Raw genomic sequence first — 57671 nt, forward strand, 5'->3', positions numbered from 1 at the left:
ACGAAGTACGAACACCAGTGGCTCAAGTCGGTTTCCTATACGGACACCTGGAATGACGACGTACGGCCCGGCTATATAGGCTGGATTGAGCGCGCCCAGGTGATGAATTCCTACACAGGAAAGTGGCGGACCCATTACGACGACCCCAAGTGGGGCCACTACTACTGGGCCACCCCCTATGACACCGTCACTTCCCCCGCCAACGAAGGAGAAGACGGCTGGACCAGCAACATCAAGTGGCAAGAGCGTCCCATGACCCGCGACGAGCTCATCAGCAATTGCGGCTGGGACTTCCCGCCACAGAGCATCGCCGGCGGCACCACCCTCAAGTCGGGCTGGTCGACGCAGGCAAACCTCACTCGCCTGGTCATGCAGAGCGACGGCAACCTGGTGATGTACCGCCTGCGTGACGGCGCCGCCATCTGGTCCACCCACACCTCCGGCCACCCGGGCGCGTACGCCGTGATGCAGACGGACGGCAACTTCGTCGTCTACGACGCGGCCAACCGTTTCCTGTGGAACAGCAACACCGTCAGCCCCGGCGCCTGGGCGATATTGCAGAACGACGGCAACTTCGTCGTCTACAAGAGCACCGGGGGTCCCGGCATCGGCGGGGCCCTGTGGGCCAGCAACACCACCGCGGCGGCGAAGTGACGACTCGCCGCACCTGACTCCGCCCGGTCCCGGGCGGAGTCACCCGGCCGCACGGGGTCCGCTACCTGTTCGCCTCCCGTTGTGGGGGCGACGGCGAGGATTTCCAAGTGCTGCACAGGCCCGCACACAATGCACCCGCCCCCTGCTGCAGCCTCAGCACCCGCGCTTGCGCGGGTGCTCTTAATTCGTGCTTGCGCGAATTAACATGCTTTCAGAATGCTTGCGGAATTCAACTCCCGTGCTCACGCGGAAATTTGGCGGAGCGTCAGCGGAGCCGAGCCCGAAGCGAAGACCCGGCAGCCGCCGCGCGCGCTGCGGTCAACTGCAGCGATGCGGGTCCAGAAACCACCTGCGGCCTTTTGCCAGGGCGGCAGCCCGAGCGCCGAGGACGCCGTCGGCTGCGCCCTGCGGCTCCCGGGGCGTCTGCCGCTCCTCACCCGTCGGGCGGCTGCGGTCCCAGCACCGGGTTGGAGAGCGTGCCCACGCCCTCGATCCGGACCTCCACCCGGTCCCCGGGGACCAGTGGTCCGACGCCTGCGGGGCTGCCGGTGAGCAGCACGTCACCTGGTTGCAGGGTGATCCAGCGGGTGACGAAGGCCAGCAGTTCCGCCACGCCGAAGACCATTTCCGCGGTGGAGCCGTCCTGCACCGTCCGGCCGTTGACCAGGGTGCTCAGCCGCAGTGATGCCGGGTCGGCGATCTCGGTCTCGATCCACGGCCCGAGCGGGCAGAAGGTGTCCGCGCTCTTGGCCCTGGTCCACTGCCCGTCCGCGCGCCAGTCGTCGGCGGTGATGTCGTTGGCGCAGGTGTAGCCGAGCACGTAGTCGGCGAACGACGCCGCGGGGACCTCGTGGGCGGTGCGGCCGATCACCACGGCCAGTTCCCCCTCGTACTCCAGCCGCTGCAGCCCCGCGGGGTGGATCACCGCTGCGCCCGGCCCGACCACGGCGTTGGGGGCCTTGAGGAACAGCGGCGGCTGGGTCGGCCACGGCCGCTGCTTCTCAGCTATTTGGCCTGCGTAGTTGCTCCCCGCGCACACGATCACTCGTGGGTTGCACGGCGCGAGCAGCTCGACCTCGTCCACGGCCGCAACCCTGGGGCCGGGCCTCGTACGGCCGAGCGGGCCGTCTCCCACGTCGTGGACGTACTCGCCCACCAGCGCACCGACACCGGTGTGCTCTCCCTTGCGATACCTGACCAACCGCACCGATCATCTCTCCTCTGCGGACCCAGCGGGCCCCTTGAATCCGTGGACGCCGCCGTACCGGGCCGTCAGGAACCGACGGCCCGGTACCGCAGGATCTGAACCGTCAGGCGGAGCTGGCCACTCGTGCTTCCTCCGAGCCGTCCGTTCCAGCACCGACTGGCGGGGTGCTCGTGGCCTCGCGCAACTTCTTTCGCAGCGGGAGGACGAGCAGCGCGGCCACACCGAAGACCAGACCGAAGAAGACCTGAGTGAGTGCGTATCCACCGCCGCTGATATCGCTGAGCCATCCGCCGACGTATGGCCCGATAAAGCCACCGAGGTTGCCGACCCCGTTGATGATGCCGATGCCGGCGCCTGCGGCGGCCACCGGCGTGAGCTTGGTGACTGTCGCCCAGAACGGTCCGTACCAGGCAATCGACGCCGCGGTGCCCAGAATCATCGCCCCTAGAACGAGCCATTTCTGTTGAGCCGAGATCAGACTCGCACCGGCGAGAACCACGGCTCCGACGCCGAGGACGGAGGCCATATGGGTGATGTGGCCGCCGCGACGGTCCGCCGACCGACCGATCAGAACGATCGCGACGCCCGCGGCAATCTGCGGCAGTATTGCGAAAATACCGACCTTCAAATCGGTGTGGAAGGCCGTCTTGAGCATGCTCGGCAACCACATCGAGAGTCCGAGCAGGCCCAGTTGGGTCAACGTGTAGATGAGAGCGAACAGCCACACGATCGGACTGCGGAACGCAGCCTTGACAGTTCCACTCTGTTTGAGCGGCTCGCCTTCCGCAGTACGAGATTTCTCGATGTAGTTACGTTCGTTGTCCGACAGCCACTCCGCTTTCGCCGGCGTGTCGCGGATGAGGAAGAGCCAGGCGGCGAGCCCGAAGATGAGTGGGGCGCCGCCCATGATGATGAACATCCAGCGCCAGTCCGCATACGTCAGGATCATTCCTGCGGCCGGCGCGGCGATGATTGCGGAGATCGGTGTGTACAGCTTGAAGATCGCATATGCCTGGCTGCGTTCGGCGAACGGGAACCAGGCCCGGATGGTGGCCATCAGCGCGGGCTGCACGCCACCCTCGGCCACCCCGAGCAGGAAACGGGCGAGCACGAGTTCGGTGAGGTTGTGCGTAAACCCTGACGCGACCGCGGCCGTACTCCACAACACCAACAGAATCGTGATCCACCGCTTTGCGCTCCACCGCTCGGCCAGGTAGCCGCCGGGGACCTGAAGCAGCAGATAGCCCCAGAAGAAGATGCCCGTCGCGAAGCCCGCTTGAGCCCCGCTGAGGTGCATGTCCTGCTGGAGGTGGGGCAGGGCGAAACTGATGTTCGAGCGGTCGATATAGCAGATCACGTAAATGATGACGATGACCGGAAGAATCCTGGTCCATCGCTTCATTTCGGACCAGCTCCGGACATTGGACGTCTGCGTAGCCAACGACCTACCTCCTTGTAGGTTGTTTTGCATATTCGGCACTCGACTCGGTGCCGAGCGCCGAGTGAAGATGTCTCCGATGGAATAGGACTCCTAATGTAGCGAGCAATCATTCTTTCAGGAGATTTGCTCGGCGGTCTTTCGATGGGATCGCATACCGCATTCGGCAGATAGGTAGCCTGTAGGGTGAAGTAAATATCCTCGCCACGAGTGGTCGGGATATCTTCACCGTGCCGCCGCAGCCGGGCGGAAAATGAAATGAGAAGCGGGAATGCCGGTTCGACGAGGGCGCAAATCATCATGCGCAACTTCGCTGACGTGGAGGAATTCAGCCGGGACGGACGGGCTAATAATCAGGCGACTCGAGCGCAGAGCGAATGAGTTCTACGGGGTGGCTGGAACGACGCCCACCGCCGTGGGCAATTTGCTGCCGGCAGGACACGCCGGTGGCCACAAGGACGGTATCTTCTGAGGCCGCTTTGACGGCTGGAAAGAGGCGGTCATTTCCTACCGTCATCGACATGTCGTAGTGTTCGGATTCGAATCCGAAAGATCCGGCCATGCCGCAACATCCGGCGTCGAGTTCCTCGACCTGGACTCCGGGAATCCGCTTGAGCAGTGCAATGGTCGCGGCGGTGCCGACTTCCGCCTTCTGGTGGCAGTGGCCGTGATAAAGCAGCCTGCGCCCGGCGAGCCAGGAATCCGCTCGCAGCCGCAGCCGGCCGTCGTCGATGGCTTCGCCCAGCAGCTCCTCCACCTGCCGTACGCGGCCCGCGACGTCTTTGACCGCCGCGTCGTCGGGCAGCAGTGCCAGGTGCTCGTCCCGCAGGGTCATCAGGCAGGACGGTTCGCATCCCACGATCGGTGAGCCTGGTTCCCCGGTCGCGCTCAGTGAATGGGCGAGCTTGCGTGCCTTGTCCTTGGCGTCGTCGACCAGCCCCTTGGACAGGCTGGACCTGCCGCAACAGCCGCCGCCCTCCAGGTGGACCTGCCACCCGGCCCGTTCGAGCAGTTCGATGGCTGCCCGGCCGATGTCGGGCTCGGTGAACGTGGTGAAGGAGTCGGCGAGGAAGGTGACCGTTCCCTGAGTGACGTGGTGCGCCGGACTCGTTCGTTGGCGGAACCAGCGCAGCAGGTTGAGCCGTGCGAACTTCGGCAGCGGTCTCGCCGGCGTGATGCCGACCAGGCGGTCCGCCAGCAGGCGCAGCCGCCGACTCCGTCCGGGCAGGTTGGACAGCGGTGCTGTCGCCGAGCCCAGCCGGTTCAGTGACCGGATCGCGCCGAAGATCCGGGACCGCAGCGGAGTCCCGTGCAGGTCGTGATGGTGCGACAGCGTCTCGCTCTTGAGCGTTGCCATGTCCACGCCGAGCGGGCATTCGCTCTTGCATGCCTTGCACCCGAGGCACAGATCCAGGATCTCGTGCAGCCGCTCATCACCGAGGGCCTCCCGGGGGTCGGGCTGCGACAGCGCTTTGACCAGGGCGTTGGCGCGTCCGCGGGTGGAGTGCTCTTCCTGGCGGGTGGCCATGTAGGACGGGCACATGGCGCCGGTGGCGCTTTTGCGGCACAGGCCGATGTTCATGCAGCGGTCCGCGGCGCCGCGCATGCCGCCGACTACCTCGAAGGCCAGTCGCGTCCGGAACGGCGTTGCCGGTGGCAGCGCCGGGTCACGCAGGTTGTCCGTCATCGACGGGGCGTCCACGATCTTGCCCGGGTTCATCCGGTCGTCCGGGTCGAAGACATGCTTGACCTGGCGCATGGCCTCGTAGAGCTTGTCGCCGAAGAGCTCCCGGTTGAACTCGCTTCTGGCCAGCCCGTCGCCGTGCTCGCTGGAGTTGACGCCGCCGTACTCCCTGACCAGGTCCTTGATCTCCTCCGCGACGGCGCGCATCTTCTGGACCTCCGCCGGGTCGGTGAGGTCGACGAAGGGGCGGATATGCAGGCAGCCGACCGAGCAGTGCCCGTAGAAGCCGGCCGCCATGTCGTGCCGGTCCAGCACCGCCTTGAAGCGCTGGGTGTAGTCGGCGAGGTGCGCGGGGTCGACCGCGGTGTCCTCCACGAACGCCAGCGGACGGCGTGCGCCGACGCTGGCGGCCATCAACAGGCCCAGGCTCGACTTGCGGACTTTGAGCAGGGCCGACTGCTGGTCGGCCGTGACGGCCCGCAGCGTGTGGTAACCGTGGCCGTGGCGTTGCCACAGCGCCGTCAACTGCTGCAGTTGACCGAGGAGTTGCTGCTCGTCGTCCCCGGTGAAGGTCACGAAGAGCAGTGCCTCGGGGTCGCCTTCGAGGATGGTGCCCAGCGAGGCGTACTCGATTTTCTGCCGGGAAAGATCCAGGATCGTACGGTCCATCAGCTCGACGGCGGCCGGATCGCAGGACAGCGCGTCCTCGGTGGCCGCGATGGCGGCGGGCGTCGAGGTGAAGTGCCCGACGGCGATCACCGTCCGGCGCGGCTTGGGCACGAGGTCGACGACGGCCTCGGTGGCGACCACGAGCGTGCCCTCGGAGCCGACGACGAACTTCGCCAGGTCGAACGGGCCGTCCCCGAGGAGCCGGTCAAGCCGGTAGCCGCCGGCCCGGCGCCAGAACGTGGGGAATCCCTCAGCGATGGCGGAGGAGTTCGCGCGCACGATCTCCGGCAGCTGCCGGTAGATGTTGCCCTCGAGCGTGGCCGCCTGTGCCCGGCGTGCCCGCTCGGTCTCGTCCACCGGGGCCAGGTGGGCGTGTCCGGCGTCGGAGAGCACCACGTCGAGCTCACGGACGTGATCGATGGTCATGCCGTAGCGGACCGATCCGCTGCCGGCCGAGTTGTTTCCGATCATCCCGCCGATCGTGGCGCGGTTGCTGGTCGAGGTGTCCGGGCCGAACATCAGCCCCTGCGGTGCGGCCGCCTGATTGAGCTGGTCCTGCACCACACCCACCTCGACCCGGGCGGTGCGGTTCTCGGCGTCGATGTCCAGGATGCGGTTCATGTGCCGGGACAGGTCCAACACCAGGCCCGGCCCGATGGTCTGGCCGGCGAGGCTGGTGCCGGCGCCCCGGGGCACCAGCGGCACGCCGAACTCGGCGGCCGCCGCCACCGCAGCTGCCACGTCCCCGGCATGGCGCGGAAACGCCACGCCCACCGGCGTTATCGAGTACATGCTCGCGTCCCGCGCGAACAAGTGCCGGGTGTAGTCGTCGAAGGCGACCTCGCCTTCGAGGACCTGCCGGAGCTTGCTGGCCAGGCCCTGTCGGGCAGCGTCTTCGGTGGCGGGCACGGAGTTGCTGTCCGTGGTCACTGTTGGTCTCCTCCTTCCTGTCATCGCTTCGGGCGATTCATTCGGTGCGCAGCAGTTCCAGTGCCGCACTCAGGCCGCCCGGGTCGATCGCCACTCCGGCCAGTTCGAGCCCCATCTGCACACCGGCGAGGGTTCCGGCCAGGGTCAGGTCGTTGAAGTGACCGAGGTGGCCGATCCGGAAGACCCGTCCCGCGAGCTTGCTCAGGCCGGTACCGAGCGACATGTCGAAGCGGTCCAGGATGATCTGACGGACCTTGTCCGCGTCGTGCTCCGCGCCCAGCAGCACGGCGGTCAGGACACTGGAGTACTCCCGCTCGTCGGCGCACAGCACATCGAGGCCCCAGCCCCGGACGGCGGCCCGGGTGGCCCCGGCATGGCGGTCATGCCGTGCGAACACGGCTGGCAGACCCTCCTCTTCGAGCATGAGCAGGGCCTCTCGCAGCCCGTAGAGCATGTTGGTGGCCGGGGTATACGGCCAGTAGCCGCGCTGGTTCGCCTCGAGAATGGGTGTCCAGTCCCAGTAGGACCGCGGTAGCCGCGCCTGCTCGGCGGCGGCCAGCGCCTTCTCACTGACAGCGTTGAAGCCGAGGCCCGGGGGCAGCATCAGACCTTTCTGCGAGCAGCTGATGGTGACGTCGACGCCCCACTCCTCGTGCCGGTAGTCGATCGACCCCAGCGAGGAGATGGTGTCGACCATGAGCAGGGCGGGATGGCCCGCCTCGTCGATGGCTGCCCGGATCTCCGGCACGCGACTGGTGACGCCGGTGGAGGTCTCGTTGTGGACAACCATCACCGCCGCGATGGAGTGGTTCTTGTCCTCGGCCAGCCGTTCGGCGACAACGTCCGGGTCCACGCCACGTCGCCAGTCTCCGGAAACGAAGTCGACCTCCAGCCCGAGGTCCTCGGCCATGCCGCGCCACAGGGTGGCAAAATGGCCGGTCTCGAATGCCAGCACTCGGTCGCCGGGGCTCAGAGTGTTGACCAGCGCCGCTTCCCATGCGCCGGTCCCGGAAGAGGGAAAAATGATGACAGGACCGCTCGTGCCGAACACCGGCTTGACTCGTTCCAGTACGTCCAGTCCCAGCTCCGCGAAGTCCGGCCCGCGGTGGTCGATGGTGGGTTGTGCGATGGCCCGCAACACCCGGTCGGGGACGCTGGTCGGTCCCGGGATCTGAAGGAAATGCCGTCCACTGCGAGTGGTCACTGATACCCATCCCATCAATCGTGCCGTTATACGGCACGCCGTGCCGTAAAAAGGTACGGTGATGCTAGGAGCGGCAAACCGAGGAGTCAATGGATGCGCAATGTTCTGAACACCCTGTGCGTGCTGGAGGAGGTCGCCACGCGACAGCCGATCGGCGTCGGCGAACTGGCACGAGTGCTTGAGATGCCCAAGAGTTCCGTGCAGCGCGCGCTGCAGACTCTCAATGAGGCAGGGTGGATCCGCCCGGCGAGGGGTGAGATCACTCGGTGGGTGGTGACCACCAAGGCGCTTGACGTGGGCCGGCATGCCAGTGGGGATCTCGGCCTGCGCGACGCAGCCGTACCGGTCATGGAGGACCTGCGCCGGCGCACCGAGGAGACGATTCACCTGACGGTTCCCGAGGGGAACAAGATGGTGCTGATCGAGCGGCTGGAGACAGCCAAGCCGGTACGGACCAGCATGGCTCTCGGCCATGCCCTTCCGCTTCATGCCTCCGCCAACGGCAAGGCGGTCCTGGCGAACAGCTCTGCCGAGGTGATCGAGCGGCTGCTTGCCGAGGGGCTGCCGCGCTACACCGACACGACGGTCACCGATCCGGCCCGGTTGCTCGCCGAACTGGATAACGCACGGGCACAGGGATACGCGACCAACCACGGAGAGTGGCGCTCCGACGTCGGCTCCGTCGCGGCAGCCGTCATGGGCGGCATCGAGGAACCCGTCGCGAGCCTCAGCGTCAACGTTCCGATGAGCCGCCTGACCGACGAATCACAATCCTTCTTCGGCGCCCTGGTGAGTGAGGCGGCGAAAACCCTCTCGGCCCGGCTTGGGTACATGCACGACCCCGCCCCGCAGGCACCGGCGTAGAGGACCTCGTCGGGGCGTGGGAGCCCGCGCACACGGATACGCAGGTACGGGTGTGCTCCGCGGCGCCGGCGACACCGCTTTTGCCGCCGGCACCGACATAGGCGTGCGCAGGATGCCGCCCACGGTGTCGTCGACGGCCAGGGCATGCCGCTCGATTACTTCGAGCAGGGCATGTGTCAGCGCCTCATCGGAGGTGTTCCCGCATGCCAGGCCGGTGCTGGTGGTACGCCACAGGTTCGGAGCCCACGTCGGGCGCGGCGCGCGGGAGATGACCCCGGAGGGAGCGGCCGGTCGTGAGACCGGTACCTCGTGTCCAGTCCTGCGGGGGCAGGTTGAGTGCTCTCACGTCCTTCAGGCCCCCGGGCGGGACCCGCAGGGGCAGCGCCTCGAGCGGGTAGTCGCTGTACACGCTGGTGGCCGGGCAGCGTTGGTCGACGGGCGGCTGCTCGGCGTACCAGAGTTTCGATGGCCTCCATGGCTGCGGAGATCGCGGCGAGCCGGCCGGTGGCGCCCTTGCCCTGGGTGGCGCTCAGCGTGCGGGCAGCGGGCCGGATCGCCGTCCACACCGGCAGGCCAAGGTGGTCGAGGCCGGTGAGGTCGGCGACGCGGGTGATGCCGTAGTGGGACAGCAGCGGTTCCAGTACGGCCCAGGTCTCGTCGGGGGTACGGGCACGTACGGTGCCGTCGAGCTGCAGGAGGTCAGAGGGCACCCCCCGGCCCGCTCGATGCCCGCGCCTTTGAGAACATCCGGATCGTCGAGGACGAAGCCGCCTGCCGCTACCTGCAGCGTCTCGCCGCCCTCCGCACCGGCCTCGTCCACGCCGCCGCCGGCAGAGACGCTCACCAGCTGCGGCGCGCCGTCGAGATCGGCCACCACCAGCTGTTCGACACAGCAGACCTGCTCCAACGCCACGACACGTGGTTGGCCTCCAGCGAGCTCATCGCCCGGGAGCACCTGATGCTGCAACTCGCCAGCCAGATCGTCGCAAGCACGCGGGGCGACGCACCGCTGGGTCCCTATCCGCCCGGGCCTCGCCGACAGCTCGATGCCTCAGTCCAAGCAACGACTCGCATGTCGTCGACGACGGAGGAAACGCACATGCCCCACCCGCAGGACGGTCCCGCGCAGCGCACGAGCGAGGTGTACCTGCTGTTCGCTCACGAGGCGTACCACCCGGCCGCCGCCCAGGAAATCAACACCTCGCTCGTGGCCGCAGCCTCCCTGCTGCACCCGCGGGTACGGCAGCCTGACGGCGCGCGCATCTACGACCGCGTCACCCGTGGCCGCCGGCAGCGCGAGATCGTGCGCTGTCCACGCTCACGCACGAACTGGGCGGCGGTGCGCTCTGGCCGGAGATCGGCGACTGGGAGGCGGTCACTGCCGACCTGCTCCAGCTCATCCGTGACCGTGACTGCGACGCCCTCAGCCTGGACCTGCCGGACATCGCCCGAGCCCTGGTGTGCTCCGGCCCGCACAACGAGGTGCGGGCCTGGGACCCGGCGGCCGGGCGGTGTCAGGCGTACGGGCCCGCCGAACGTAGAGAGGTCCTCGTCGAGATCGGCAAGCAACTGGCCTGGGCAGAAGCGCAGAAGCGGGGTGCTCTCTGTGGCCGGGCGACGGCCTTCTGGCCCCGAGCAATCCCGAGGAAGCCACGTGATGTTCAGCTACGAAGCGTACGCAGGGTGGGCGGACCTCCGTCGGCTGCCGACCCGGCGCCCACGCCCCAAGCGCCGCGGTCGACCGCGATCACAGGCCCAGCGCCGCAGACTCAACCGCGGCGGCGATCGCCACCAGCCGCGAAGCCAGCGAGCACGGCCGCCTCCAGTGCACAGGACATCGCCACCCCGCTCGACTACCTGGACAAGATCTTCCAGATCCCCTTCGCGGTCCCGCCGACCACCCGGGAGAAGGCCGCACGCCTCATCCGCGCGCTGCTGACCACCGCCGACATCCCCGGCCCCGAAGGCCCGGCACAGCCTGTGGACCCCGGGGGCCTGCCGGATGCGCAGGAGCCCGAAGCACCGACACCGCTGACCGCCTCCGTCCCCGCACCGGAGCCGGCCGGCGACCTGACGCCAGGCTTCGACACCGACCCCACCCCCGTCCAACTGCAGCTCGAGGAGACGGAGATTGCGTTCATGTCCCAGATGGGCGGCCTGACCCGTACTCCCAGGGCGGCCAAGAAGCTGGTCAACCTCTACCGCCTGGCACGCATCGGGGTCGATCCGGGCGACCTGGCCGCCTTCGTGGGAACGGAAGCGATTCCGGGCGAGCACCAGGTCGTCCAGATACTGCTGGCCCTGCTTGTGGGCAGCCCGGACCAGGCAGCCACCGTCTTCCGGCACATCCTGGAGGCACCCCCCACCAGCAAGATCACCGAAGCGCTGCGCGACCTCCCCGTCGATCGTGAGGTTCGTGCGGTAGTACACCGCGACCATCAGCACCCGTTCGGCGAGCGGCAACGACCACGGCCGACCCCGCAATGTGCCATTGCCGCCCCGCTCCCGCACCACGTAAACGTCTCCACCCACACCCGCTCAGCCCTTAACACCCCAGCCATACAAGGGAGATGCCCAGCTCAGAGCCTTGTGCAACACCCTTTAAGGGCTGTCCCGTAACCGCTGGTCACGGATGAGATGATCTTGCCGTGTCTTGTGTGATCACGGCGTCGGAGCCCTCCTGGATAGCCCCGTTCACCGGGTTGAGCCCGCGCCAGTTCGGCAAGCTGATCACCGCTCTGCGGCGTGAGGGCGCGGACCCGGTGCGCAAGGGCCGGCCCTGGAGCCTGCCGCTGGAGGACCGCGTGATCCTGGTCGCCGCGTACTGGCGAACGAACCTGACCCTGCGCCAACTGGCCCCGCTGTTTGGGGTTCCAAGTCGTCCGCCGACCGCATCATCGACCAGCTCGGGCCCGCGCTCGCGCTCCAGCAACGCAAGCGGTTCCGCAAGGACACCGTGCTGATCGTGGACGGCACCCTGGTCCCGACCCGCGACCACACCATCGCCGCGCAGTCCAAGAACTACCGGTACTCCACCAACCACCAGGTCGTCATCGACGCCGACACCCGGCTCGTCGTCGCTGTCGGCCGACCGCTGCCCGGCAACCGCAACGACTGCAAGGCGTGGCGCCAACCAGGAGTTCCGCGTCCGGGAGCTGCACGAACTCCTCGACGAACCATCCATCAACGTCGCCCGCAGCCGCCTCGGACGCCTCACCCGCCAAGGCTTCCTCGCCCCACCCGGACGAGGCCGCTACCAGAAAGGGACTTAACGTCCTTTAAGAGGTGTGCGGATGTCAGGTCAATGACCTTGCAGCGGCTTGGGCTTGGGCGGCTTCCGTGGGTGCGTCGGCCCGCGTGAAGGCTTCGGCGGCCTGGACGTAGTGGACGCGGGCCGCTGTGGGCTTGTTTGCGTCTTTGTACATGCGAGCGAGATGCAGCGAGGTCTGGCCCGCTCCGTCCCAGTCCCTGAAGTCCAGATACATGCGGAGGGCCGTGGTCAGTGCCTCGATCGCCTCGTCCCACCGCATCGCCTCCTGAAGGGCGGAACCGAGATTGGCCCATGCCATGGCTTCGCCGGCGAGATCGTCGGCGGCATGGTGCAGATCACGCGCACGGGTGTAGGCGTTGATCGCCTCCGTCAGACGACCCACCTCCCCCAAGGCATTGCCGAGATTGAGGAGGGCCGCAGCTTCACCACTGATGAACCCGGTGGCATGGTGCAGATCGCGTGCGTGGGTGAGGGCCTCGATCGCCTCCGTCGGCCGCCCGAGATCCTGCAGGGTGATCCCGATGTTGTTCCACGCGCTGGCCGCACCGTGCGGGTCATCGGTGGTCTGGTACAAGTCGCCTGCGTGCGTGTGGGCGTCCATCGCCTCTGTCAGCTGACCGAGCTCCCGCAGGGCGAAACCGAGACTGTTGAGGATGCGTGCTTCAGCGATCGGGTCACCGATTCGGTGCGCGGCGGCGCGCGCGGCGCGGCTGACGGCGATCCACTCGACGCAGTCCCGGCGCCAGTTCAGGCCGTAGTCCATGAGGTGCAGCGTGAGTCGGACCGCATGGCTGGCAAATTGCTCCTCTCCCGACCACTGAACCGAGGCCACCAGGCCCGCCCGCTCCACGTCGAGTCTCGGTGAACACCGGCTTCCGGGCTTGGCGCTGCAGGACAAGAAGTTGGTGCCGCAGCGCCAATGTCCCGGTGTCCTTGTCGCGGTCGCTCATTGGCAGCAGGCGCAGGAGCGCCAGGGTGTTGGTCGCAGCGAGATAGGCCAAGCGCAGTAGCACGACAGATCATGATGCCGCCGATGCCCTGCGCATGTGACCACATTGGGGCGAGCGGCGAGGACGGCCAACGAACGGCGATCAAGACCGTGACCTGGGCGGATGAATTATCGGCACCCGCAGGGTTCGCGGAAGGCGTCGGCTATCTCGTCGGCGTGGGCGACCATCCCCGCGACGACCGACAGTCCAGCGTGTGCGAACTAAAGTATGCCGCCCTGCCCCTTTCTGGACGCCGCCGAAGTACTGCTGAAGCCTCGACTCCAGTGTGAGCACTGGAGCTTGGTCTTCAAGAACCCGGACCGAGAGGTCCGCCGCAAGTTCGAAGGCGTGACTTCGAGAGCTGTACCGCAAGCGCGACAGCGTCCCGTCTCTAGCAGACCGCCGCATCCCACTGTCTGCTGGTGAATCAAGGCGAGTTCTGAGCCTGTTCCTGCCAATACGCCAGGTTCTCGCGCATGACATCCAACATGGGATGACCAGGTCCCATGACAGAAGCCAGATCGCGCAGCAGTTGCTGGTAGGCGGCAACCGCGCTGGCCGGGTCACCGGCCATGCCGTGCCAGTGGGCGAGCTGCTGCTGGACCGTGAGAGTAGCGGGGTGGCCAGAGCCGAAGACCCTCAGCAGGTCGGGGATGAGTTCCTTGCAGACAGCCGTTGCGCTGGCTGCATCACCGGCTTGGCCTTGGTTGGCGGCGAGGTTGCTACGGGTCAGGAGGGTCCGGGGATGGTCGGTGCCGAACACCCGCACCTCGGAGGAGAGGAGCTGGCGGAAGGCCTCGGCCGCGCCCGCGTGGTCTCCCAACCTGGACAGCATCTCGGCGAGGTTGCCGCAGCCGGTGAGCGTGGTGGGATGGTCGGGGCCGAAGACTCGGACCAGGTCAGGCACAAGTTCCTGGAGAGATCGGGCTGCGCCGGCGGGCCCTTCGGACTTCTCCTGGTGGGTAGCAATATTGACGCGGGTAGTCAAGGTGACGGGGTGGTCGGCGCCGAGAACTCTGGTCAGGTCGGGCAGGAGTTCCCGGAAGACGCTGTCCGCGCCGGCGTGATCACCCACGCTGCTCAACGTGTCTGCGAGGTTGTTGCGAATCGTGAGAGTGGCTGGGTGGTCCGAGCCGAAGACCCGGATGAAGTCGGGCAGCAGTTGCTCGTACGTCTGCAGCGCGCCGCTTGGGTCTCCGGCCTGGCCGCGCCAGTGAGCGAGGTTGTTCCGCGTACGGAGGGTGTCGGGATCGTCGGGGCCCAGCACGCGCAGCCGATCGGCCAGGACTTGCGTGAATTCCTCGGCCGCGCCGCTTGGGTCTCCGGCCTGGCCGCGCCAGTGAGCGAGGTTGTTCCGGGTGACGAGGGTGTCCGGATCGTCGGGGCCCAGCACGCGCAGCCGATCCGCCAGCAGCTGTTTGAATGCCTCTGCCGCGCCGGCAGCGTCCCCGGTCTGGCCTTGCCAACGGGCAAGGTTGTTTCGGGTGACGAGGGTGTCGCGGTGGTCGGCCCCCAGCACGCGCAGTTGGTCGGCCAGCAGCTGTTTGAATGCCTCTGCTGCGCTGGCAGCGTCCCCGGCCAGGCCTTGCCAACGGGCAAGGTTGTTCCGCACGGTGAGTGTCGCGGGATGATCGGGGCCGAACACTTGCGTCTGGTCAGGTACAAGTTGAGCCAGTGCTGCGGCTGCGCCACCCGGGTCCCCCGCCTCCCCCCGCCAGTGCGCGTGATTGTTTCGGATAGCCAGGGAAGCACGCTGATCAACGCTGCCCAACTGGACAACGGTCTCGTACAGGGCGGCGTAGTGATCACGGGCCGCAGCTGCCGCACCCGACTGTCCCAGACTCTCCGCGTAGCTCAACAACACCTGATGCGGGCGGTTGCGCAGCCACAACGGGCCGATGCCGCCGCCCATCGAGGCTTCGTTGTGGCCGATCAGCGCGTGGGCGTTGGCTCGCAGAATCTGATCGGATACCTCGTCGTCTTCTTGCCAGACCTCCATCAAGGCATCGGCCGCAACCGGCAACACACTGGTGATCAGAGAGCGGCCACGATTCTCGTACGCCGTACGCTGAATCAGCTGATGCACTCTCACCAGCGCATGTTCGGTCGCATGGTCGACGAGATTGAGCCGGTGCAGCACGCGTAGTGCTCCACGCGCGTCATGCGCGTCCACTGCTCTCGCCTCCCAGCCGGACAGATCCCCGCTCTGCCCACCTCCGGCTTCGTCCGTGGCCGCCCCCGTGAAGGGCGTCTTTGTGGTCACGCCCGTCGTGGGCGAACCACGACGCCCAGTCTCGAGGTAGGACAGTGCGAGCCCGGTGACGACCACGCTCTCAGGTACTCCGTTGCCATCCAGAACGGACAGAAGTTGCAGCAGCGGCCGAGCCAAACCCACCGGTGCGAGACTGTCAGCCCGCCGAATCGATAGGTCCCATGCCGCGGCGACTGTGTGAGCCTGATCGTCCGGCAGGCCGCTGATATCCGGTAGCACCTCGGACAACGTTCGCGCCCGGTCCGCCAACAGATGCCGGTATGCGTCGATTGGCATGTCGGCATCCACTACATACGCCGCAGCCTGAGACAGCGCCAGTGGCAGATAGCCCAGATCCCTCGCCAATCCGGCCAACTCGTCATCAATGTTGTTGTGGTGCGCCCGGTCGTCCTGAGCCAGGGCGTTGCCCAGATAGGCCACGGCTTCCGCCTCTGTGAACATCCCTACAGGCAGGAAAGCCCGGCCCGGGGCTTTGAAGCCGGCCTCACGGCTGCGCGTGGTCACGATCACCCGCCCGCGCCCGTCCGGGCGCCGTGGTGGCCACAAGCGCTTCAAGTCGCCGGGGGAGGCGACATCATCCAGCACCACCAACCAGCTGCGGTCGGTGGCTTGGAGCCAGCTCAAGAACCGCTGCGCGGCTTGCTCGATGGCGTCAGACGTCCCCGGCGTCCCGGCGGCGTCAACGCCCCCGGTACCAGGACCGCTGATGGCAGCCTCAGCCTGTGCATACGCGGACACCACCGCCTGACTGCCGCTGGCTGACACCCACACCAGCAGATCCACGGGCTGTGGAGTGGTGAGCGTTGCAACCTGAGGATGGGCTTCCTGCTCGGGCTGACTCGACACGGGCGTGGAGCCAGGCATGCCGGAGGCGTACCGCACCGCATGAGCGTAATGGGCGGCCAACTGGGTCTTTCCGACTCCTCCGGTGCCAGAGACAACTTGCTGCCCCAGTACCGCCTGTTCACCATCGTCCAAGGCTGCGGCCAGAGCACGAGCCTCGTCTCGGTATTGGAAGTGCAAGGGCAGCTCAGGAATTCGTCCCACCTGCAGCGGCCAGGCGGGCGAATCTACGGGATGCTGCCACTCCTGCAATGCTTGTTGGAGATCCTCAAGGACGCCATCCCAGCGTCCCTGGTCGATAGTTGACGCTCCCGCATCCTGGCCTGCATCAAGGCACTGGACCACGAAGTCGTACAGGATCTTCCACCTGTCAACACCTACGACGTCCGGCGGCAGTGGCTTGCCTCGACGCACGGCGTGGTCCTCGCACACCTTGAGCACTGTGCGCACCACATCGAAGTCGAGCTGCCGGGAAAAGTGGCCTTGCAGCAAGTCCCCAACCGTGCTCTTGGACAACCGGCGGGCTCCTGGCCACGGTTGGCCGGCCTTCGGTTCAGCCAGAGCAGATGAGGCTGCGGCGATGTCCTGGTACGACAGGCCGGTCTGCCTCACTACCGTCTTGAGCTGGGCGGCGAACGCTACCTGGACAGCCCCCGGCTCCAGCTTGGCCGCCATGCTCCCGCATCCCTCCCGGCTCACGCCGCCCCAGCTATCACCCGTCCGGAACCATCCGGTGCCGACTGCCGCAGTGTAGGCCCTGAGCTGCAGTGATATCAGCAAATCCGGGGTCGTCCAGCAACAGCATTCGCCCGCTGCCCGCTCCATCACTTTGGAGGTTCACCAGGGGTAACCACCCCAATCACCCAAGGAGTGAACTCACCGATGAACGCCGACCTTTACGTTGCTGCCATCCTGGCCGCCCTCGGTCCCTGGGGCACCTTCGCCTTCTTGACCTTCCTTTTGATCTTCGCTGGCGTAGTCCTGCCCACGGTCTGGTCCCGCCACGCCTACCGGCGCACCGCCGCGCGCCGCACCCTCGACACTCTTCTTAAGGCCCTGCGCCGCCTCTACCCTTTCTAACGTCAGCCGTTGCTCTTAGAGGACATCTCATTTGGTGAGTCGGCGGTAGCAGATGAGGGTGCAGGCGATGGCTGTGAAGGCGAGGAAGTGTTCGGCTTTGCGTTCGTAGCGGCGATGGAGGCGACGGCATCCGGCGAGCCAGGCCATGGTGCGCTCGGTGGTCCAACGGTGCGGCCCAGTCGTTGCGAGGTCTCGATGCCCTTGCGTGCGATGCGGTGGGTGATGCGGCGCTTGCGTAAGTATCGGCGCAGGTGGTCGTAGTCGTAGCCCTTGTCGGCGTGGAGCTTGGCGGGCTTGCGCCGGCGGGGGCCACGACGGGAGCGGATCGGCGGGATGCCCCGTACGAGCGGCTGAAGGGCCTGGCTGTCGTGGAGGTTGGCACCCGATATGCCCACGGAGATGGGCAGACCGGTCCGCTCGCCGCTGGCCGTGTCACTGTGCACTCCGGCCAGTACGGGCCTCTGCCCGCCCACGTCGAGGATCTCCTCAGTAACGAGGCGGACGTGGAGATGCTCGCGCAACTGGCGGTTGCCACCATCACCACCCCGCCGCTGGCCGTTGCGCTGCTGGGCGAGTGGGGGGCGGGCAAGTCGAGCTTCATCCGTCAGATGAGTCGCTGGCCCGGCTGCGGATCACGCTCGCCCAGCTCGACGTCATGGACGACCGGGCCTTCGAGTTCGCGCTGCGAGACCTGCTCGTCCGGGACGGCTGGAGCGCACAGCAGGTCGGCCGTCAAGGAGACCAGGCCGCCGACGTCATCGGCGAGGACCGCCAGCGCGGCAGGATCGTCCTGCAAGCCAAGCACACCACCGTCGCAGGCAGGGTCGGCTCGTCGGTGATGTACCAGGTCAAGGGAACCGCTGGCCCTGTCCACGGAGCCGATGCAGCCGTCGTGGTGACCAACGGCTCCTTCACCCGGGACGCCAGGACCTGGGGCGAACGCCATCAGGTGCACTGGGTCGACCGGGACCGGCTGCGCCGGTGGGCCGAACTCGGCACGCCCTTGCAGGACCTGCTGCACCTGCCCAGCCGTCCGGCCCGCAGGACGGCCTTCCACCGAGCGGCATGAAACACGCCCACCCCATCCACCGCGCTCTTCGCCGGCCCCGTGCCCAGAGCGCCGGGAAAAGCAGGACCGGAGTTCGTCCGCGGCTCTCCACAGACGCAGCCCCGGCCGGGGAGTTGAGCCGGCGTGGCACTGCGGGAGATGCTGACGGCCATGAGTACGGTGCCCGCCTTCGACAATCCTCTTCTGCCCGTGCCGGGGGCCGCCGGGTGGGCGGTGGTGGACGTGGAGACGTCGGGCTTGAGGCCATACCAGCACCGGGTGCTGTCGGTGGCGGTACTGACGCTGGACTGGGCGGGAAAGCTGGTGGAGGAGTACTCCACACTGCTGGATCCGGGCTGCGATCCGGGCCCGGTGCACATCCACGGCCTCACCCCGCAGCGGCTGCGCGGCGCACCGACGTTCGAACGAGTCGCCGAGCACCTCGCAGCGCTGCTCACCGACCGGGTCATGGTCGCGCACAATGCCCAGTTCGACTATGACTTCCTCGCGCACGAGTTCGCCCGGGCCCGCTCCTGGCTGCCGGTCTCGCAGCGCATGTGCACGCTCGCCCTCAACCGGCGTGTCTCACCCCCTACCGGTGATCTCAAACTGGCCTCGCTGGCCACCCACTACGGCGTGCCCCAACTGCGCGCGCACGACGCCCTGGACGACGCGCGCGTGCTGGCCGGCGTTCTGCGCGGCTCTCTGGCCGCAGCCAGCGAACTCGGCATCGTACTGCCGCTGGTGGCATGCCCGCCCAAGCAAGGCTCGGGATATCCGCCCCGCGTGCCGAAGACCCCGTGCGCACACCGCAACCCCGGCCGGCTTGCCCCCGGTGAACCGCTGGTGCAGGGCATGAAGATCGCATTCACCGGTGACACCCGCACCGCACGAGAGGAACTCATTGCGCGGTCCGTCGCGGCGGGACTGAACGTGATGAGCTCGGTCAGCCGTCACACCAGCGTGCTGATCACCAACGAGACCGACCCCGACAGCGCCAAGTCCCGCACGGCACGGAGTGCGGACGTGCCCGTGATCACCGAGGAGGTCTTCCTCGGCCTGCTCACCATCGTGCAGTCCGGTACCGCCCACGCGATCCCCGCACCGCCGGCGTCCGTGCCCGCGCAGCGGTGCACCGACCGCAGCACAGCTTCCACCGCACCGCTGTCCGGGCGACGGGTTCTGGTGCTGGGCGGTCCTCACGACCACGCGTCGGCGCTGCGCGCCCGCATCGCGGAGCTGGGCGGAGCTGCCGCGGTCAATCTTTCTGCTGGCGTCACGGACGTGGTCCTCCTGGCCGGCGGGGCTGAGGACCGCCGCATGCCCCGCATCACCGCACGCCGGCTGCCAGTGCACGACGCCGACTGGCTCTCCGCAATCGCGCGGCAGCCACCGGACACCACCGGACCGGCGGAAACGAACGGCCCGGCCGACGTCCAGATTCTTCCCCGCGGCGGGGTTCTCGACCTGCCGGCCGCACCCGGCCGCGCCGGAACATGGACGGTGACCGCAACCTGGGGCCATCAGACCGACTGCGAGATCGACATGGTCGCCTTCGCTCTCGACGAGGACGAACAGGTCTCCTGCGACGAGGACTTCGTGTTCTACGGAGCGCCCGAAAGACCCGACGGAACCGTACGGCTGGCCACCGACGGCCCCAGCGAACAGGCCATCACGGCGGACCTGACCTCCCTGTCCGACGCCGTCCGCAAAGTCGTCATCGCCGCCGCCATCGACGGATCCGCGACGTTCGCCGACGCCGGCGCCATCGAGATCACTGTCGCTCAGGGCAGGGGCGCGCGAGCCGTGGCCCAGGCCACCTTGGACGCCGCGACCACTGAACGCACGCTGTTGCTCTCCGAGCTCTACCGGCGCGGCCCGGGCTGGCGCGTACGCGCGGTCGGCCAGGGATACGACCACCAACTGGCCACCTTGGCCCGCGACTTCGGCGTCGACATCATCGACTGACGCCATGCCCACCCCCCGAGGTCGCAGGCGGCATCACCTGGGGTCCGGGCTGAAACGGGATACGCCCGTGTGGTGATCAGCCGAGGCGTTGGGCGACTCCGGTGCACTGATGACACGGACCGTTGCTGAGGTTGATTGTCACGGGTTCATGAGGATGAGCAAAAGTCGGGGGTGATGAGCAGGCATTGTTCATATTGGCAGGGTGATCTTGGCTCGATGCGTGTGTTGTGGATCGGCCTGGTGCCTGTTGCGTTTGGCCGACGCACGCTGATGGATGGGGCAGTGAGTCTGGACCTGAGCAACTGCGAACTCCTGTGGCCGACGGAGCTGTTCGTCTTTGAGGGCCAGCGCATCCTGCGGTCCACGGGCACGTGCGGCTGCGCGGGGGCCTACGGAGCAGATCTGCCACGTAGTTGGCGATCAGTTGAGCAAAGAGGCCGCCCCGAGAGCCGTGTAGGTCCCCAGCGCCGGGTGGGGCCCGACTTCGTAGATTCGAAGCTGCGCAGCGACCGTGCCACAGTCCTGCCCGACAGGGGTACAGATCCGAATTTTCCTGCCATCGTGGTACTGACGAGGCACGCTCGCTGGAGGAGGCGCGGCAGACATGGATCGGGCTATCAAATGGTGGGTGGCCGGATTGGTGACGGCGGCTGCGTTCAGCCTGCCGACATGGGTCTCTGGGGCGTTCGTGCTGCCGCCGTTGATGGAGTCCCCTGCCGAGCGCTGGGCCGTGGCCGTTGGTCTCGGAGTGGCCCTCGCTGCCTTTGCGGCACTCTGGGGGAAATCATGGGCCACGGAGGACGCGGAGTCCGGCGCAATGGAGGCAGATATGCCTGAGGCAGCCTCCCCGGACCAATTGGTCATACCCAGCTCACGGTCGATCACTGTGGGCGGGAACATCAGCGGGAATGCCTCCACCGGTGACCACAGCACGAACATCCAGAACCCTGCGGCTCCGCATAGCCCGCAGAGGGGAAAGCCCCCGCAGCACCCCGCAATCCCGACCTCAGTTCCGGAGGCCGCAGGCGATCGTTCGATCACTGCGGGAGGTGACATCAGCGGCAACGCGTCGACCGGTGATGGCTCAGCCAATACTCAACGCCCATGAGCCGACGGTCCCGACGGGGCAAAGCCACTGAGCAACCTCCGAAGCCCGTTGCGCCGCCGACCGATGTTCCAGCTCATGTCTTGCGATCGATTCGCATAGCGGGAGACAACACCGGCATCGCCAATACAGGCGACTTCGCAACGATCATGCAGCATCATGTGCAGCAGGCCACGATATTGCCGCCCGAGGCGTTCCGGCCGGTAGCAGAAGTCTCCGCCCCACCAGGGCTGAACAACATCCCGGCGCGGAGGTTGCTCCTAGGCCGTGACCAGGAGTTGAGGCAGCTGGATAGGGCCTTGACGGGACACAATGGGGCAGAAGTCCCTGCTGTACGCGGCCTTGGAGGAGTCGGCAAGAGTGCCTTGACCGCGCACTGGGCAGCCTCTCATGCTGCCGACTACGACCTTGTGTGGTGGATCACCGCCGACACGCCGGCTACGGTTGACGCTGGCCTGGCGGCGCTGGCTGCTGCGCTTCAACCGGCGCTAGCAGATGCTCTGTCCCCTGAGGCGCTGCGGGAACGTGCCGTGCAATGGCTCGCCAGCCACGACCGATGGCTTCTGGTTCTGGACAACGTCAACGATCCCGCCGATGTCAAGCCGCTCCTGGGCCGCGCAATAGCCGGGCGATATCTGATTACTACCAGGCGTGCCACCGGCTGGCATGGCCTCGCGACACCCGTACTTCTGGACGTCCTCAAGCACGCCGAGGCGGTGCACCTCCTCACTCGCATCCTCGACAACGGCCACCCCCGAAATCTGGATGGCGCGGACGAGCTGTGCACCGAACTGGGGTATCTGCCGCTGGCCATTGAGCAGGCTGCCGCCTATTGCGCCCAGAACGGTGTTAGCCCGCGCACATACCTGAATCTACTGAGCGTCTATCCGGCGGTCATGTTCAAGGAGACCACAGAGAACGAGGACGCAGAACGCACAATCGCCCGTGTTTGGCACGTCACTTTGGATCGGCTAAACGATGATCCTGTGGCCGGACAGCTCCTACTGATTCTGGCCTGGTACGCCCCCAGCGGCATCCCCCGCAGCCTCCTGGACAACCTTGCTGAGGTCCCGATAGTCCTGCGTGCCGCAGGGCGTTTGGCCGCCTACAGCATGCTCACCGTTGACGCGGATACCGACACGCTGGCAATGCACCGACTAGTGCAAGCCGTGGCCCGCACCCCCGACGCTGACGACCGGCATCGCCAGCCGCAGGCTGTCGAAGTAGCCCGCGTACAAGCAACTCGGCAGCTTGCCGCAGCCCTTCGTTCAAGTCGGAGTCCTGCCGACGCAGTGTCCGCCTTGCGGACCCTACTGCCACATCTCGATGCTCTCATCCATCACGCCCCTCCAGAGGGCGACAACCTGGTGATGGCCCATGTCCTGAACCGGGCGGGGGTTCTCCTCGAAGATCAAGGATCTGTCACCCGCTCAATCAGTTACCTCGACCGCGCGCTCGCGTGTGTGCACGCCATGGGTGCGTCGAGCCCCACCACGCAAGCGGTCTGCTCCAACCTTGCCCGCGCTCATCAGGCGGCCGGACATCCGGACAAGGCCATCTCTCTATTCAAACAAGTCCTCGCTGAGAGGCGACATGACCTCGGGGAGGATCACCCCAAGACCCTCACTGCGTGGAACAACCTAGCTTGCGCCTATCAGTCTGGCGGCGACGTTGCTCGGGCCATCTCAATATTCGACCGCACCCTCATTGGCCGGCAGCGAGTGCTGGGCGAGGAACACATGGACACCCTGGGGTCGCGCAACAACCTCGCTATGGCGTATCACGCAGCAGGATATTTTGGGCGTGCCGTCCTTCTGCTGGAACTCACGCTCTCCCAATGTATCCAAATTTTGGGCGAGGACCACCCCGACACCGTCGGATCGCGCAACAACCTCGTAACTGCCCATACGGTAGGAGGAGATCCACAGCAAGCGATCCGACTCGGAGAAGAGAATTCTACCGAACTCATCAAAATTTTTGGTGAGGACCACGTCCACACACTGATCGGACAAAACAATCTCGCCAGTGCGTACGAATCGGCTGGGAAGCTTGAGGATGCCATCCGTCTATGGGAACGCACACTCAACGACCACGTGCGGGTGCTTGGCGAGGTCCATCCTGAGACACTGATCGTGCAAGCAAATCTTGCTGGCGCGTACCAGGCCACAGGAAATCTTGAGGCCGCAACTCCTCTGTGGGAACGCGCACTCGCCAACCACATTCAGATGCAGGGACAGTATCACCCCGTCACATTGTCCTACCGTAAAAGTCTAGTTGACGCGTGCCGGGCAGCGGGAGAGCTGGAGCGCGCCATTTCCCTCGCGGAGCGGAATCTTGCAGATTGCGTGCAAGCTCTTGGAGACCACCACTTGCAGACGCTAGTCGCGCACAGCGACCTTGCGGCCATGCATCAGGTAGCGGGGAATTTTGAGGAAGCCATCCCCCTTTCGAAGCGCGCAGTTGCTGAATGTGGCCGGGTGCTTGGGAGGGACCACCTCCAGACACTCATTGCCCAAGACAACCTTGCCAGCGTGTACCAGGCAGCAGGGGATCTCGAGGCGGCCATCCCCCTGTGGGAACGCGCACTTACCGACCGCATTCGGGTGCAGGGCAAAGACCACCCAGACACCCTGACTTCCTGCAACAACCTTGCTGGGCTCTACGAGTCTGCAGGGGATCTGGCCCGGGCTCACCTCCTCTACGAGGAGACACTCGCCTACCGAGAGCGGGTGCTTGGTGAGGACCATCCCGACACCCTGATCTCTCGCAACAACCTCGCCTACACCTACCGGGTTGGAGGGAATCTGGGTCGAGCCATCCAGCTGTACAGGCGGACCCTCTCCGACCGAGAGCGGGTGCTCGGTAAGGACCACCCCGACACCCTGAGCTCCCGCAACAACCTGGGCGCCGCCTACCGGATGGCTGGAAATCTGGTTCGGGCCGTTGCCGTGATGAAGGAAGTGCTTTCAGACCGGGAGCGGATTCTGGGCGAGGGGCACCGCGACACTGTGATCAGCCGTGGAATCCTTGCACAGTCATGCCAGGACGCCGGGGACTTCCCCTTGGCGATCCTCTTGTGGCGTCGGAACCTCAGCGTTGTTGCCCGGGATCTGGGCCAGGATCACCCCAAAACCTTGAGCGTACGCAACAACCTCGCTCATGCCTACGCTTCTGCAGGGGACCTGGCTCGCTCCATCCGCCTCTTCGAGCAAGTCGTTGCCGCTCAAGAGCGGGTTCAAGGGAAAGAGCACATCGATAGCGTGAGCTCTCGAAACAACCTCGCATGTTCATGCCTGGCCGCTGGCCATGTGAGCAATGCCATCTCGCTTTTGAAAGAGGCGGCCGCGGACAGCGAACGGTCCCTCGGCGAGCATCACCCAATGACCAAAACGATTCGGGAAAACCTCGCTGCAGCGCGTTGTCAATTAGGGGATTGCACCTGATCCTGGCTGAGAGCGAGGACGACCGTGCCCGCATCGTTGACGCACGTGGTCGGAAGGCGTATGCAGACTTCTCGACGCCCCAGTAGCCCCAACTGGCCCTAACAGAAGCTGTTGGGGGTGTCACTCGCGACGGCCACCAAATGGGTGGACCCTCGACTCGGCGGCGCGTCAAGGGAGTTCGGCGACATCGTGAGAACTGGTGCGGCCTGGTGGAATTCACCACCAGTCACCGCATGACACAGCTTCGATTCCGCACCAGCGGCACCCGCCAGGCGCCACGGCGCGCTCAGACCTGGCAGGACGCGTTAACGACATCACATCCTCCTTCCCTCACTGCTTATCTGGCCTCCTGCTACTGATAATCACCCCGCGAGCGGCGCCCGGCCCGCCACCCGGCCACGCAGACGAAGAAACCTTCCTCCCACCTGTCCCGGTGTCACCCCAAACAAGACCGTTTATCGGGAAAACCGCCCGCACCTGCCACCCCTGTGGTTACGGTCTGTGCGCATGAGGTTCCTGCACACCTCGGACTGGCATCTGGGCCGCCGGTTCCACGGGGAAGACCTGACCGATATTCAGCGCACGGTTCTCGACCACATTTGCGCCACAGCCCGCGCCCAACACGTCGACGCGCTGCTGGTAGCGGGCGACATCTACGACCGGGCCATTCCGAGCCTGGATGCGGTACGGCTGTTCAGCCACGCACTGGAGCAGCTTGCCGACCTCGGCATACCCACGGTCATGATCAGCGGGAATCATGACTCCGCACACCGCCTCGGCGTCGGCGCAGGCCTGCTGTCCAAGGCCGGAGTCCACCTGCGCACCGACCCCGCCCAGGCCGCCGGCCCGGTGCTGCTCGTGAACGAGCACGGCTCCGTCGCCGTCTACGGCGTGCCCTACCTCGAACCGGCCCTGGCCCGCATCCAGCTGGATGCAGAGGCAGCCTCCCACCAGGCGGTACTGACCTCCGCCCTGGACCGTATCCGCGCCGACCTCGCCGGTCGCCCGGCGGGAACCCGCTCCGTCGTCCTCGCCCACGCCTTCATCACCGGTGCGGCCGGCTGCGACAGCGAACGTGAACATCAGCGTTGGCGGCGACGCCCATGCCGGTGCCGGTGTCTTCGACGGCATCGACTACGTCGCCCTCGGACACCTGCACGGCGCCCAGCAGGTCAACAGCCGTATCCACTACAGCGGTTCCCCGCTGGCCTACTCCTTCTCCGAGACTGGCCACACCAAGTCCCTGACCCTCATCGACCTGCCCGCCCATGCCGAACCCACGATCACCCGCACCGACCTGCCCGATGAACTGCGCCTGCCGCTGGCCCGCCTGACGGGCCGCCTCGAGGACCTGCTGACCGACCCGGCCCACGACGCTTTGGCCGAGGCGTGGCTGCACGTCACCCTCACCGACACGGCCCGCCCGTATGAGCCGATGGCCCGCCTCAGGCAGCGCTTCCCCCACACCCTGCACCTGGAGCACATCCCCACAGCCATCCCCGGTCAGGCCACCGACATCCCCACCTACCGCGAACGGCTGCACGGCCGTGGCGACCTCGACATCAGCCACGACTTCATCACCGCCGTCCGCGGCACCCCGCCCACCGAGGACGAAGCAAACCTCCTGCAGGAAGCCGTCGACGACCTGCACGCCCGCGCCCAGGACAAGGAAACGGTCTGACATGCGCCTGCACACCCTGCACCTGCAGGCCTTCGGCCCCTTCGCCGGCCAGCACACCGTCGACTTCGACACCCTGTCCGCCGACGGCATCTTCCTCCTGCACGGCGACACCGGCGCCGGGAAAAGCACCCTGTTCGCCGCGATCTGCTTCGCCCTCTATGGCTTGCAGGCTTGCCCGACAGGTAAGCCGAAGTGCGACTTCTCATTTCGATGTCACTAGTAGTTCTCATCTTGATGTCGTGCATCTCTACTGGTCAGAGCGCAGAAGTGGTGACATCGAGTGAGAAGTCTTGGTGGCATCGTGTGATAATCCCCAGCGCACTGAATTGAGAAGGCCGTAGGAGCGGCCATCTGACCTGCAGTTTTGTGCTTTTGCCTTGCTAGTGTCGTGTGATCCCGTCGGCGTTACGTGATCTTGCATGTCTCGTTGGTGCTGGCATGGAGCTTTCCGTGGAACAGGCCGCCGATTAGCGGGAGTTGGCGAACAGTCGTGGTGTGGCTGCTGATTTGGCTACGCGAGCCCGGATCGTGCTGTGGTCGGGCGAGGGACGGCGACGCATGGATATTGTGAGTTGCTCGGGGTGTCGCTGCCGACCGTGGACCGCTGGAAGACCCGTTATTCCCAACGCGGGCTGGCCGGCCTGGAAGGCGATCGCCCCGGTGGGGCCCGGGACCAGGTGCCGGCACGGGTACGGGCGCGAGTGATTGCTCTGACGCGTATGACGCCGCCGACCTGCACCGGGCTTTCGCACTGGTCGACCCGCGAGTTGGCGAAATACCTGAAGCGGACCGAGAACGTCACCGTGTCCTGGCACTACATCGCGCGGATCTGGCGCGAGGAGCAACTCAAGCCGCACCGTCACGGCACCTTCAAGATTTCTCAGGACTCTGCGTTCGCGGAGAAGGTCGCCGACGTGGTCGGGCTCTACCTTGCCCCGCCCGGTGGCGCGGTCGTGCTCTCGATCGACGAGAAGACGCAGATCCAGGCGCTGGACCGAACCCAGCCGGTACTGCCGGTCGCCTTCGCGGCCACCGAGAAGCGCACCCAAGACTACGTGCGGCATGGCACCACGAACCTGTTCGCTGTCCTCAACGTCGGCACCGGTGAAGTCATCGGCGAGTGCAAGCCGAGCCGGAACGGAAAGAACTTCGTGGCCTTTCTGAAGAAGGCGGTGAAGCCGCATGCGGGGAAGGAGATCCACGTCGTCCTGGACAACCTCTCCACGCACACCACACCGGACGTGAAGGCATGGCTGGCCCAGAACTCCCACGTCCACTTTCACTTCACACCCGTCGGGTCTTCCTGGATCAATCAGATCGAGACCTGGTTCGGAATCCTGACCCGGCAGTCGATCCGCCGCGGCACTTTCGCCAGCGTCAACGTGCTGATCATGCAGATCCGCAACTACATCGACTCCTGGAACTCCGAGGCCAGGCCCTTCACTTGGACCGCGACCGCCGGCGAGATCCTGGCAAAGGTCCGCCTCGTCCAGACCAACATCAAGAAGCTCGTCGCAAACAACTCAAAGTGATGTGAACAGGATCACGAGACACTAGGTGAGAGCCGTGCGCGATAGCCGAGAAGCCTGATCACCAAGGACCGCCGCTGGGGGCGAATGAACCCGAGCGTCTGTGACCGGGCATTACAGGTGGCTGTGTCCGTCCGTCGGCCGATCAGCTATCACCGTCCCACTGAGGGCCGGGACGAGCCCACGGGCCGGGACCGAGTGGGCATACGTCCGGTGGATAGAACGACCACCACGTGTGTGGGGAAAACGGGCTGGCGGCTGAGAACGTCTGCATAGACGGAGACAGACCCCCACGCGAGTGGGGAGTACCGATCCTCCGCATCCCGTGGTCGGGGTACGAGGGACGGACTTTGCGCCTGCGGGGAGCGCCGATGGCATGCCGTGACCGATCGCGGCATCCGCGACAGACCCCCAGGTCTGTGGGGAGGGCAGCCCGCGCAGGCAGGTGTTGGCCAGGGTCGACAGACCCCCACGCGTGTGGGGAACCCCCTCATTCACCTGCCAATTTGAAGATCAGCAAGCCTATTTGTGCTTACTTTGCCCGAGTTGGCGGTGCTGGCGGGACGATAAGTCCTTGGACTGTCCCCCACGTGCGTAGGGAGAACCTGAAGAGCGTGCTGCTGGCCTGGGCCTTCGTGGACAGACCCCCACGTGCGTAGGGAAGGCCGCGCATTGCTCAGCTCGCCGCCCTGCTGTACGGCTGACCCCCACGAGTGTAGGGAGCATCCCAAGACGATCGTTGTCGACCGGGGCAAAGTTGACAGACCCCCACGGGGGTGGGGAGAAGCAGGGATTGCCCTACTGTCACTCGGTTGCCGAGACGGACCCCCACACGCGTGGGGGAGCGCCTCCTAGCTGTACTGGTGATGCTGCTCATGGCGGACGGACCCCCACGCGTGTGGGGAAGACTTCCCCGACAAACTCGCACCCGAGCTCACCCTGGAACGACCCCCACGCGTGTGGGGAAGACCAGGTGGGTGAGGACCGCCTCCTGGGGCACGGTGGAACGACCCCCACGCGTGTGGGGAAGACGCTGAGGTGGCCAGGTGGAGGACGAGGACGGCCGAACGACCCCCACGCGTGTGGGGAAGACTCTTCGTGGCCTGCGGGTTTGAAGATCAGCTGGCTGTTTTTTGCTTACTTTACATGGTTGGCTGTGCTGGTGAGGCCCGTGCGCCGGGTGGCAGTCGCCCGTGGTGGTTGAGCTTGAACTGCCCGGTCGGTAGGCGGCTTTGGGATCGCCCTGTGGCCGAGTGAGCAGCATGGCCCCCTGGAAGGCCGAGCCCGTCAGACCGTCCAACCTGCGCCGCCACGACAGACCCCCATATGTGTGGGAAGCACGGCCTCCAGTCGGTAGGCGGCTTCACGTACCTGGATAGACCCCCACGCGTGTGGGGAGCACATCACAGAGGTGTGCACGTCGCTCGCTCTGGAGGGCAGATCCCCACGCGTGTGGGGAAGACGGCGTGACGGTCAGCCGGTAGGGACCGGCGTACGAGAGACCCCCACGCGTGTGGGGAGTACTACGACAACTCCCGGTTCGTCGACGAGGCGACGGAAAGACCCCCACGGGCGCGGGGAGCATCCCAAGACGATGGTTGTCGACCGGGGCAAGGTTGACGGACCCCCACGTGAGTGGGGAGCAAAGGTCGCGAGCGGCCCGTGATGACCAGCAGAGGCGCACCCTCGCAGGATGAGGAAACCGGCGAAACCCGGACCGCAGACTACACCCGCCCGCCCCCGGTAGACGCCCACGGCAGCGCATGATCGCCATGAGGCAGGATGTGGCATCAACAGCCCTGATGACAGGGGTAGTTGAGGCGCGGGAGCAGCTGGTGGGAGTGCGGGAGGATGCCCGGGGCAGCGGGATCGATCTGACGCCGTGGGGGAAGTTCGACCGCGGTGAGCTGGCGGTGTATCCGTTGCTGTTTCATCTGCTGGATGTCGCGGCGGTCGCCGGCGTGGTCTGGGACCGGTATCTGACCCGCGGCCAGCGGCGTTTGATCGCAGTCGGGCTGGGGGTGACGCTTGCGGAGGCGCGCTGTTTGGTGATGTTCATCGCCGGCCTGCACGATCTGGGCAAGGTGTCCGCGTTCCAGGAGCAGGAGGCGCATCCCTGGGCCCGGGTCAGCGACACCCTCCGGGCGGACACCCGTAACTGGCGGCGCATGCCGCACGAGCGGGCGTCCATGCACAGTGTGCTGCAGCTGCTGGCGGAGGCCGGCTACCCGGCGGACACCTCCGACAGTCCCGGGGTGCTGGTGGCGCAGATCCTGGGCGGGCACCACGGCCGGTTCCTGCAGATCGACATCGACGGCGCGGCCAAAGCATCCCGGGTCAACCTCACCTTGGGCGGGCTGGCCTGGCAGGACTTGCGCCGCCGCTACTTCGCCCTGGTGCGCCACCTGACCGGCGCCACCGTGGTGCCCGCCGACGTGTCGGTACAGGCGGCCGTGCTGATCACCGGAGTCGGCATCATCGCGGACCGGCTGGCCAGCCAGCGTCACTACTGGCTGCCCAAGGCGCAGGCGCCGGCCTTCGGTGCCGGCGAGCACTACGCGCAGGCCGTCCGGGACGCCCCCGCTCTGATCGAGCAGTCCGGTCTGGCCCGCATCAGTCTGCCGCACACACCCTTCACCCACGCGCACGGTGGCCTGACCGCCCCGAACGACCTGCAGGCCTCGGTGACGGAGCAACTCGCTCTTGCGGTGGGGGAGAAGGGGCCCGGGATCCTGGTGGTCACCGATGCCACCGGCGGAGGCAAGACCGTCACCGCCCTGGAAGCCGCCCGGATCTTCAACGCAGGCGGTGACACGGCCGGCATCCTGTGGCTGCTGCCGACCATGGCCACCACCAACGCCGCCTACGACGTCCTCGAGGCCTACGTGGCCGCCCACCGGCCCGAGCACGCCCCGGTCTCCCTGGTCCACAGCCACAGCTACGACAACACCGCCTACAGCGACCATCGTCTTGCCGCCCACGAGCCGTCGACCAGCGACGCCTTCTGGCCTGGCGAAGACGACGCCGACACACCGGCGGGGGAGCGGCCCGAGGAGCGGGTGACGGTGCCGGACGGCTGGCTGCGCGGCTGGGACAGGGCGCTGCTGGCCCAGTTCACCGTCGCCACCCACGACCAGGCCCTCATGGCCGCGCTGCCGGTCCGCTTCAGCGCCCTGCGCATGCTGGCCATCTCCGGGCGGACCGTCATCGTCGACGAAGTCCACGCCCTGCCCCCGTTCATGCGGCAGGTGCTCGGGCGTCTGCTGCACTGGCTGGGCGCCTTGGGCTGCCCCGTGGTGCTGCTGTCCGCGACCCTGCCCGCGCAGGTGAGCAGCGAACTCATCCGCAGCTACCTCGACGGCGCCGGCCACCCGCACCCCGAAACCGCACACCTGGACTGCCATCCGCCCTATCCCGGCTGGCTCTACGCCGCGGCCTCGGACGCCTCCCTCACCCGCATCACCCCCGCCGCGGCCGCCGCCCACGCCGCCCGCAACCGCCGCCGCGCCGACATCCGCCTTCACCCGGTGCGCCACTCCTCCTGCACCGATCCCGAGGACGCCCTCGTCCGGGAAACCCGCCTGGAGCGCATCACCCAGGAGATCGCACCCGTCGCCGAGGCTGGCGGCTGCGCAGCCATCTACTGCGCCACCGTGGCCGACGCCCAGACCACCTACGCACACCTGCACACGGCCCTGGACTGGCCGGACGGCGGCCCCGGCGGCCAACTGCTCCTGCTGCACGCCCGCCTGCCTGGCCACGAGAGCGAGGCCCTCACCCGCCACGTCCGCACCGCCCTGTTCCGCACCGGCGAGCGCCCCAAGCGCCTGGTGGTCGTCACCACCAGCCTGCTGGACATGAGCCTCGACATCGACGTCGACGTCATGGTCAGCGACCTGGCCGCCCTACACACCCTCCTACAACGCCTGGGCCGGCTGTGGCGCTTCGACCACATCGCACGGCCCGACTGGATGCGCCAACAGGACCGCCCCCGCCTGACTGTCCTTCAGCCCACCGACCACCGCGGCCACCTCCAGCTGCCACCCGCCTGGCGCGGTCTGGACTCCCCGTTCCTGCCGCGCGCCACCGCCGCCTACCTCGCCCACCGGCCCGATGGCCCGCTCACCCTGCCCGACGACGTGCAGCACCTGGTGGAGAGCGTGCACGGCGACCCCGACGACCTCACCCAGGCCGATGCCGTCCTGCAGCGCAGCCACACCCTCCACCACGCCCGGCAGCGCACCGAGGAACACCACAGCGCGCTGCACCTCGTGCCCGCCTGGCACGACGCCCTGTCGTTGTCCGACCTGCACCGCCAGAACCTGCACGCCAGCCAGGCCGCCACCCGCCTGGGGGTCATGCCCCGCCGCCTCCTGCCCGTCTACCGCACCCCGGGTGGCCGCCTCACCCTGGACGCAGCCGGCACCCAGCCCCTGCCCCGGCACCGCAAACCGACCACCGCGCAGACCCGCAGGATCCTCCAGCACACCCTGCCCGTGCCCGCCCCCTGGGTCGCCGAGGGCAGCCGCCGCAACCAGGTCCCCGACTCCTGGCGCACACACGCTCTCCTCGCCGACCTCGTCCTGCTGCCGCAGGATGCCGAAGACCCTGCACAGCCGGTGCGTTTCGGACGGCACAGCCTGCGCCTCGACGCCGCCTTGGGGCTGGTCCACACCGAGGCCTGAGCCGTCTTCGCCCGCATGCCCGCGGCCGCCGTCAGGCGCTCGGCAGGCCCGGACACCTGGAGACGGTGCCGCGTCGCACCTCTGCGTGGGCAGCGAAAAAAGAGGGGGGACGCCGGGGCAGAACCGCGAATAGGGCCGCTCCACATCCAGGAATTGACTCTAAGTCAAAAAGGGGAAACTGGCCGGTAATTGCGGGGTGAACGATGTGGTTCGGAAGGCTGCTGGGCTGTGGTTAATATGGAATTGCGAAGCCGGACGAACGTTTGAGTCCGGTATGTCGCGCCCGCTGCGCTGCGCTGCGTGCACCGCACCCCTGGTGCTCCCGTGCGGCACTTGCTGCCCGTCGGCGTGGCTTGACCCGGCCCACGACTGCGCGGCCCGCCTCCTTTCCTCGATCATCGGCATGCATCCGCGGCATCGCGACCCCGGCGGGCTCCTGATTTCGGCAGGCAACTCTTCCTAGAAATCCCCTCTTTCTTCACACCTGGCAATGGAGCCCGTGTGCCTGCCCCCCATTATGCGACCGACCAAGAGCCCTGCATTCCCGTCCTGTTCTTGAACGGGCGCCAAGAATATTTGGGATGGCGGGATGTGCTGCTGCACGCCCACCTCATCAAGGACCTGGCGCTGCCCCTGCCGCCGGCGGCATCCGCCGCCCTGCGCCTGCTCGTTGCGATGGCGGCACGGGTCAGCGGCCTGGACGCGCAGGAAGACGGGCGGATGACCGCACGACAATGGGCACAACGCCGCCGTGACCTGCTGAAGAACCCCAAGGGGTTCGACCCCGGTGCCGTCCATGACTACTTCGACCGCTACATCTGGGACCTGTTCCACCCCGAGAGGCCGTTCCTGCAAGACCCACGGCTGGCCACACAGTGCGCGAAACGGGCCGGCATCAACAAGCTGGTCTTCGGCCGCCCTGAGGGAAACAACCTGGCCTGGCTCAGCCCTCACACCGACACCGACCCCCACCCGGTGCCCAGCGATCAGGCCCTGTGGCACCTGCTCATCCACCACTACTACGGTGCGGCCGGCCAGTGCTCCGTGCGCACCGTGGGCGACCGCTCCCTCGGACGAGCCAAAGCCGGACCGCTGCGCTCAACGCTCTCCTTCCACCCGCTGGGCCGCACCCTGTACGAAACCCTCCTGGCCGGCGTCCCCAAGCCGTCCCGGCTGTGGCCGGACGCCCAGGACCGCTGCCCGTGGGAGGAACCGCTGCCCGACCCGGACCCCGACGCCGGCCCCGCCCCCGATGCCGCCCCACCGCCGGTGGCCTCCCCGGGCCGGCTGTTGACCGGCCGCTCCCGGCACGCCGTCCTCCTCGTCCCCGCGCCCGACGGCCGGCAGGTGATCGACGCCTACCTGACCTGGGCAATCCAGAAAAAGCTCCCCGCCCTCGACCCGTACCTCATCCACCACGTCCATGCCGACCAGCCCGTCACTCAGCGCCACAGGCCGCGCCTTGCGGACGCCGACCGGGCCCTGTGGCGGGACCTGGACGCCCTGCTGCTGGCAGGCGATGAGGATGACCGCAAAGGAAAAGCAGGCACAGGCAGCAAGAGTTACACCGTCCAGCGCCCCGACGCCTTCACCACCCTCAATGACCTGCCCGCCGACCTGCGGGCCGCCTTGCGGGTGAGGGTCTACGGCTTCGACCAGGACGACAAAACCCTCAACCGCACCTGGTACACGGCCCTAACCCCGCCGATCTGGCCCTGGACGCAAGAACACGACCCGGCCGCTGCCGAGCGCATCGCCGAATGCCGCAAAGCCGCCGAGGAGATCGGCGAACACCTCGATCACGTCACCAAGACCGCCTGGAGCCAGGTCACCTCGCCGTCCGGCGACAAGGCCGGGCGGCCGCCGAGACGCCTGCCGCCCTGGACCCACAGCGCCCGCACCCTGTACTGGCCCCGCGCCGAAGCCACCTTCTGGACCCTCCTCGACGACCCCACCCGCGCCGCGCGCGCGGCCTTTGCCGCCGACGCCGTCCACGCGCTCCGCGCCGCCACCCGCCCGGCCATCGCCCAGCACTTCCGTGCCGCCGAGGCCATCGCCCTCGCCGTAGCCCAGCTGCGCCGCCACAGCCACTGACCCCCGAACCTCTGCCCCCATCTTCGTCCCGCTGCCGCCCCACCCAAGGCCTTCGCACCATGTCTTTCACCACCCCGCAACGCCGCGCCCACTACGACGACTTCGTCCACCAGGTCATCACCCTGTGCGCCGTCAACAGCATCCGCGCCGACCTCAACTCAGGATTCGGACGCCCCGTCGCCGAGTGCCCCCGGATGCCAGAGCACCTCACCCGGCACATCGCCGGCTTCGGAGCACACCGCGCCCACTACACCGTGGCCAGCCTCATCGCCCAGGACCGTGACCTGCCCCACGAAAACAGCCCCTACCAGCCAGAGTTGGTCACCCCCGGCAAGAACCACACCGCCCGCGCCGCCATCACCGCACCGGCCGCCACCGACGCCCCACCACCCCCGGGCCCGGCCCCCGCACCACAGCCCGGCCAGTCCGCCCGGCCCTGGCGCGGCCGCCCCGACCTCGGCACCCACCTCGCCATCGCCGTGGCCCGGTACGGCTTCAAGGAAGCCACCATGACCAACCGCATCAAAACCCTCACCAAACTCGACACCCCGCTGCTGCACCCCAGGCTGTGGTCACTGACCAGGCACCTGCACAACCGCAACGCCGCCCGCCTCGACTTCGCTGTCCTCCTCGAGGACCTGGCCTGGTGGGACCACGACCAGATGGAGACCGCCGCCCGCTGGCGCGAGAACTACTTCCTCACCCTGCACACCCTGTCCTCGGAAGAGTACTGACATGGCCGCCTACGCACCCGCCCGCTACATCGACTTCCACGCCCTGCACCCGCTGCCCGCCTCCGTGCTGAACCGCGGAGAGGACGACCTGCCCAAAACGCTGCAACTGGGCGGCGCGGTACGCGCCATGGTGTCCTCGCAGTCATGGAAGCGAGCCATCCGCCTGCGGCTGGAGGCCGACCTCGACGAGCACGCCGCCCGCACCCGCATGCTGCCCCTGCGCGTCGCAGACGCCCTGCGCGAGGCCGGCTGGCCGACGGACCTGGCGGCCTTCGCCGGTGCCCAGGTCGTGCGCTCGGCCACCCGGGAGGGACTGAAGACTGAGGAGAAGCAAGGAGGCATTACCTCGGTCACCCTCTACCTGCCGCGCACCGTGCTCGATGACCTCACCGACCTGTGCGCCGAACAACGCCCGCAGCTGGAAGAGGCCTTTGCCAAGGAGAAGGCGGAGAAGGCACAGGAAGCGGAAGCCGAGGCCAAGGGCGCCCGCAGGAAGGCAAAGAAGGAGAAGGCCGAGGCCGTCCTGCCCAGGCCCACCGTCGCCGCCCTCATCCGCCGACGCACCGCCACCATCAACCTCTTCGGCCGCATGCTCGCCGAGGTACCCGGCGCCCAGGTCGACGGCGCCGTGCAGATGGCGCACGCCTTCTCCGTGCACCAAAGCGGCCAGCAACCCGACTACTTCACCGCAGTGGAGGACTGGTCACTGCCCCACGAGCCGGGCAGCGCACACCTGCAGACCAGCTTCTTCACCACCGGCCTGCTCTACCGCTACGCCACCGTCAACCTCACCGAACTGACCCGCAACCTGAACGGTGACCACAACCAGGCCCTGCACCTGCTGGAGCTGTTCGCCGAGGCATTCATCGACGTCATGCCCGGAGCGAAGAAGACGGCCACCGCCCCGCACACCTACCCCTACCTGGTGCACTACGCGGTACGCGACCGCCGCCCCGTCTCCTTCGCTGCCGCCTTCGAACAGCCCGTCAAATGCGCCCCCGGCGGCGGCTACACCATCCCCGCCGTTAAGGCCCTGTCCCAGCACGCCAGCGCCCTCAACCGGCTGCTGGGCGCCCGCCGCCTGATCGGCTCCGGCTACGCCACCGCACATGGCACGCCTGTTGACCACCTCGGCACCGCGCACGCCAGCTTCGACGACCTGACCGACGCCCTCACCCAGACCGCCGCCCAGCCCTCCCCGACACGGGTAGCCGCATGAACGGCATCCTGCTGCGCCTGGCCGGCCCGCTGATGTCCTTCGGGGAACACGCCGCCTTCCAGTACCGCGACACCCTCCCCTTCCCCACCCGCTCCGCCCTCATCGGCCTGTTCACCGCCGCCGACGGCCGCTCACGAGACGAAGCCCTCACCCCCGACCCGGACACCCACAAGATCCCTTATACGGACCTGAAGTTCACCGTCCGCATCGACCGCCCCGGCATGCGCCACACCGATTACCACACCGTCGGCGGCGGCCGCCCCCACAAACAAGGCCTGCGCACCAGCGCCGGCGACTACCGCGCCCGGCAAAAGTCCACCCTCGTCAGCAGGCGTGTCTACCTCGCTGACGCGGTCTTCACCCTCGCCGTGCAGGGCCCCGACCCCCTCCTGGAACACCTCATCCAGCGACTTGAACAGCCCGCCTTCGGCCCCTACCTGGGCAGGCGCGCCTGCGTTCCCGACGAGCCCCTCGTCCTGCGCGGCCCGCACCCCGACCCCGTCGGCGAACTCCTCCACCACATTCCGCTCAGCCTGGCCGCCCCGCCACACCCCGAACAGGCCACCGTGCCGGTGGACTTCATCTGGGAACGACAGCCCGATCACGTGCCCGCCGCCCCCTCCCACCGTGAAGTCGCAGACGTTCCCACCGACTTCACCCCCACCGGGCGCTTCCACGACACCCGCCATGTCTGGCGCACCACCGAAGAACTGCCCACCGCTCTGTACGCCCCACCGCCCGCGCTCACCGCGCTGGCCACCTACATCGACCAGGACACCCCCCTGTGACTGTCACTCCCGAGACCCTCGCCACCACGGCGACGCTGACCCGAATCCGCCTCAACCGCCGCAGCAAAGAAGTACGCCGCGACCTGACCGACACCGTCAGCCTGCACAAGACCGTGATGCTCCTGGCCCCCGACGACCTCGGCAAGCACCCCCGGCAGAAGGCCGGCCTGCTCTACCGCCTGGAAGACGCCACCGACGACACCCCGCCCACCCTGCTCATCCAGTCCCATCAGCCGCCCGACCTCACCCGCCTGCCCCGGGACTACGGCCACGCCGAAACCCGCGCCCTACACCCCGTGTTCCAGGCGCTGACCCCAGGCCGCCCGGTGCGCTACCGCATCACCGCCAACGTCAGCGCCGCCCGCCGCGTCCTCGACGACCACCAGCCCGTCGACAACAAGCACGGCAGGAGAGTCGTCGCCCTCTACGGCGACGACGCCCTCGCCTGGTGGCAACGCCGCGCCCACCAGGCCGGCCTCGCCCTGACCACCACCGACACCACCCCCGCTCGCTTCCGCCGCCCCCGCAAGCACCCCCACCCCGCCACTGAGCACGGCCAAACCGACCACCACGCCGGCCCCCAGCACGTACTGACCCGCTTCGACGGCCTGGCCACCATCACCGATCCCGACCGGCTGCGCCACGCCCTGCTCACCGGCATCGGTCGCGGCAAGCCCTACGGCGCCGGCCTGCTCTCCCTCGCCCCCGCTTGACCCACCCCGATCTAGCACCCCCAAGGAAGACTCGACCCCCGTGCCCGCCACGCCCTCACCAGACGGCCCCTACGACACCACCTCCCTGCGCGCCGCCGCCGTGCGCCGCCTGTTGCGCCTGCGCGCCGCCGAACGACTTACCCACCACGACGTGCGCACCGTCGCTGCCGCCTTCACCGTCCACTGGCGCACCGTCAGCCGCTGGATGGACAACGCCGATGCCCACCACGGCACCTACACCCCCCAAGGCCGCCGCCCCTTCACCCTCACTCCAGCCATGCACGAGGCCCTGGCCCAATGGCACGGCAACGTGGCGAGCGCCTACCTCGCGCTCGTCGCCGACGGCCACCTCGGCACCCCGCCCCGCGCCTCCCAGGCCACCTTCTACCGTGCGGTGAACCGCGAACTCAGCCCCGGGCAACGCGCCGCCCTCAAGGGCGGAGAAGCCGCACGCCGCCGCCACGACGTCCACACCCTGCGCCCGCACGGCAACCGCAACGACGTCTGGGAGACCGACCACGTCGAAGCCAGCGTCTTCGTCAACATCGACGGACACCGCAGCAAACCCTGGATCACCTGGTTCATCGACCACGCCACCGCCGTCATCTGCGGCCTGGCCATTACCCCCCACCAGCCCAGCCAGGACGCCATCCTGGCCGCCGCCCGCGACGCCATCCTCTGTGGCGACCACCACCGGTCCTTCGGTGGCATCCCCCGCAAGATCCGCACCGACCGCGGCCGCGACTTCCTCGGCCGGTGCGTGGACGAGGCGTTCAAGAAATTCGGCACCGAACTGATCGTCCTGCCCCCCTACAGCCCCCACCTCAAAGGCACCGTCGAAGCCATCAACGGCGCCGCCAAGCACATGCTGTTCAAAGGCCTGCCCGGCTACGCCCATACCCCCCGAAGCCGCCGCGACCGCCGCGGCCAGCCCCTGTGGGCCCTGGACGAACTCCTCGACTATGAAACCTTCGTCACTGTCGTCCTGAACTGGGTCGACTGGTGGAACAACGACCACACCATCGCCCGCCTCCACCGGCGCACCCCCGCCCAGGCCTGGCACGTCGACCTGACCCCCATCGACACCCTCGACCCCGGCGACCTGCACACCTACACCCTCAACGACGGCGGCCCGCCCCTGAAGATCACCAGCAAGGGCGTCCGCTGGAAAAGCGCCTACTACGTCGGCAAGTGGATGCACGGCCACGGAAGCGCCGGCGAGATGGTCCGCCTGCGCCACGAACCCCACCACTACCACCGCGTCGAGCTCTACGACGCCGACACCCTCACCTACCGCGGACCCGCCTTCCGCAGCGACGAGATGAGCCCCCGCCAGGCCCGCGAACTGCGCAACGCCCGCCAGCGCGAAGCCGACCGCTACGCCGCCAAAGCCCGCCGGGCCCGCAAAAGCGCCAACCCCCGCTATGCCGCCACCAGCGTCACCGCCACACCCGAGCCCCTCAACCGGCTCACCGCCAGCCAAGCAGCCGCCCAGCTACGCCAGTTGCAGACACCGGAAGCAGACCTCCACACCGAGGCCCGACCCGACCTCCTCAACCGGCCCACACCCTCCTCCACCCGCTGGACCAAACCCCTCTCCGGTCCCAAGCCCCAGGACACCGAGTGACCCACCCGACCACCACGCCCGAAGACCAGCCGTCCACCAGTCCCAACTACCACTACATGGGCCTGCCCGGCGCCCGCGCCATGCTGACCAACGCCAGCGCAGAGACCTACGCCAACCTCGTCACCACCCTCAACGCCGACGCCGGCAAGGGCGCCATCATGTGCATCCACGGCGGCGTCGGCCTGGGCAAGACCTTCTCCGTCAACAGCCACCTCGACGACCTCGCCCCCCACACCACACTCCGCATCAAAGTCGGCTCCGCCAAAATCCAGGCCCTGCGCGCCGCCCTGTACAAAAGGCTCGACCTGCCCGGCGAGGCCCCCCTCAACAGCACCCGCTGCGAAGCCATGCTCAAAGAAGCCCTGTCCCAGACGCCCCGCGTCCTGGTCGTCGACGAAGCACAGTGGCTGGACACCCGGACCTTCGAATTCATCCGCGAACTCTGGGACGACGAGGACACCCGCCTCGCCGTCATCCTGGTCGGAGCCGAAACCTGCTACCAGAAAATCAAGAACCGGCCGGCCCTCGACTCCCGCATCCTCATCTGGCAGCGCTACAAGCCCCTCACTCCTGCAGAAGTCCTCACCGTCATTCCCCAGTACCACCCGCTCTGGGCGGACGTACCCACCGACGAACTGCTGTGGATCGACGACGTCGCCTGCCACGGCAACTTCCGCCAGTGGGCCAAAATCACCTACCTGCTCTGGGAAGAGCGCGGCGGCCCCGATATGAAGGGGCCCGGTACCGCAGGTCCGCCACACCAGCCCACGCCACACGGCGCGGCCGCACCGCTCCCTCCCTACAGCCGGGACCTGGTGCGCGCCGTCCTCAGCCGCCTCGACCCCACCCAACGCCACACCGACTGAACCGGTGCCGGGAGCCACGGTTCGGGGAGTGGCCAGACTCGGGCCGTCTCCGTGGTGACGAACAAAGACCAGCCCATCACAACCAGCGCACCATGCTGCCAGCGACAGCTACCTCGCCTGCGGCGGTCGCGGCTGGCCCTCCGCGATCCTGATGGCACCTGGCCAACGCCACAGCAGCATCAACGTACGCCCCCTTCTCGAACGGATCCGGGGCCCGCGCGGCGGCCTGGGCCCAACCGGGCTGTAGACCCGACCAGGTTTCGGTGCTGGTGGGGTCAGTTGCGGGGGCGTGGGGTGCGGGTGATTGCGTTGGCCGGGAAGTGTTCGGCGCCGGTGACTTCCACGGCGCCGTAAAGACGAATAATGAGGTCAGACATGCTGCGCAGCGGGGTGAGGTCGATGGACCGGTGTCCGGTAAAGCAGTGAATGTTCAGTTCCTTGAGCTGGGGCAGAGCCGTGGCAACGAGCGCGAGACTGTCGCCTCTTTGCAGGTTGGCCACGGTGAGTCTGGTGATCTGAGGTGTGATCGTGAGGTGTTCGAGCAGGGAGAGGCCGACGTCGCCCTGCAGGATGAGGAGATCGAGGTGGGGTAGCGCTTTGAGGTCGCTGAATTCCTTGACCGGGCCGCACAGGTTCAGGCTGGTCAGGTTGGGCCAACGAGTGATGCCGCGGAGCGTGCCGATACTCCGGCACGTTGTGGAACCAAGGAACAACGTCGTCAAGTCGGCTGTCACGGGGAGCGTTTCGAGGCCGCACCGGGGCAGCTCCTGGTCTATGCCGAAGAACGTGAGGCCTGTCAGTTCTTTGAGGCTTTCGAGGCGTACCGAGCTGCCAGTCCACAACTGAAGATCCTTGACGGTGGAGTTGGCGAGGTCGGTCAGGTCCTCGATGTTGGAGCACCCCATCAGGCTGACCCGTTCCAGGGCGGTGTACGCCTGGAGGAAGGTCAGTTGTTGCAGCACCGGGTTGTCGTGGAGCACCAGTTGCTGGAACATGCCGGGGTCGAGGACGGAGGCCATTTCCTTGTGGGTGAAGGGGCCGTCGAAGGAGACACCCGGCAGTGAGGGCAGGGTGCGAAGGGCCGCCAGCTGTTCAGGCGTGGACACCGTCAGCATACGCAGGTTGGGCACGTGAGAGAGGACCTCACTTGCGTAGTCGTGCGGGTCAAACCGGTCCCACACGGCCTGAAGGGCCCAGTCCACGTTGTCCTTTTCGCTGTTGCGGAAGCGCTTCACTACGGTCAGGGCGGCGTCGCCACCAATCAGGCCTGCGGTACGGACCACTGCTTCGGCCTCGTCGTCTTCGAGCCCGTCGGGTCCGGGCAAAAGATCGAGGATGACCGGGCCGACCTCAGAGAGCTCGCGGGCTTCGTCGAAACCGCGTGGGGGCAGGAGCGCGGCCGTGCGGGCTTCGACCTCTCGGCGTACCGCCGGGTCGAGCTCGGTCGCATGCTCAAGACAGGCCATAGCGAGGAGATACAGCCGGCTGCGGTGCTTGGGGGTGCGGTCGCCGCGGCTGATCAGCCGGCACAGGAGTCGGGCGCGTTCATCGGGGCGCGCGTGAGCGACGGCCATACGCAGCACGTCTTCCCACTGGTCGTCGTGGGCGTTCTTGACCAGCAGGGGGATGTCGCGGGACTCAAGGGCGGCCTTGGCGCCGAGGTAGTCCTGGAAGGTGCGGTGGACGAAGTCGATGGTGTCGGCCGTGGGCTGGCGGATCAGGCCGCTGCGGGCCAGAAGATGAGTGAGGACGGCGTCGGCGTCGGCCTGCTCGGCGATGTGCGGCATGGCAGGCAGGGCATCGGCGATGAGGGCGTGGGCCGTGTCGTGGTCGAGCTCGGTCTGCCCGTTGCGGATCAGCCAGTAGGCCAGACGCTGCAGCAGCTGGATGCTGTGGTGTTCGGTGAGGGTGAGGCCTTCGGGAGCGTGGATGTCGCGTTCGGTGTCGCGGCGGTGCAGCAACATCGACAGGGCCGCCTCATACAGTTCCATGCGTCCGTGGGGCAGGTGGCCGCGCCGGTCGCGGTGCAAGGCGCAGACCAGCGCACACAGCAGCGGAGTGGTGGCCAGGTGGGCGAGATCGCGCTGGGCGCGCACCGTGTCCTTGAGCGCCTCCTGCAGCGCGGACAGGTGGTCACGCTCCTGGGCAGTTGTGACGTTGCCTGCCGCCGCGGTGTGCCAGCGGGTAACGAATACACCGACGTCACGGCTGCTCATCGGCCGCACCGAGACCTCGGTGAAGTCGGCGTCTGCCAGCCATCCCTCGGGCACCGCGGAAGGCCTCGTGGTGATCAAGCAGGTGGCTCGCGGATAGGCGGCTAGCAACTCATTCAGCCACCGCCGGGTGTGGGCACGTTGGCCTTGAGGAACTTCGTCGAGACCGTCGATGAGGAGCAGGGCGCGGCCGCTGTCGAGCAGGCCATCGGCCCAGCCGGGTGGCTGCGCCGTGTGCAGGTGGCATCCGGCGGCGCTCAGGTACTGATCCGGGGTGGGTAGTTCGCCTCGGCGCACGAGCGACCGCAGGGGCAGCACAAACGGGATGCAGCCGTTCAGGTGGGACATGCCCCCGGTCAGGTCTCGGCGGGCGGCTCCGACGGCGAGCCACTGCAGCAGCGTGGTCTTCCCACTGCCGGCCAGACCTCGCACCAAGGTCCGCCGTCGCCCCGCCAGAGCCTGCTCGGCACGCTCCACCCGCACCCTCGCACCGCTGCCGCCATCCGGACCAGGATCGACACCACCGGCCGCTTCCATGTCCGCGGACGGGACGGCCAGTTCGAGGCTCAGGTAGGCGGCATCCAGCGGCCAGCACGCACGCTCAGGCCGTGACAGGTCCAGCCCCACAACCGACAGACGCCCGTGGCGCTGCCGCACGTACTGCCGGTACCGGTCTTCGAACCGGTCGTCTTCACCACTACTCTGCCGGGCTCGGACATGCACCGGCGGCGCAGCCCGCTCACGCAGCTCAAGAAGGACGCCGGTCTCTGCCCGCAGAGCCTGACCGAGCGCTATCACGGTCGCCTCGCTGGGGATCGAAGGCCCGTTCAGCGCCTGACTGACCGTGGTGTGGCCCAGCCCGGCACGCCGTTCCAAAGCGGTCATCGACAGCCGTTGCTTGCTGCGAAGACGCCGCAAGAGCCCCTTCAGCTCATCCAGCGTTGCACCGTCATCCGCCTCCATCAGACCCCCTCACCGGATGGCTCCGCACGCTGTGCCACCGGGGCGTTCATCTTCGTCCACCTGAACGTCTCCGTACGCCGATTCCGTCATGTTCCTTCCCAGCAAACGCTGTTGACGAAAGCGGAAGGACTCACCATGACCTCACAACCGACAACCCTCGCCCTGGCAGGCCTGGCCCTGCTCAGCGCAGTGCTCCTCGCGCTGCTGTGCGCTGTCGCGGCCGCGCTACTGGCTCGCGCCGACGGAGCTTCCCCTGCCGGATGCATGACCCGGGCGGCCGTTGCCTTCGCTAGCACCCTCACCCTGATCAGCGCCCTACTGGCGGTGGTTGTCAGTGCATGGGGGTAGAGGTCGATGCCGCTTGCAGTCCCGGCCGAGCTGGGGTTCCGCGTGAGGTCGCCGAAGCACGCGCTCTTTCGCGGATGTCCAACTGCCGGTCGGCGCCTCGAGGCGTCAGTACCAGAGGTGGGTGAGAGCGGGTCCGCGCGGTTGGCGGTGCCGTCGTCGGGCGGTGCGAGGGCAAGTAGTTCTCGGCGTCTCTCAGAGAGTGGGCGGCCGTCCGCTGGGCCCTTGCTGATGTCCCGCCCAGGCCCGTGGCGGCAGCCACCAGAAGACCTCGTCAGTTTCCCGGTTGTGCCTCCAGGCGGTCAGGGCGTGCGATGCCACGAGCCGGTCCAGGAGTTCCGCGGTCTGCTGGGGCGAGTGTCCGCATAGGCGGGCGAGAACATCGAGGTCGGTACTGCAGGTTTCACCCGAGGTGTGTGAGGCCAGGGTGAGCGCGGTCAGCTGCACGGCCGGCGGCAGCCCGGCCGGTACGGCGAGCGGGGCGGGGCGCATCGCCCACTGTGCGGCACGGGCCCGCGCCCGGCTGCCCTGCTGGGAGAGGAGAGCTGCGTCCAACAGCCGTGCCTCCATGTATGGGTGCCTGCCTGTCGCACGGCGCAGCCACTCGGCGTGCTCCAACTCCTCCCACAACTCGGTGCGGCCGTGCAGCCGCATGCCGCGCAACAGGCCTCCGGACAGCCGGACGTAGCCACCGTTATCGGCACGCAGGGCGCACTGCAGCGCGAGCAGCCGGGCGGCGGGGGAGGTGAACTGGGGGAGTGCTGCTGACAAGTAGGTGAGCATCTCCCGCACGCGGGTGCGCTCGGCAGGGCCGCCCAATGGCTTGGGGCGGCGACCGGTGCATCTCGGCGGGCGGGGAGCGATCAGGGTGGCAGGGACCACGGCGGTGTGGCTGGTGGCGGCCGCGCAGGCCGCACAGGTGTCGGAGAGGCGCCAGGCGCGGCCGCTGCGGTCGCGGGTGAGGGCGAGCAGTACCGGCCCGGCGCAGCCGCGATGGCGCAGATGCCAGGAGCAGCCCTGCGCCCGGCACTGGCAGGTGCGCAGATACGCCGGCAGCGCGTCGGCGCGCGCATGGCGGGCTAGATGCGCCAGGACTGCAGACCGCGCGGAGGCGGCCTGGAGGGGAGGGGAGCCCACGGTGCAGTGCGGACAGACGAGCCTCGGGCCGCCCGCCCGTGAACGCAGTTCCACCGTCCAGATGCGCCGCACCGCGGGATGCGCGCCGGCAAGCCTCATCGGCCCGTCGTCCTCCTGTCTGTCCACGCCGCCATGCTGGGAGTTCCAGACGGAGACACCCAGGACGCACGCACCGTAGTGCAGATCCCTGCACTGTGAATGTCACCCTCTGCCTGCACCGATAGTGCAGAGGTCTGCACTGACAGGGCAGGGTCCTGCACCGTCGGATGGTGGGGTGACGATCTTGCCGCCCGACCCCGACCTCACCGCGCTGCGCGTGACGCTGGCACGGCTGAGGAACGAGCGCGGCTGGACCTTCGATGAACTCGCCAGCCGCAGCGGCCTGGCCCGGCGCACCCTCATCGACCTCGAGCACGGCCGCACCACCGGCAGCCTCGCCACCTGGCACGCCCTCGCCCATGCCTTCGACGTGCCGATCGAGCAGCTGCTGAACACCCTCTGCGACGACCACACCCCGCCCGGCACCCCGGATTCCTGACCTCACTGCGCCCGTTTGTGCCCGGGCCGCGAATCACCCGAACCGGCGAGCACGCATCGAACACTTCAGCGTCAATCGGATCGCATGTTCGGTGCCGCTCGGCTGTACGGGGGACCCCGGCCCGCCCTTCCCCGCCGTTGCGGGGTGTCGCCTGGCACGGTCCCCGCCATGCACCCCAACACCGCCTCCACCGGCTGCCACTGGGACGGCAGCCCACGCACCGCACGCCCCCGGCGCCCACTGCGGGTGACCGCCACCAGCCCCAGCCGCCTGCTGCGCACCGGCCAGAGCAGCCGCTGCCGCCAGTGCGGCCACCGCATCGACCGGTACCAGCGCGCCGACCAGCGACCCATCACCCTGCACCCCACGGAACTGGACGCCTCCCAAGTCCCCGCCCCTTGCCGCTGGCACCTGAGCGGCGGCATCGCCTATCCCCACGGCGACGGCAGCCCCTGGTGCCGCATCCCGCACCTCGCACTCTGCCCAGAACGCACCCCCACCACGCAGACCGGCCCGTACATCGAAGCCCTGCGCCGCCAACTCGCCGTCCGCACCCGCCGCCTGATCGACACAGGCCAGTTCACCCCCACCCCTCCCGCCGCCTGCGAGCCAACCGTCGGCAGCGACCGCCCCGCCCGGCCCGTCGTACAGTTACTGCTGGGCCGCTACCTCGCCGACGCACCCCTCGAAGCCATCCGGTGCGTGGCCCAGACCCGCCAGCGCCACCGCTGCCCCCACCGCGTGCTCGACCCCACCAGCCCCCGAGGCGTATGGGCACTACTGCCCGCCACCCCGCAGCGTGGCCAACTCGCGCTGCCCGCAACGCTCATGGCTGTCTACGACCTCAGCCGCCTGCCCTATGCCGAGCAGCTGCGCTGGCGCACCCAGCGCTGCCCCGCCCACACCGCAACCCCGGGCGCCGCAGATCTCACGCCAGCCGGATGGCAGGTCTTCGACCCACTCCTGCATACGGCGCACCTCCACACCCGCCTGCCCCACACCCCGCCCGGCCGCCGTGAAGAGGCATGACCATGAGGCACCACGCCCTGGACATCACCCTGACCAGAGCTCTCACACCGGCCGAACTCCACCGGGCCGCCCGCACGATGACGCTCGCAGCCAACCATGACACCACCCGCCTCCTGGCCCTCGTCCACGCCAAAACCCCGGCCAAAGCCCTCAACCGGCTGCGCCATCAGATCAGCGGACTGCTCCCCATCGACGTGATCACCACGCACTACCCCGACCAGCGTGGACAGATCTTGCTCAACGTCACCTTCTCGCACGCCGTATACGCCGCTCTCGAGACTGCCGCAGAGCACACGAGAAGACCGCCGCACCTGTTCGTACAGGAAGCTGTCCACCAGGCCCTGGCCCGGCACGCCGACCAGGAGATCGATCGCCTCGACCGTGCACTCCAGCACCTCCTCAGCAGCACTACCCCTCCCTATCTCCTGGCAGCCGTCGGGCGCGCGCTCACCCACACCACCGGAGCAGCGCCGTGCTGAAGCCCACCGACGAACAGCAAGCCGCCGCCGACGCCTTCCACGCCGGCCAGCATCTCGCCCTGCAGGCCGGGGCAGGCACCGGCAAGACCACCACACTCGCCGAACTCGCCCGTGCCACCCGGCGCCGCGGCCGCTACCTCGCCTACAACCGTGCCATCGCCCAGGACGCCTACGCCCGCTTCCCGCCCACCGTCAGCTGCAAGACCGCCCACGCCCTGGCCTACGCCGCCATCGGCCACCGCTACACCCTGCGCCTCAACTCCCCGCGCCGCCCCGCCTGGCAGACCGGCCACGCCCTCGGCATTACCAAAGCCATCCGCATCGGCGAGCGCGACCTGTCACAAAAGACCCTCTCCAACGCCACCCTGCGCGCCGTGGCCCGCTTCTGTCACACCGCCGATGCCGCTATCACCCACCACCACGTCCCGCGCCTGCGCGGCCTCGAAGACGCAAAACTGCACACCGAACTCGCCGACCACATCGTGCCGCTCGCCCGCAAAGCCTGGACCGACCTGCAAAACCCCGACGACGGCGCAGTCCGCTTCGAACACGACCACTACCTGAAGATCTGGGCCCTCACCCAGCCCAGGATCGACGCCGACTACCTGCTCCTGGACGAAGCCCAGGACACCAACCCCGTCGTCGAACAGATCTTCCTTGCCCAACGCGACCACGCCCAGCTCGTCATGGTCGGCGACTCAGCCCAGGCCATCTACGACTGGCGCGGCGCCAAAGACGTCATGACCGGCTTCAACGGCACCCAGCTCGCCCTGTCCCAGTCCTTCCGCTTCGGCCCTCAGCTCGCAGAGGAAGCCAACCGGTGGCTGGCCATCGCCGACGCCCCGATCCGTCTCACTGGTACCGAGACCGTGCCCACCGACCTGGGCCCCGTTGCCCTGCCCGACGCGGTTCTGTGCCGCACCAACGTCGGCGCCATGGCACAGGCGATGAACCTCCTCGCCGCCGGCCAACGGGTCGGGGTGGTCGGGGGAGGCGACAGCCTGCGCGCCCTGGCACTGGCAGCCCAGGACCTCAAAGACGGCCGCCGTACCACCCACCCGGAACTCGTCCTCTTCGCCACCTGGGGAGAACTGCAGGACTACGCCTCCCACGACCCTGCGGGACGCGACCTGCAACCCCTGGTCGACCTCGTCGACACCCACGGCACCGAAACCATCCTGGACGCCGTCGCCAGGTTCGTCCCTGAAGAGTCGGCTGAGGTGATCGTCTCGACTGCCCACAAGGCCAAGGGACGGGAGTGGGCCTGTGTGAGAATCGCGGACGACTTCACCCCGCCGAAGGACAGCGACCAAACCGACGACAGCGGGCGGGCCATTCCAGGCCCGATCGAAAACGGCGAGGCCCGCCTCGCCTACGTGGCCGTCACCCGCACCCGCCAGCGTCTGGACATGGGCGGCCTGTCCTGGATCAACGGCCACCCAGAGGGCAGACCCGTCAGCTGATCCCTGTCAGCCGACAGCGCCTTTCTGAGCATGAATCCAGGCGTCGCCCTCGACGGTTAGGGGGCATCGCCCGCTTTTTTACCGGTACCAGTACTTCACGCCACGATGGTGGGAGCAGGTGCCACGGAAGTGGGCGCTGTAGGAGTAGATGCCGTCCTTGCACTTCGCCATTGCCCCGCGCGGGTGGGGCGAGTTCGCCTTGCAGACGCCCGTCGTGTGCCGGGCGCACGACGCGGCCGCGGCGTCGGTGGCAGCAGCTACGGGTGCCAGCAGTGCGCCTGCCATCACCGCCGCAGCCACGGCACCCCGGAATGTGGTCAGCATGAAGTCCCCCTCAGTGAGCCGGAGACGCGATCATGCACCGCAGGCCAGCCTCCTCGGTGCGATGCCGCCTACTGATCATCGGACCGTGACAGTCGTGGCCGGTCCGTCACTGGACGTTCGATCGGCGCGAACAGTCATACGGCAGCGCGGCTCAAGGCGCCCGCTCACACTCAGGCGCGAGCGGCCCGTCGCGCCTGCCGCTGCCGTTGTCGAGTTGTCCCGATGCAGCAGGGCTTTCGGTCTCGGCCAATGATTGATCCTCATTCCGCCATCCCGGCGAGGCTGCAGCAATTTGCGGTATTCGTTCGATAGATCTTTCCTCGACCAGGTGTTCGGGCAGGGGGTCCGGCACCGACTGAGTTCGGGGGTTCAACCGTGAACGGAGTCCTGCTCCGCCGTGTCCGCAGGCGGGCATTAACCGTGATGACGACTGTCGCCCTGCTGTCGGCGGCGGCTCCATCCATGGCGAGGGCCGAAAGTCCCGCGGATCTGCACGTGGAGTCCTACGTGCTGCCTGCGGGAACAGCGGCACCGTCACTCGAGGAGCTACGGAGCCAAGGCGGTACGGAGCGGCTCCGCGAGCTTGCCCGGACCGCGGAACCGGCTGCGCGGACGGCACAGGAGACAGTGGGACCTGCCCGCTCGTACGCGCCGCTGGCGCGCCGCGCGGCCGCTCCGGCTGCAAGAAGCGGACTCTCACCCACGGGGCCGGGCGCGCAGATCACGGCACCGGAGCCGTCGCGGACGATGACGTTCGACGAATGCAAGAGAGGACTGGGCCGCACCACGAACTTCTTCCTGAAGTCCCGGTTCGCAGTCTGTTCGGGAGCCTCGTTCGTCCAGACCTGGGTCGTCAACCGCGAGCCCGTCGGCGTGAGCCAGTTCAACATCCGCGTCGTGGGAACCATCGCCAAGAACAGCCGCACGATCAACTTCCAGTACTACTTCACCGAGATGGTGGCCCAGGGCGAGACCGAAGTGGCCGCCATGAAGATCACGACGAAGGCCGGCATACCCCAGAGCTGGCCCTCCGGTGCCCGCTACACCCGCGGCGGCCACATGCCCGGAACGAAGACCTTCACCGAACTCTCCGCCCAGCGCACCTTCAACGACACCGTCAACGCCAAGCCGGGCCAAGGCAGCGGCTCCGCCGACCTGGTCTTCGCCGTCTACCAGCCCTCCATCTCCGTCACTCCGCCGCCCAACGCCACGCTGACCGGGGACCTCAAGGGCAACATATTCATGCTCGCACCGCGCTGGGACGCCGCGACGTACCTCGCCAACTCAACCGGCGGCGGCAACCCGGCCAGGAAAGGCGCCGCCACGTTCAGCTACTTGACCGCGCTCACCCTGAGCGCGAAGCATGGCGCTGAGGAGCGCGCCGAAGCGCAGCACATCAACCAGGCATTCCTCGTCCCGCAGGACACCAAGCCGTACATGTCGGCGAAGAAGGTGCCCGGGCAGACGTCGGCGGATCCGCTCCACCGCACGGTGAGTGCACGCCGCATCGACGACAACCGCAAGGCGGCCGTCAAGCAGTGCAAGCGGTACTGGGGACCCAACTACACCAGCGGCGGCAAGGAGTGCGACGAGTACCCCTTCGCGAGCACCTATGAAGGAGCTGCGGAGCACTCCTACGACCCAGAAGTAAGAGAGTTCAACTTCTCCGCGAAGCCGATCCCGGGCGACGACAACCAGGCCGGCGGCTCCCTCCTGAAGAGCTTCTACGCCAAGAACCGCATCATCGACGGGCTGGATGACGGTTTCATCGTGAAGATCGTCACCTGACCTGCGCTGCGGCGGGAGTGGCCCCTTGCACAGCCGCTCCCGCCGCAGCCGGTTCACGATTTGGCGGGCCAGAACTGCACGAGGTAGCGCTCCACACCGTGGCCGGTGCCCTCGCCTTCCGACAGGGCTGCGGCCTCGGCCCGGCCCGCACAGTGGACACGGACGTGCCACGAACCGCCGGAGTCAGCCAGCGTGATCAGGTCGTCCATCCGGCCCGTGTGCATGGACCACACGGCTACCTGACCACTGGCCGACTCGAACTCGGCTTCGTCCACCTCATCCCAGTCGGACCGGTTCTGCTCAGGCGGCGGCCCGTCCCACACTTCGACACTGACCACGGCGGTATGGGTATGACCGCCGCTGGTGATGTCCAGACGCCCCGGATGAGTACTGAGAAACGCACGCCGGTTGAAGTCGTCCGGGAAGGGAACCGGCAGGTCCGCGTCATCGGACTCCTGCAACCCGAAGGCATGGAAGCCGACGTACGCATTCACATCCTGCTGCCGCACAAGCTCTGCCATGAGCGCCCCTTCGACATCACACACGACTGACCATCCCCGAGATCGTAGATCCGTGCTGCCCCAACGGGCACAGGGCACGGTCGGTCAACAGGCGAACGCCAGGGTGACTGCGGCCACTCCCAGCCAGCCCCGGTATTCGGAGCCGTAAGGCGCATAGAGGGCGGTCTCCAAGATCAGCACCCTTCCGGCCTGGAAGCCGCTGAGGTCTTCCGGGTATGCCCGCGACTGAGAGCTGTGGGTCGAGTTCCAGCGGGTCTGGTCCTTGCCGTCGCCGGGGCGGTGCTCTTCACATGGGAGCCATGGGTGGACAGAACACCGTTCGTGGCCCGCACCTACGTCGCGGCAGGCACAGCGCACTTTTCGGACGAGGGCGACGGCGTATGCCGTCCCAAGGAGAGCGCCGGCAAGCGCAAGCTCCTGGGCGAGGACAAGCGAGTCCTTGCAACCGGCTGGGGATCGCAGGGACAGATCCTCTCCTCCCGGTACGGCGATGCCGCGGGGAAGTGCCTGTACTACACCGAGTACCGGGATGTACCCGCCGGCGAGGACACCTACTACGAAGTGGGGGAGGAGAAGTTCTACACGAGCGACGGAGATCGGTTTGAGTCCAAGCTGACGGAGTCGGACCTTCGCAGGCACTTCGATGAGGTGAAGAAGAGCTACCTGCACTTCAAGGCGCCCCGCTGACTGCTGGCCGTACGAAGCCCACGCCGCGGGCGGCAGGATGTTCCTTGGTGCGGCGAAGATCGCGATTTTTCCAAGCCGATCACCTTCGGATGGTGCGGGCGACAACTCCGGCGATGGCGGTGAGCGCGCTCATGACGGCTGCTCCCACTCCCAGAGGCTGTGCCAGAGCCGGGTGCACGCGGGCCAGGTAGACGGCCGCGGCAGTGATGAGCAGTCCCAGGACCAGGACGGTCAGGAGAAGCACGATGCGCAGTTCCCGGTGGTCACTGTTCTCGCGGCGAGTCGGATTTGTGGTCATCAGCCATGATTCCTTTACGAATAGGGCGCCCGAGAGCGGGCGGCCTGTCGTGCAGCGGGTCGAAACGACCTCCGTCGTTACGGACCCCTGTAGGCGCTGCGCTTTTCACCGTCATTTCAGCGGACGGCTAGCAGAGCGACCGGACGAAGGTGGGGGGTCTCTAAAACCCGGCCACAGCCGATGACGGCGCCGCTAGCTTCGCGCCATGTCCTCCAGCGACGGCCCCAGCACGGCCGACCAGCAGCTCATCGACCACGCGGCACGTCACGGCCTGACCGTCACGGCCAAGCAGCTCGAAGTCTGGCGGCGCGCCAGCCTCCTGCCGGGCAACGTTTCCGGTGGAGGCCTCGGTCGTGGCAAGGGCAGCACCTCCGCCCCGCCGCCCGAGAGCTTCGACCTGGTCCTCGCTCTTGCCCGCCGCGCAGGCCGGGGCAAACGGCCCACGGACCTGGCGCTGCTCTTGTTCGCTGACGGGCATCCGGTGCCGGAGACGACGGTGCGGGCCGCTTTCCGTGCTGCAGTGGATGCCGTGAGTCTGCCCGGTGAGGACGACCATCCGGACAACAGCGGAGGGCTGGAAGAGCAGGTGGACCATGTGGCCGGTCATCTCAGTGAGGCCGGCCACGCCTTCACCCTCGTTCCGGCCCGGGCGAGGCGGATCGACGAGCGCATCGCCCGCCTCCTGGGCGAACCGCCCGCAGAGTTGGCCCAGCTGGACAAGAACGCCGATCCCACACCGATGACTCCACAGGACGCCTTGCTGGCCGCCGTGACGGTCACCCTCGGCGGCACCATGTCCGTGCAGGAGATGGGAGACCTGCTGCGCGCGATGAATCCAGGCATGGCGGTTCATCCGTTCGCTTCGCTCGTTGAGACCACACACCAGGACGTCCCGGAAGCCGCGGACCTGGTCATGGCAGACGACGGTTCGCTCACCTTCCTCACCGAAGGAGACGCCCGCGACCTGCTCAGGGATCTGGCTGAGGCGGCGGCGCTGGAATACCTCGCTGCCGGATGGCGCACGGCTCAGCAGGTCCGTGAGTGGGCTTTGGCCTTCTGCGAGCGAGTCGAGGCCGAACTGGATGCCAGGGAGGCGGGGGAGGCCGTCACGGAGTGGCTGCTCAGCAGAGGGTTGCCCTCCGGGCTGTCCCTCCTGGAGACCCTGCGCGATCCCCGTAACTCCCCGTCCAGCACCGCACTCTCGACACTGCTGCTGCTCCACCAGTGCCAGAAGTACGCAGAACTCGATGAGCTGGTGCCTGGCTGTCAGTGGGAGGTCCTGCAAATGCCAGGCGTGCTGCCACCACCCGTCCGCGACCTGATTCTGACCACAGTCCAACCAAAGGACCAGGAGGCTACTCGCTGAGCCGGAATGGCACCGCGCCCCGGAACGGATTTCGCCAACCCCAAGACCAAGCCGGGAGCCCCGGGTTGACACTGCAGGATGATTCCTGCTGCTGGGCGCGTACCGCCCATACAAGCCGCACGCTTCATTGGAATGAGCTTTATCCGAAACCGCCTACCGCTGGATGTGGGAAGGCTATCGTTCCCCTCCCGGCGATCAAGGGGGCTGAAGTGCAGACGAGGTCGCTGCGCAAAGGGGAGAACGCACCACTGGCAGCGAGGCCGGTGACGCTGTCGGTATCCGTTCGCGGTCTGGCAGCAGACATCTCAGCGTTGCTGCTGGGAGCGGACGGAAAGGTCCGCGGCGACAACGACCTGGTCTTCTACAACCACCCAGTCCAGGACGGAGTCTCGACCGACGGCCAGACCGTCACCGCCGATCTGGCCCGCGTGCCGCAGAGCGTGGACCGCGTGGTGATCGCGGTGAGCGCTGATCCGCAGCAGCCGGGGGCGGCCTTCACAGCAGCGCCGAAGTTGACGGTAACTCAGGCCGGAGCCTCGGATTTGTCGTTCACCGCGGCGGACTTCGCCTCGGGGGAGACCGTTGTGGTCGTGGCCGAGCTGTACCGCCGCAGCGGGGACTGGAAGGTGCGTGCCGTAGGGCAGGGCTACGCCTCAGGCTTGGCGGGGCTGGCCACCGACTACGGCGTGGATGTAGAGCCTGATCAGCCTGTGGCCCCTGCTGCGCTTGTCCCGCGCCCAGCTTCCGGGGCTTCGGGAGCGGGACGGTCTGCCGTTGATCTGGCGAAGGTAGAGCGGCGGGCTCCCGGCTTGGCAACGCCTGTACGGCAGGCCGGCCAAGTCCTCGCTGACCGCGGGATCGCAGAGCGGCGGGCCGCCGTTTATCTCATTCTCGATCACGACTGGCACATGGAGGACCTGTACGAGTCGTTCGCGGTGCAAGCCTTCGCCGAGCGGGTCCTGGCCCTGTCGGCCAACTTGGACGACGATGGCACCGTTCCCGTGATCTTCTCCAGCCGGGACCAGCCGTTCCTGGAGGAGATCGGGTTGGACAACTACCGCGGTCGAATCGGTCAGTTGCACACCCAGATCGACTGGGGCTGGGGCAACGTCGCCGCATCGATGCGCCGCGCTGTGGGCCACTACCAGGAATCCGGAGCAGCCGACCCCGCCTTCATCGTGACCCAGGTCGGCGACGAGCCGTGGGACAAGGCCGAGGTCCGCTCCCTGCTGCAGAACACCGCTTCGCTCGGTGTCTTCTGGCTGTTTGTCGGCTTCGGCCGAGGCAAGCTCGCCTTCTACAAGAACCTCAACGCCTCTGCCTCAGCCACCTTCGCCAACGTCGCCTTCTACGACGCCGGAAAGAACCCGGGCTCGGTACCAGACGAACGGTTCTACACCAGTCTTGTCAAAGCCTTCGCCACCTGGATCCGCTCCCCGGCGTAAGCCACCAGTCTGCTCGCCCTGCCACCAAATGAACTCGGCACACCCGGTCAGCGACGGCACGCTGGCTGGACGCGGTGCCATTTGCGAAGGCAGAAGCTCCCCATGCCGCTTTAGGCTTCTGTACGTGTACAACACTTAGCCACGAGAGGGCTCCTGCTGATGGCCGAAGATATCAACGGTGCTGTGACACGCTGGGACATCTCAGAGGCAGACCTGCCTGTGGCAGTGCTGACCGCCCCAACGGGCGACCGCGTGTTTCTGCTTCCCGATTCGAGCATCGACGGGATCGCCGTCTACCGGGACGATGTGGCCGGCTTGATCAAAACTCTGCGACACCGTGGCGTGGACATCGACTTCGCTTGCGCGCGAGAAGACCGCCGCTATCTCAGTGAGTACGGGGCCACCGAGGTGGTGGCCACCGTCGGAATCGCGGTGGCTACCACGCTCACCACCGATCTGGTCAAAAGCATCGTTCTGACTGCCTGGCAGCGGGCGCGCTCCTCGCTGGGGCCAAGCTGCCCTGAGGAGGAGGTGAGCGAGGCGTGCGTGACGGTCAAGATTGCTGAGATCGTTCGGACCGGGAACGAGACGGTCATCCGGGGTCTGGAGATCACCAGCCAGCTGGCAGACGTTGAGAACCTCCTACAAGCGGCCGCGTCCGACCTGGCTCGTGCCGAGCTTTCCCCGACAGACCCGGACGATGCTGCTTCGGAGGACACGACGGGATGAGAGTCTCTGGCCTCGTCATTCGCACCGGGGTACCTCTGCCCCCGGCTGCAGGCCCTGTGCGCTTAGCCATGATGTACCAGGACGGCGTGACGGCCCTGCGGGATTCCATGCGCCTGTACGGGCAGTGCTGTCGCAGCATCTCCCTCACCTGGGGCCTGCCCCTGGCGTCGTTTCCGTCCTGGGTGTCGACGACAGAGAAAATCCACCGCCGCGGATTGTGGACGATGAGTGCACAGCAGGACTTCCTTGTCCGCGTGTGGTCGCAGGCTCGGCGCCAACTGCGAGCTAACATCGCAGCACTCGCCTCCCCGCCCCCTTGGTCTGTCGCTCCGCCCACCTCCGAGCGGTGGAGCCACCGCCAGTACATGGCGATGACGCGTTCTTTGCACGTACCTAACGACACACCCCAACCCACCGATCCGTGGCAGGATCTGGAAGAGGCGGCACGCACCTCGCTGGCCCATGCCGTCGACGCCTACAACTTTCTTGAGGACAGCGATCTTTCGGAACTCGCCCACCGACACGCTCACGACATCGCAGCCCTCGTGGGAGGGCTGTTCGGTTGTGACATCGAGTACTCCGACGGCACCTACTGGGATGTATGTCGGCTCACGCTCATGCACAGCCGGTGGGGCATGTCTGTCGGTTTTACCTCGACCCGCAATTGTTCCTTGTGCGTGCAAGACATCGATACCTGCCAGCACCTGCTTGACACTCAGTACGACGTCACCGTGTGGCATGACGCCGACGGAACATGCAACGTGTGCGGCCGGCTCAACTGTCCGCATACCGACGGTGAGATCGTCTCTGCTTTTCCGCGGCCCGTCATGTCCGCGCTGCAAGTCCACGAAGTGAGTCTGGTCTCCCGGCCTAGAGACCCTCTGGCCCGCTTCACCAAGGTCGAGTTGGGCCAGGACATCCTCCTGCAGGGCCTGGGAGAGGATCCGTCTGGCAGAGACGTCGCCTGCTATCGGTGCCTTCACCCCTGTAGTGGATTCGGCTAAATCCTGAACCGGGACTAAAGGCAATGCCGTTGCTCTTGCCGTGGGCGTAGGCTGGTTGGTTGTGGGTCCCGGGGGTGGTTCGGGTGGCTGCGAGTGCGTCTGACTTATCGGGTCTTGGTCTGTTGACCTGGGTGTATCCGCCGGGGTTGGTGGACCGGGTGGTGGCTGCGTGCGGACGTTCGGAGCAACGTAGGCGACTGCTTCCTGCACGGTTGGTCGTGTACTTCGTATTGGGGCTGGCGCTGTTCTCGCCTGCCCCGTATCTCGAGGTCATGCGACATCTGGTCGCGGGTCTGCGGGGGTTGGGACTGCTGGCCAACTGGCACGTCGCCGCGAAATCTTCGCTGTTCAGAGCCCGGCAACGGCTCGGCTTCGAACCGCTCCAGGTGTTGTTCGCGGCGACCGCGAAGCCGATGGCCAACGAGTCGACGCCCGGTGCATTCTGGCGGGGGCTGCGGCTGTTGGCCGTCGATGGGACCTGCTGGGATGTAGCCGATACCGAAGCCAATCAGGCCGCGTTCGGCCGTCCCGGCAACGGCCGCGGAACAAAGCGCAGTGCTTTCGTCCAGGTGCGGATGGCGGCTTTGGTGGAACTGGGCAGCCATGCGGTGCTGGACGCGGAGCTCGCCGGCTGCCGGACCGGTGAAGTCACTCTTGTGGGCCGCTTGCCGCGGTCCTGCGCAGCAGGCCAGCTCGTCCTGGCCGACCGCGAGTTCCTGGGTGTCCCGTTGTGGCGA

Annotated in this window: 36 protein-coding genes and 8 pseudogenes (1 of these 44 running past the window's edge); 30 read left to right on the forward strand and 14 right to left on the reverse strand. The window is 67.4% G+C overall.

The features are described from left to right. Nucleotides 1-654, forward strand: a pseudogene (locus ACFVXA_RS37265) (hypothetical protein); the annotation flags it as partial. Nucleotides 655-1087: 433 nt separating this feature from the next. On the opposite strand, the gene ACFVXA_RS37270 reads toward ACFVXA_RS37265, so the two are convergent. The 4 genes from ACFVXA_RS37270 to ACFVXA_RS37285 all read right to left on the reverse strand — a co-directional run bounded on the left by ACFVXA_RS37270 (nucleotide 1088) and on the right by ACFVXA_RS37285 (nucleotide 7786). Then, nucleotides 1088-1861, reverse strand: a complete 774-nt coding sequence (locus ACFVXA_RS37270; RefSeq protein WP_383748326.1) for a fumarylacetoacetate hydrolase family protein — start codon at nucleotides 1859-1861, stop codon at nucleotides 1088-1090. 103 nt (nucleotides 1862-1964) lie between these two features. Then, nucleotides 1965-3302 (reverse strand): MFS transporter, encoded by a 1338-nt coding sequence (locus ACFVXA_RS37275; RefSeq protein WP_390028439.1) that lies wholly within the window; start codon nucleotides 3300-3302, stop codon nucleotides 1965-1967. A gap of 343 nt (nucleotides 3303-3645) precedes the next feature. Beyond that, nucleotides 3646-6582: an FAD-binding and (Fe-S)-binding domain-containing protein gene (locus ACFVXA_RS37280; RefSeq protein WP_390028440.1), complete on the reverse strand. Its 2937-nt coding sequence runs from the start codon at nucleotides 6580-6582 to the stop codon at nucleotides 3646-3648. Nucleotides 6583-6619: 37 nt separating this feature from the next. Beyond that, nucleotides 6620-7786, reverse strand: a complete 1167-nt coding sequence (locus ACFVXA_RS37285; RefSeq protein ID WP_384023781.1) for a pyridoxal-phosphate-dependent aminotransferase family protein — start codon at nucleotides 7784-7786, stop codon at nucleotides 6620-6622. Nucleotides 7787-7879: 93 nt separating this feature from the next. Between ACFVXA_RS37285 and ACFVXA_RS37290 the strand changes: the two genes are divergently transcribed. Then, nucleotides 7880-8650: an IclR family transcriptional regulator gene (locus ACFVXA_RS37290; protein ID WP_383748332.1), complete on the forward strand. Its 771-nt coding sequence runs from the start codon at nucleotides 7880-7882 to the stop codon at nucleotides 8648-8650. Here the strand turns inward: ACFVXA_RS37290 and ACFVXA_RS37295 are convergent. After that, nucleotides 8552-8920, reverse strand: coding sequence for a YcaO-like family protein (locus ACFVXA_RS37295; RefSeq protein WP_389472920.1), 369 nt, complete (start codon nucleotides 8918-8920; stop codon nucleotides 8552-8554). The genes ACFVXA_RS37290 and ACFVXA_RS37295 overlap by 99 nt on opposite strands. 2133 nt (nucleotides 8921-11053) lie before the next feature. After that, a pseudogene (locus ACFVXA_RS37300) lies at nucleotides 11054-11211 on the reverse strand (IS5/IS1182 family transposase); the annotation flags it as partial. A gap of 87 nt (nucleotides 11212-11298) precedes the next feature. On the opposite strand from ACFVXA_RS37300, the pseudogene ACFVXA_RS37305 reads away from it, so the two are divergent. Then, nucleotides 11299-11789 (forward strand): annotated as a pseudogene (locus tag ACFVXA_RS37305) (transposase family protein); the annotation flags it as partial. A gap of 157 nt (nucleotides 11790-11946) precedes the next feature. On the opposite strand, the gene ACFVXA_RS37310 reads toward ACFVXA_RS37305, so the two are convergent. Both ACFVXA_RS37310 and ACFVXA_RS37315 read right to left on the reverse strand, forming a co-directional pair. Next, nucleotides 11947-12684 carry a tetratricopeptide repeat protein gene (locus ACFVXA_RS37310; protein ID WP_383911889.1) on the reverse strand — a complete coding sequence of 246 codons (738 nt, stop codon included), beginning with the start codon at nucleotides 12682-12684 and terminating at the stop codon, nucleotides 11947-11949. Between the two features lie 653 nt (nucleotides 12685-13337). Further along, nucleotides 13338-16700, reverse strand: coding sequence for a tetratricopeptide repeat protein (locus ACFVXA_RS37315; protein WP_390028443.1), 3363 nt, complete (start codon nucleotides 16698-16700; stop codon nucleotides 13338-13340). A gap of 207 nt (nucleotides 16701-16907) precedes the next feature. Between ACFVXA_RS37315 and ACFVXA_RS37320 the strand changes: the two genes are divergently transcribed. Then, a complete protein-coding gene (locus ACFVXA_RS37320; RefSeq protein ID WP_383748345.1) occupies nucleotides 16908-17105 on the forward strand; it encodes a hypothetical protein in 198 nt (65 codons plus the stop codon). Nucleotides 17106-17132: 27 nt separating this feature from the next. Here the strand turns inward: ACFVXA_RS37320 and ACFVXA_RS37325 are convergent. Then, a pseudogene (locus ACFVXA_RS37325) lies at nucleotides 17133-17524 on the reverse strand (IS5 family transposase); the annotation flags it as partial. A 191-nt stretch (nucleotides 17525-17715) separates the two neighbouring features. Between ACFVXA_RS37325 and ACFVXA_RS37330 the strand changes: the two are divergent. From ACFVXA_RS37330 to ACFVXA_RS37395, 14 genes and pseudogenes are all read left to right on the forward strand, one after another. After that, nucleotides 17716-18174 (forward strand): annotated as a pseudogene (locus ACFVXA_RS37330) (restriction endonuclease); the annotation flags it as partial. Nucleotides 18175-18324: 150 nt separating this feature from the next. Next, the gene (locus tag ACFVXA_RS37335; RefSeq protein ID WP_390028444.1) at nucleotides 18325-20121 is read left to right on the forward strand and encodes a DEDDh family exonuclease; all 1797 of its coding nucleotides are present in this window, start codon (nucleotides 18325-18327) and stop codon (nucleotides 20119-20121) included. A 1254-nt stretch (nucleotides 20122-21375) separates the two neighbouring features. Then, nucleotides 21376-24669, forward strand: coding sequence for an FxSxx-COOH system tetratricopeptide repeat protein (fxsT, locus tag ACFVXA_RS37340; RefSeq protein ID WP_390028495.1), 3294 nt, complete (start codon nucleotides 21376-21378; stop codon nucleotides 24667-24669). A gap of 507 nt (nucleotides 24670-25176) precedes the next feature. Continuing rightward, nucleotides 25177-26350, forward strand: a pseudogene (locus ACFVXA_RS37345) (exonuclease SbcCD subunit D). A 1-nt stretch (nucleotide 26351) separates the two neighbouring features. Then, nucleotides 26352-26513, forward strand: a pseudogene (locus ACFVXA_RS37350) (AAA family ATPase); the annotation flags it as partial. A gap of 418 nt (nucleotides 26514-26931) precedes the next feature. Further along, on the forward strand, nucleotides 26932-27882 hold the full coding sequence (locus ACFVXA_RS37355) for an IS630 family transposase (RefSeq protein ID WP_390028446.1): 951 nt from the start codon (nucleotides 26932-26934) through the stop codon (nucleotides 27880-27882). Nucleotides 27883-29681: 1799 nt separating this feature from the next. Then, on the forward strand, nucleotides 29682-32564 hold the full coding sequence (gene cas3, locus ACFVXA_RS37360; RefSeq protein ID WP_390028447.1) for a CRISPR-associated helicase Cas3': 2883 nt from the start codon (nucleotides 29682-29684) through the stop codon (nucleotides 32562-32564). Nucleotides 32565-33065: 501 nt separating this feature from the next. Beyond that, nucleotides 33066-34658, forward strand: coding sequence for a type I-E CRISPR-associated protein Cse1/CasA (gene casA / locus ACFVXA_RS37365; RefSeq protein WP_390028449.1), 1593 nt, complete (start codon nucleotides 33066-33068; stop codon nucleotides 34656-34658). Between the two features lie 59 nt (nucleotides 34659-34717). Further along, complete coding sequence (locus ACFVXA_RS37370) at nucleotides 34718-35392, forward strand: type I-E CRISPR-associated protein Cse2/CasB (protein ID WP_390028450.1); 675 nt, start codon at nucleotides 34718-34720, stop codon at nucleotides 35390-35392. Nucleotide 35393: 1 nt separating this feature from the next. Continuing rightward, entirely contained in the window at nucleotides 35394-36611 is a 1218-nt protein-coding gene (gene cas7e, locus ACFVXA_RS37375; protein ID WP_390028451.1) for a type I-E CRISPR-associated protein Cas7/Cse4/CasC, read from the forward strand. Beyond that, nucleotides 36608-37399 (forward strand): type I-E CRISPR-associated protein Cas5/CasD, encoded by a 792-nt coding sequence (cas5e, locus tag ACFVXA_RS37380; protein WP_390028452.1) that lies wholly within the window; start codon nucleotides 36608-36610, stop codon nucleotides 37397-37399. The genes cas7e and cas5e overlap by 4 nt, the downstream gene beginning before the upstream one ends. Further along, nucleotides 37396-38112: a type I-E CRISPR-associated protein Cas6/Cse3/CasE gene (gene cas6e, locus ACFVXA_RS37385; protein WP_390028454.1), complete on the forward strand. Its 717-nt coding sequence runs from the start codon at nucleotides 37396-37398 to the stop codon at nucleotides 38110-38112. Before cas5e ends, cas6e begins: the two co-directional genes overlap by 4 nt. 40 nt (nucleotides 38113-38152) lie before the next feature. Further along, nucleotides 38153-39739, forward strand: coding sequence for a recombinase (locus ACFVXA_RS37390; protein ID WP_390028455.1), 1587 nt, complete (start codon nucleotides 38153-38155; stop codon nucleotides 39737-39739). Next, nucleotides 39736-40605: an AAA family ATPase gene (locus ACFVXA_RS37395; RefSeq protein WP_390028456.1), complete on the forward strand. Its 870-nt coding sequence runs from the start codon at nucleotides 39736-39738 to the stop codon at nucleotides 40603-40605. Before ACFVXA_RS37390 ends, ACFVXA_RS37395 begins: the two co-directional genes overlap by 4 nt. Nucleotides 40606-40880: 275 nt before the next feature. Here the strand turns inward: ACFVXA_RS37395 and ACFVXA_RS37400 are convergent, their stop codons facing one another. Together ACFVXA_RS37400 and ACFVXA_RS37405 are read right to left on the reverse strand one after the other, a co-directional pair. Next, nucleotides 40881-43781 (reverse strand): NACHT domain-containing protein, encoded by a 2901-nt coding sequence (locus tag ACFVXA_RS37400; protein ID WP_390028458.1) that lies wholly within the window; start codon nucleotides 43779-43781, stop codon nucleotides 40881-40883. A gap of 540 nt (nucleotides 43782-44321) precedes the next feature. After that, nucleotides 44322-45389, reverse strand: coding sequence for a hypothetical protein (locus ACFVXA_RS37405; protein ID WP_390028459.1), 1068 nt, complete (start codon nucleotides 45387-45389; stop codon nucleotides 44322-44324). Between the two features lie 148 nt (nucleotides 45390-45537). Between ACFVXA_RS37405 and ACFVXA_RS37410 the strand changes: the two genes are divergently transcribed. From ACFVXA_RS37410 to ACFVXA_RS37425, 4 genes are all read left to right on the forward strand, one after another. Further along, on the forward strand, nucleotides 45538-45801 hold the full coding sequence (locus ACFVXA_RS37410) for a helix-turn-helix transcriptional regulator (RefSeq protein ID WP_390028460.1): 264 nt from the start codon (nucleotides 45538-45540) through the stop codon (nucleotides 45799-45801). A 168-nt stretch (nucleotides 45802-45969) separates the two neighbouring features. Beyond that, a complete protein-coding gene (locus ACFVXA_RS37415; protein WP_390028461.1) occupies nucleotides 45970-46830 on the forward strand; it encodes a DUF6083 domain-containing protein in 861 nt (286 codons plus the stop codon). Beyond that, nucleotides 46827-47309 carry a hypothetical protein gene (locus tag ACFVXA_RS37420; protein ID WP_390028462.1) on the forward strand — a complete coding sequence of 161 codons (483 nt, stop codon included), beginning with the start codon at nucleotides 46827-46829 and terminating at the stop codon, nucleotides 47307-47309. Before ACFVXA_RS37415 ends, ACFVXA_RS37420 begins: the two co-directional genes overlap by 4 nt. Beyond that, nucleotides 47306-48772, forward strand: coding sequence for a UvrD-helicase domain-containing protein (locus ACFVXA_RS37425; protein WP_390028496.1), 1467 nt, complete (start codon nucleotides 47306-47308; stop codon nucleotides 48770-48772). The genes ACFVXA_RS37420 and ACFVXA_RS37425 overlap by 4 nt, the downstream gene beginning before the upstream one ends. A gap of 78 nt (nucleotides 48773-48850) precedes the next feature. Here ACFVXA_RS37425 and ACFVXA_RS37430 read toward each other — a convergent pair whose 3' ends face one another. Next, entirely contained in the window at nucleotides 48851-49096 is a 246-nt protein-coding gene (locus ACFVXA_RS37430) for a DUF3761 domain-containing protein (RefSeq protein WP_390028463.1), read from the reverse strand. A 747-nt stretch (nucleotides 49097-49843) separates the two neighbouring features. Here ACFVXA_RS37430 and ACFVXA_RS37435 point away from each other — a divergent pair. After that, nucleotides 49844-50884, forward strand: a complete 1041-nt coding sequence (locus ACFVXA_RS37435) for a NucA/NucB deoxyribonuclease domain-containing protein (RefSeq protein ID WP_390028465.1) — start codon at nucleotides 49844-49846, stop codon at nucleotides 50882-50884. A gap of 53 nt (nucleotides 50885-50937) precedes the next feature. Here ACFVXA_RS37435 and ACFVXA_RS37440 read toward each other — a convergent pair whose 3' ends face one another. Continuing rightward, the gene (locus ACFVXA_RS37440; protein ID WP_390028466.1) at nucleotides 50938-51405 is read right to left on the reverse strand and encodes a hypothetical protein; all 468 of its coding nucleotides are present in this window, start codon (nucleotides 51403-51405) and stop codon (nucleotides 50938-50940) included. 303 nt (nucleotides 51406-51708) lie between these two features. Between ACFVXA_RS37440 and ACFVXA_RS37445 the strand changes: the two genes are divergently transcribed. Beyond that, the gene (locus tag ACFVXA_RS37445) at nucleotides 51709-52092 is read left to right on the forward strand and encodes a hypothetical protein (RefSeq protein ID WP_390028467.1); all 384 of its coding nucleotides are present in this window, start codon (nucleotides 51709-51711) and stop codon (nucleotides 52090-52092) included. Between the two features lie 79 nt (nucleotides 52093-52171). On the opposite strand, the gene ACFVXA_RS37450 is transcribed toward ACFVXA_RS37445, so the two are convergent. Beyond that, nucleotides 52172-52390 (reverse strand): hypothetical protein, encoded by a 219-nt coding sequence (locus ACFVXA_RS37450; RefSeq protein ID WP_369483705.1) that lies wholly within the window; start codon nucleotides 52388-52390, stop codon nucleotides 52172-52174. A gap of 205 nt (nucleotides 52391-52595) precedes the next feature. Here ACFVXA_RS37450 and ACFVXA_RS37455 point away from each other — a divergent pair, with 205 nt between their 5' ends. The 6 genes and pseudogenes from ACFVXA_RS37455 to ACFVXA_RS37480 form a co-directional block, all read left to right on the forward strand. Next, entirely contained in the window at nucleotides 52596-53756 is a 1161-nt protein-coding gene (locus ACFVXA_RS37455; RefSeq protein WP_390028468.1) for a hypothetical protein, read from the forward strand. A gap of 209 nt (nucleotides 53757-53965) precedes the next feature. Continuing rightward, complete coding sequence (locus ACFVXA_RS37460; RefSeq protein WP_390028470.1) at nucleotides 53966-55201, forward strand: VWA domain-containing protein; 1236 nt, start codon at nucleotides 53966-53968, stop codon at nucleotides 55199-55201. A 159-nt stretch (nucleotides 55202-55360) separates the two neighbouring features. Further along, nucleotides 55361-55930, forward strand: a complete 570-nt coding sequence (locus ACFVXA_RS37465; RefSeq protein ID WP_390028471.1) for a hypothetical protein — start codon at nucleotides 55361-55363, stop codon at nucleotides 55928-55930. Nucleotides 55931-55998: 68 nt separating this feature from the next. Then, nucleotides 55999-56934 (forward strand): hypothetical protein, encoded by a 936-nt coding sequence (locus tag ACFVXA_RS37470; RefSeq protein ID WP_390028472.1) that lies wholly within the window; start codon nucleotides 55999-56001, stop codon nucleotides 56932-56934. 161 nt (nucleotides 56935-57095) lie between these two features. Further along, nucleotides 57096-57632, forward strand: a pseudogene (locus ACFVXA_RS37475) (transposase domain-containing protein); the annotation flags it as partial. Nucleotides 57633-57664: 32 nt separating this feature from the next. Continuing rightward, nucleotides 57665-57671, forward strand: partial view of a transposase gene (locus ACFVXA_RS37480; protein WP_390028474.1) — the start only. The gene runs 524 nt beyond the window's last position; the window shows 7 of its 531 coding nt (coding positions 1-7); its start codon is at nucleotides 57665-57667; its stop codon lies beyond the right edge, outside the window.

The organism is Streptomyces sp. NPDC058246 (assembly GCF_042881985.1).
In the GTDB taxonomy this organism is placed as follows: domain Bacteria; phylum Actinomycetota; class Actinomycetes; order Streptomycetales; family Streptomycetaceae; genus Streptomyces.

Excerpts from the sequence above, each read along its gene's own strand:
- cas7e (WP_390028451.1), top strand. The coding sequence starts at position 35,394 with ATGGCCGCCTACGCACCCGCCCGCTACATCGACTTCCACGCCCTGCAC.
- ACFVXA_RS37470 (WP_390028472.1), top strand. The coding sequence starts at position 55,999 with ATGATGTACCAGGACGGCGTGACGGCCCTGCGGGATTCCATGCGCCTG.
- cas5e (WP_390028452.1), top strand. The coding sequence starts at position 36,608 with ATGAACGGCATCCTGCTGCGCCTGGCCGGCCCGCTGATGTCCTTCGGG.
- ACFVXA_RS37415 (WP_390028461.1), top strand. The coding sequence starts at position 45,970 with ATGCACCCCAACACCGCCTCCACCGGCTGCCACTGGGACGGCAGCCCA.
- ACFVXA_RS37315 (WP_390028443.1), bottom strand. The coding sequence starts at position 16,700 with ATGGCGGCCAAGCTGGAGCCGGGGGCTGTCCAGGTAGCGTTCGCCGCC.
- ACFVXA_RS37440 (WP_390028466.1), bottom strand. The coding sequence starts at position 51,405 with ATGGCAGAGCTTGTGCGGCAGCAGGATGTGAATGCGTACGTCGGCTTC.
- ACFVXA_RS37290 (WP_383748332.1), top strand. The coding sequence starts at position 7,880 with ATGCGCAATGTTCTGAACACCCTGTGCGTGCTGGAGGAGGTCGCCACG.
- ACFVXA_RS37370 (WP_390028450.1), top strand. The coding sequence starts at position 34,718 with ATGTCTTTCACCACCCCGCAACGCCGCGCCCACTACGACGACTTCGTC.
- ACFVXA_RS37455 (WP_390028468.1), top strand. The coding sequence starts at position 52,596 with ATGTCCTCCAGCGACGGCCCCAGCACGGCCGACCAGCAGCTCATCGAC.
- fxsT (WP_390028495.1), top strand. The coding sequence starts at position 21,376 with ATGCAGCATCATGTGCAGCAGGCCACGATATTGCCGCCCGAGGCGTTC.
- ACFVXA_RS37430 (WP_390028463.1), bottom strand. The coding sequence starts at position 49,096 with ATGCTGACCACATTCCGGGGTGCCGTGGCTGCGGCGGTGATGGCAGGC.
- ACFVXA_RS37450 (WP_369483705.1), bottom strand. The coding sequence starts at position 52,390 with ATGACCACAAATCCGACTCGCCGCGAGAACAGTGACCACCGGGAACTG.
- ACFVXA_RS37320 (WP_383748345.1), top strand. The coding sequence starts at position 16,908 with ATGAACGCCGACCTTTACGTTGCTGCCATCCTGGCCGCCCTCGGTCCC.
- cas3 (WP_390028447.1), top strand. The coding sequence starts at position 29,682 with ATGACAGGGGTAGTTGAGGCGCGGGAGCAGCTGGTGGGAGTGCGGGAG.
- ACFVXA_RS37335 (WP_390028444.1), top strand. The coding sequence starts at position 18,325 with ATGAGTACGGTGCCCGCCTTCGACAATCCTCTTCTGCCCGTGCCGGGG.
- ACFVXA_RS37310 (WP_383911889.1), bottom strand. The coding sequence starts at position 12,684 with ATGGACTACGGCCTGAACTGGCGCCGGGACTGCGTCGAGTGGATCGCC.
- ACFVXA_RS37465 (WP_390028471.1), top strand. The coding sequence starts at position 55,361 with ATGGCCGAAGATATCAACGGTGCTGTGACACGCTGGGACATCTCAGAG.
- ACFVXA_RS37420 (WP_390028462.1), top strand. The coding sequence starts at position 46,827 with ATGACCATGAGGCACCACGCCCTGGACATCACCCTGACCAGAGCTCTC.
- ACFVXA_RS37400 (WP_390028458.1), bottom strand. The coding sequence starts at position 43,781 with ATGGAGGCGGATGACGGTGCAACGCTGGATGAGCTGAAGGGGCTCTTG.
- ACFVXA_RS37435 (WP_390028465.1), top strand. The coding sequence starts at position 49,844 with ATGACGTTCGACGAATGCAAGAGAGGACTGGGCCGCACCACGAACTTC.